General features: G+C 67.4%; 56 protein-coding genes and 2 tRNA genes (1 of these 58 running past the window's edge). 27 read left to right on the top strand and 31 right to left on the bottom strand.

What is annotated here, in order from left to right; genetic code table 11:
• Positions 1–26: 26 nt before the first annotated feature.
• Positions 27–1817, top strand: a complete 1791-nt coding sequence (locus ACTJLD_RS09640; RefSeq protein WP_134321258.1) for an acyl-CoA dehydrogenase — start codon at positions 27–29, stop codon at positions 1815–1817.
• Positions 1818–1917: 100 nt separating this feature from the next.
• Here ACTJLD_RS09640 and ACTJLD_RS09635 read toward each other — a convergent pair whose 3' ends face one another.
• Complete coding sequence (locus tag ACTJLD_RS09635; RefSeq protein ID WP_027788049.1) at positions 1918–3204, bottom strand: D-amino acid dehydrogenase; 1287 nt, start codon at positions 3202–3204, stop codon at positions 1918–1920.
• A gap of 145 nt (positions 3205–3349) precedes the next feature.
• On the opposite strand from ACTJLD_RS09635, the gene ACTJLD_RS09630 reads away from it, so the two are divergent.
• Both ACTJLD_RS09630 and ACTJLD_RS09625 read left to right on the top strand, forming a co-directional pair.
• Positions 3350–3838, top strand: coding sequence for an Lrp/AsnC ligand binding domain-containing protein (locus ACTJLD_RS09630; protein ID WP_011351353.1), 489 nt, complete (start codon positions 3350–3352; stop codon positions 3836–3838).
• Positions 3839–3928: 90 nt separating this feature from the next.
• Entirely contained in the window at positions 3929–5116 is a 1188-nt protein-coding gene (locus tag ACTJLD_RS09625) for a PA0069 family radical SAM protein (protein ID WP_440658609.1), read from the top strand.
• Positions 5117–5165: 49 nt separating this feature from the next.
• Here the strand turns inward: ACTJLD_RS09625 and ACTJLD_RS09620 are convergent, their stop codons facing one another.
• Positions 5166–5633, bottom strand: a complete 468-nt coding sequence (locus ACTJLD_RS09620; protein ID WP_027788047.1) for an NINE protein — start codon at positions 5631–5633, stop codon at positions 5166–5168.
• 109 nt (positions 5634–5742) lie between these two features.
• Entirely contained in the window at positions 5743–6882 is a 1140-nt protein-coding gene (locus ACTJLD_RS09615) for a PQQ-dependent sugar dehydrogenase (protein ID WP_124815464.1), read from the bottom strand.
• A 153-nt stretch (positions 6883–7035) separates the two neighbouring features.
• Between ACTJLD_RS09615 and rpsP the strand changes: the two genes are divergently transcribed.
• The 6 genes from rpsP (at position 7036) to ACTJLD_RS09585 (ending at position 11165) form a co-directional block, all read left to right on the top strand.
• The gene (rpsP, locus tag ACTJLD_RS09610; protein ID WP_006476550.1) at positions 7036–7290 is read left to right on the top strand and encodes a 30S ribosomal protein S16; all 255 of its coding nucleotides are present in this window, start codon (positions 7036–7038) and stop codon (positions 7288–7290) included.
• A gap of 42 nt (positions 7291–7332) precedes the next feature.
• Entirely contained in the window at positions 7333–8010 is a 678-nt protein-coding gene (gene rimM / locus ACTJLD_RS09605) for a ribosome maturation factor RimM (RefSeq protein ID WP_027788045.1), read from the top strand.
• A gap of 1 nt (position 8011) precedes the next feature.
• Entirely contained in the window at positions 8012–8806 is a 795-nt protein-coding gene (trmD, locus tag ACTJLD_RS09600) for a tRNA (guanosine(37)-N1)-methyltransferase TrmD (RefSeq protein WP_027788044.1), read from the top strand.
• A gap of 133 nt (positions 8807–8939) precedes the next feature.
• The gene (rplS, locus tag ACTJLD_RS09595; protein ID WP_006753174.1) at positions 8940–9332 is read left to right on the top strand and encodes a 50S ribosomal protein L19; all 393 of its coding nucleotides are present in this window, start codon (positions 8940–8942) and stop codon (positions 9330–9332) included.
• Positions 9333–9419: 87 nt separating this feature from the next.
• Positions 9420–10106, top strand: coding sequence for a CoA pyrophosphatase (locus ACTJLD_RS09590; protein WP_021159741.1), 687 nt, complete (start codon positions 9420–9422; stop codon positions 10104–10106).
• A gap of 120 nt (positions 10107–10226) precedes the next feature.
• Positions 10227–11165, top strand: coding sequence for a CobD/CbiB family protein (locus tag ACTJLD_RS09585; RefSeq protein WP_021159740.1), 939 nt, complete (start codon positions 10227–10229; stop codon positions 11163–11165).
• Positions 11166–11231: 66 nt separating this feature from the next.
• Here the strand turns inward: ACTJLD_RS09585 and ACTJLD_RS09580 are convergent, their stop codons facing one another.
• The 3 genes from ACTJLD_RS09580 to ACTJLD_RS09570 form a co-directional block, all read right to left on the bottom strand.
• Positions 11232–11549: a putative signal transducing protein gene (locus ACTJLD_RS09580; protein ID WP_021159739.1), complete on the bottom strand. Its 318-nt coding sequence runs from the start codon at positions 11547–11549 to the stop codon at positions 11232–11234.
• 67 nt (positions 11550–11616) lie between these two features.
• Positions 11617–12558 (bottom strand): ribosome small subunit-dependent GTPase A, encoded by a 942-nt coding sequence (rsgA, locus tag ACTJLD_RS09575; RefSeq protein WP_021159738.1) that lies wholly within the window; start codon positions 12556–12558, stop codon positions 11617–11619.
• The gene (locus ACTJLD_RS09570) at positions 12555–13814 is read right to left on the bottom strand and encodes a M48 family metallopeptidase (protein ID WP_021159737.1); all 1260 of its coding nucleotides are present in this window, start codon (positions 13812–13814) and stop codon (positions 12555–12557) included. Before ACTJLD_RS09570 ends, rsgA begins: the two co-directional genes overlap by 4 nt.
• Before the next feature lie 117 nt (positions 13815–13931).
• Between ACTJLD_RS09570 and orn the strand changes: the two genes are divergently transcribed.
• The gene (gene orn, locus ACTJLD_RS09565) at positions 13932–14552 is read left to right on the top strand and encodes an oligoribonuclease (RefSeq protein ID WP_021159736.1); all 621 of its coding nucleotides are present in this window, start codon (positions 13932–13934) and stop codon (positions 14550–14552) included.
• Positions 14553–14586: 34 nt separating this feature from the next.
• Here orn and mog read toward each other — a convergent pair whose 3' ends face one another.
• Positions 14587–15201 carry a molybdopterin adenylyltransferase gene (gene mog / locus ACTJLD_RS09560; RefSeq protein ID WP_027788041.1) on the bottom strand — a complete coding sequence of 205 codons (615 nt, stop codon included), beginning with the start codon at positions 15199–15201 and terminating at the stop codon, positions 14587–14589.
• Positions 15185–15787 (bottom strand): ribosome biogenesis factor YjgA, encoded by a 603-nt coding sequence (yjgA, locus tag ACTJLD_RS09555; protein ID WP_272481468.1) that lies wholly within the window; start codon positions 15785–15787, stop codon positions 15185–15187. Before yjgA ends, mog begins: the two co-directional genes overlap by 17 nt.
• A gap of 127 nt (positions 15788–15914) precedes the next feature.
• On the opposite strand from yjgA, the gene pmbA reads away from it, so the two are divergent.
• Entirely contained in the window at positions 15915–17285 is a 1371-nt protein-coding gene (gene pmbA / locus ACTJLD_RS09550; RefSeq protein WP_027788039.1) for a metalloprotease PmbA, read from the top strand.
• 85 nt (positions 17286–17370) lie between these two features.
• On the opposite strand, the gene ACTJLD_RS09545 is transcribed toward pmbA, so the two are convergent.
• The gene (locus tag ACTJLD_RS09545) at positions 17371–17871 is read right to left on the bottom strand and encodes a dihydrofolate reductase (RefSeq protein ID WP_059527668.1); all 501 of its coding nucleotides are present in this window, start codon (positions 17869–17871) and stop codon (positions 17371–17373) included.
• A 271-nt stretch (positions 17872–18142) separates the two neighbouring features.
• Positions 18143–18361, bottom strand: a complete 219-nt coding sequence (locus ACTJLD_RS09540; protein ID WP_226128618.1) for a hypothetical protein — start codon at positions 18359–18361, stop codon at positions 18143–18145.
• A gap of 609 nt (positions 18362–18970) precedes the next feature.
• On the opposite strand from ACTJLD_RS09540, the gene ACTJLD_RS09535 reads away from it, so the two are divergent.
• Together ACTJLD_RS09535 and ACTJLD_RS09530 are read left to right on the top strand one after the other, a co-directional pair.
• Positions 18971–20368 carry a sigma-54 dependent transcriptional regulator gene (locus ACTJLD_RS09535; RefSeq protein WP_059681805.1) on the top strand — a complete coding sequence of 466 codons (1398 nt, stop codon included), beginning with the start codon at positions 18971–18973 and terminating at the stop codon, positions 20366–20368.
• Positions 20369–20409: 41 nt separating this feature from the next.
• Positions 20410–21381 (top strand): thymidylate synthase, encoded by a 972-nt coding sequence (locus ACTJLD_RS09530; RefSeq protein ID WP_027788035.1) that lies wholly within the window; start codon positions 20410–20412, stop codon positions 21379–21381.
• A gap of 102 nt (positions 21382–21483) precedes the next feature.
• On the opposite strand, the gene ACTJLD_RS09525 is transcribed toward ACTJLD_RS09530, so the two are convergent.
• A complete protein-coding gene (locus tag ACTJLD_RS09525) occupies positions 21484–24027 on the bottom strand; it encodes a DUF6600 domain-containing protein (RefSeq protein ID WP_175810497.1) in 2544 nt (847 codons plus the stop codon).
• Between the two features lie 162 nt (positions 24028–24189).
• Entirely contained in the window at positions 24190–24897 is a 708-nt protein-coding gene (locus ACTJLD_RS09520) for an ArsR/SmtB family transcription factor (RefSeq protein ID WP_027788033.1), read from the bottom strand.
• A 195-nt stretch (positions 24898–25092) separates the two neighbouring features.
• On the opposite strand from ACTJLD_RS09520, the gene ACTJLD_RS09515 reads away from it, so the two are divergent.
• A complete protein-coding gene (locus ACTJLD_RS09515) occupies positions 25093–25233 on the top strand; it encodes a hypothetical protein (protein WP_006753078.1) in 141 nt (46 codons plus the stop codon).
• A 130-nt stretch (positions 25234–25363) separates the two neighbouring features.
• Positions 25364–25876, top strand: coding sequence for an acyl-CoA thioesterase (locus ACTJLD_RS09510; protein WP_060357420.1), 513 nt, complete (start codon positions 25364–25366; stop codon positions 25874–25876).
• 56 nt (positions 25877–25932) lie between these two features.
• Here the strand turns inward: ACTJLD_RS09510 and fumC are convergent, their stop codons facing one another.
• The 3 genes from fumC to ACTJLD_RS09495 form a co-directional block, all read right to left on the bottom strand.
• Positions 25933–27327 carry a class II fumarate hydratase gene (fumC, locus tag ACTJLD_RS09505; protein WP_027788032.1) on the bottom strand — a complete coding sequence of 465 codons (1395 nt, stop codon included), beginning with the start codon at positions 27325–27327 and terminating at the stop codon, positions 25933–25935.
• A 155-nt stretch (positions 27328–27482) separates the two neighbouring features.
• Positions 27483–28871 carry a multidrug efflux MATE transporter NorM gene (norM, locus tag ACTJLD_RS09500; protein ID WP_059681811.1) on the bottom strand — a complete coding sequence of 463 codons (1389 nt, stop codon included), beginning with the start codon at positions 28869–28871 and terminating at the stop codon, positions 27483–27485.
• Positions 28872–29005: 134 nt separating this feature from the next.
• Complete coding sequence (locus tag ACTJLD_RS09495; protein ID WP_021159725.1) at positions 29006–29224, bottom strand: RNA-binding S4 domain-containing protein; 219 nt, start codon at positions 29222–29224, stop codon at positions 29006–29008.
• Between the two features lie 269 nt (positions 29225–29493).
• Between ACTJLD_RS09495 and ACTJLD_RS09490 the strand changes: the two genes are divergently transcribed.
• Complete coding sequence (locus ACTJLD_RS09490) at positions 29494–29895, top strand: hypothetical protein (protein WP_027788030.1); 402 nt, start codon at positions 29494–29496, stop codon at positions 29893–29895.
• A 123-nt stretch (positions 29896–30018) separates the two neighbouring features.
• On the opposite strand, the gene ACTJLD_RS09485 is transcribed toward ACTJLD_RS09490, so the two are convergent.
• The 8 genes from ACTJLD_RS09485 to fdxA all read right to left on the bottom strand — a co-directional run bounded on the left by ACTJLD_RS09485 (position 30019) and on the right by fdxA (position 34404).
• Entirely contained in the window at positions 30019–30801 is a 783-nt protein-coding gene (locus ACTJLD_RS09485; RefSeq protein WP_027788029.1) for a DUF4088 family protein, read from the bottom strand.
• A 161-nt stretch (positions 30802–30962) separates the two neighbouring features.
• Positions 30963–31301, bottom strand: coding sequence for an AzlD domain-containing protein (locus ACTJLD_RS09480; protein ID WP_027788028.1), 339 nt, complete (start codon positions 31299–31301; stop codon positions 30963–30965).
• On the bottom strand, positions 31298–32065 hold the full coding sequence (locus tag ACTJLD_RS09475; protein ID WP_059486557.1) for an AzlC family ABC transporter permease: 768 nt from the start codon (positions 32063–32065) through the stop codon (positions 31298–31300). Before ACTJLD_RS09475 ends, ACTJLD_RS09480 begins: the two co-directional genes overlap by 4 nt.
• 123 nt (positions 32066–32188) lie before the next feature.
• Positions 32189–33088 (bottom strand): AraC family transcriptional regulator, encoded by a 900-nt coding sequence (locus tag ACTJLD_RS09470; RefSeq protein ID WP_440658605.1) that lies wholly within the window; start codon positions 33086–33088, stop codon positions 32189–32191.
• A gap of 61 nt (positions 33089–33149) precedes the next feature.
• A complete protein-coding gene (locus tag ACTJLD_RS09465; RefSeq protein WP_200058473.1) occupies positions 33150–33635 on the bottom strand; it encodes a CreA family protein in 486 nt (161 codons plus the stop codon).
• 119 nt (positions 33636–33754) lie between these two features.
• Positions 33755–33830, bottom strand: a tRNA-Asn gene (locus ACTJLD_RS09460).
• Between the two features lie 71 nt (positions 33831–33901).
• A tRNA-Asn gene (locus tag ACTJLD_RS09455) sits at positions 33902–33977 on the bottom strand.
• A gap of 103 nt (positions 33978–34080) precedes the next feature.
• Positions 34081–34404 (bottom strand): ferredoxin FdxA, encoded by a 324-nt coding sequence (fdxA, locus tag ACTJLD_RS09450; RefSeq protein WP_011351384.1) that lies wholly within the window; start codon positions 34402–34404, stop codon positions 34081–34083.
• Positions 34405–34704: 300 nt separating this feature from the next.
• Between fdxA and pncB the strand changes: the two genes are divergently transcribed.
• From pncB to rmuC, 5 genes are all read left to right on the top strand, one after another.
• On the top strand, positions 34705–35904 hold the full coding sequence (gene pncB / locus ACTJLD_RS09445; RefSeq protein ID WP_021159717.1) for a nicotinate phosphoribosyltransferase: 1200 nt from the start codon (positions 34705–34707) through the stop codon (positions 35902–35904).
• Positions 35905–35992: 88 nt separating this feature from the next.
• Positions 35993–36655 (top strand): LutC/YkgG family protein, encoded by a 663-nt coding sequence (locus tag ACTJLD_RS09440; RefSeq protein WP_060196080.1) that lies wholly within the window; start codon positions 35993–35995, stop codon positions 36653–36655.
• A gap of 43 nt (positions 36656–36698) precedes the next feature.
• Positions 36699–38129: a sodium:proton antiporter gene (locus ACTJLD_RS09435; protein WP_321909517.1), complete on the top strand. Its 1431-nt coding sequence runs from the start codon at positions 36699–36701 to the stop codon at positions 38127–38129.
• Positions 38130–38210: 81 nt separating this feature from the next.
• The gene (locus ACTJLD_RS09430) at positions 38211–39200 is read left to right on the top strand and encodes a 2-hydroxyacid dehydrogenase (protein WP_021159714.1); all 990 of its coding nucleotides are present in this window, start codon (positions 38211–38213) and stop codon (positions 39198–39200) included.
• Positions 39197–40675: a DNA recombination protein RmuC gene (rmuC, locus tag ACTJLD_RS09425; protein ID WP_440658604.1), complete on the top strand. Its 1479-nt coding sequence runs from the start codon at positions 39197–39199 to the stop codon at positions 40673–40675. Before ACTJLD_RS09430 ends, rmuC begins: the two co-directional genes overlap by 4 nt.
• An 88-nt stretch (positions 40676–40763) precedes the next feature.
• Here rmuC and ACTJLD_RS09420 read toward each other — a convergent pair whose 3' ends face one another.
• The 6 genes from ACTJLD_RS09420 to ACTJLD_RS09395 form a co-directional block, all read right to left on the bottom strand.
• On the bottom strand, positions 40764–41249 hold the full coding sequence (locus ACTJLD_RS09420; RefSeq protein ID WP_027788021.1) for a GNAT family N-acetyltransferase: 486 nt from the start codon (positions 41247–41249) through the stop codon (positions 40764–40766).
• Positions 41246–41521, bottom strand: coding sequence for a hypothetical protein (locus ACTJLD_RS09415; protein ID WP_006401288.1), 276 nt, complete (start codon positions 41519–41521; stop codon positions 41246–41248). The genes ACTJLD_RS09420 and ACTJLD_RS09415 overlap by 4 nt, the downstream gene beginning before the upstream one ends.
• Before the next feature lie 39 nt (positions 41522–41560).
• The gene (gene moeA, locus ACTJLD_RS09410; protein WP_440658603.1) at positions 41561–42859 is read right to left on the bottom strand and encodes a molybdopterin molybdotransferase MoeA; all 1299 of its coding nucleotides are present in this window, start codon (positions 42857–42859) and stop codon (positions 41561–41563) included.
• Between the two features lie 105 nt (positions 42860–42964).
• On the bottom strand, positions 42965–43582 hold the full coding sequence (mobA, locus tag ACTJLD_RS09405; protein WP_048022956.1) for a molybdenum cofactor guanylyltransferase MobA: 618 nt from the start codon (positions 43580–43582) through the stop codon (positions 42965–42967).
• 26 nt (positions 43583–43608) lie between these two features.
• Positions 43609–44721 (bottom strand): GTP 3',8-cyclase MoaA, encoded by a 1113-nt coding sequence (moaA, locus tag ACTJLD_RS09400; RefSeq protein WP_440658602.1) that lies wholly within the window; start codon positions 44719–44721, stop codon positions 43609–43611.
• A 131-nt stretch (positions 44722–44852) separates the two neighbouring features.
• Positions 44853–47981 (bottom strand): Rne/Rng family ribonuclease, encoded by a 3129-nt coding sequence (locus tag ACTJLD_RS09395; protein WP_440658601.1) that lies wholly within the window; start codon positions 47979–47981, stop codon positions 44853–44855.
• A gap of 723 nt (positions 47982–48704) precedes the next feature.
• On the opposite strand from ACTJLD_RS09395, the gene ACTJLD_RS09390 reads away from it, so the two are divergent.
• The 4 genes from ACTJLD_RS09390 to ACTJLD_RS09375 are packed head-to-tail and all read left to right on the top strand — an operon-like array spanning position 48705 to position 51783.
• On the top strand, positions 48705–49709 hold the full coding sequence (locus tag ACTJLD_RS09390) for an RluA family pseudouridine synthase (protein WP_027788017.1): 1005 nt from the start codon (positions 48705–48707) through the stop codon (positions 49707–49709).
• Between the two features lie 11 nt (positions 49710–49720).
• Positions 49721–50380: an HAD-IA family hydrolase gene (locus tag ACTJLD_RS09385; RefSeq protein WP_027788016.1), complete on the top strand. Its 660-nt coding sequence runs from the start codon at positions 49721–49723 to the stop codon at positions 50378–50380.
• On the top strand, positions 50377–50778 hold the full coding sequence (locus ACTJLD_RS09380; protein ID WP_021159704.1) for a Rieske (2Fe-2S) protein: 402 nt from the start codon (positions 50377–50379) through the stop codon (positions 50776–50778). The genes ACTJLD_RS09385 and ACTJLD_RS09380 overlap by 4 nt, the downstream gene beginning before the upstream one ends.
• A 12-nt stretch (positions 50779–50790) precedes the next feature.
• Positions 50791–51783: a S49 family peptidase gene (locus ACTJLD_RS09375; protein WP_027788015.1), complete on the top strand. Its 993-nt coding sequence runs from the start codon at positions 50791–50793 to the stop codon at positions 51781–51783.
• A gap of 62 nt (positions 51784–51845) precedes the next feature.
• Here ACTJLD_RS09375 and ACTJLD_RS09370 read toward each other — a convergent pair whose 3' ends face one another.
• Entirely contained in the window at positions 51846–52568 is a 723-nt protein-coding gene (locus tag ACTJLD_RS09370) for an SAM-dependent methyltransferase (RefSeq protein WP_048249558.1), read from the bottom strand.
• On the bottom strand, positions 52565–53197 hold the full coding sequence (locus ACTJLD_RS09365; protein ID WP_124918606.1) for a Maf-like protein: 633 nt from the start codon (positions 53195–53197) through the stop codon (positions 52565–52567). The genes ACTJLD_RS09370 and ACTJLD_RS09365 overlap by 4 nt, the downstream gene beginning before the upstream one ends.
• A 221-nt stretch (positions 53198–53418) precedes the next feature.
• Here ACTJLD_RS09365 and ACTJLD_RS09360 point away from each other — a divergent pair, with 221 nt between their 5' ends.
• Both ACTJLD_RS09360 and rpmF read left to right on the top strand, forming a co-directional pair.
• Positions 53419–54057 (top strand): DUF177 domain-containing protein, encoded by a 639-nt coding sequence (locus ACTJLD_RS09360; protein WP_021159702.1) that lies wholly within the window; start codon positions 53419–53421, stop codon positions 54055–54057.
• 98 nt (positions 54058–54155) lie between these two features.
• Positions 54156–54216: the 5' portion of a 50S ribosomal protein L32 gene (gene rpmF / locus ACTJLD_RS09355; RefSeq protein WP_006051932.1), read on the top strand. It continues 119 nt past the right edge of the window; 61 of the gene's 180 nt are visible here — the first part of the coding sequence; it begins with the start codon at positions 54156–54158; its stop codon lies beyond the right edge, outside the window.

The raw sequence follows: 54216 nt of genomic DNA, 5'->3' as shown, positions 1-54216 counted from the left end.
CAGAAGAGAGAAGAGGGAGACACACCATGAGCTATAACGCCCCCGTCAAGGACATGCTGTTCGTGCTGAAGGAACTCGCGGGCATCGACACCGTTGCGCAACTACCGGGTTTCGAGGACGCCGGTTACGACACGGCGCAGGCCGTGCTCGACGAGTCCGCGAAATTCTGCGGCGAGGTGCTGGCGCCGCTGAACGTCGAAGGCGACCGCAATCCGAGCAGCTGGAAGGACGGTGTCGTGACCGCGACGCCGGGCTTCGGCGAAGCGTTCCGCCAGTTCGTCGAAGGCGGCTGGCAGGGGCTGCAGCACCCGTCCGAATACGACGGCCAGGGGCTGCCGAAGCTGATCGCGACGCCGTGCATCGAGATGCTGAACGCGTCGAACCTGTCGTTCGCGCTGTGTCCGCTGCTGACCGACGGCGCGATCGAGGCGCTGCTGACGGCCGGCACCGACGAGCAGAAGCAGCGCTACGTGCCGAAGCTGATCTCGGGCGAATGGACCGGCACGATGAACCTGACCGAGCCGCAGGCGGGCTCGGATCTTGCGCTGGTGCGTTCGCGCGCCGAGCCGCAGGGCGACGGCACGTACAAGGTGTTCGGCACGAAGATCTTCATCACGTGGGGCGAGCACGACATGGCGGACAACATCGTCCACCTGGTGCTGGCACGCACGCCGAACGCGCCGGAAGGCGTGAAGGGCATCTCGCTGTTCATCGTGCCGAAGTTCCTGGTGAACGAGGACGGCTCGCTGGGCGCGCGCAACGACGTGCACTGCGTATCGATCGAGCACAAGCTCGGGATCAAGGCGAGCCCGACGGCGGTGCTGCAATATGGCGATAACGGCGGCGCGATCGGTTACCTGATCGGCGAAGAAAACCGCGGCCTCGAATACATGTTCATCATGATGAACGCGGCGCGCTTCGGCGTCGGGATGCAGGGGATCGGCGTGGCCGACCGCGCGTACCAGAAGGCCGCGGAATTCGCGAAGGAGCGCGTGCAGAGCCGCCCGGTGGACGGGTCGGCCAAGCAGTCGGTGACGATCATCCATCACCCGGACGTGCGCCGGATGCTCGGCACGATGCGCGCGCTGACCGAAGGCGCGCGCTCGCTGGCATACGTGGCCGCGGCGCACAGCGACATTGCCCACCGCCATTCGGACGAGGCGACGCGGGCGCGTCATCAGGCAATCTACGAATATCTGGTGCCGGTCGTGAAGGGCTGGAGCACGGAGATGGTGAACGACGTGGCGAGCCTGGGCGTGCAGGTGCACGGCGGGATGGGGTTCATCGAGGAAACCGGCGCGGCGCAGTATTACCGCGATGCGCGGATCCTGGCGATCTACGAAGGCACGACGGCGATCCAGGCGAACGACCTGGTGGGCCGCAAGACGCTGCGCGACGGCGGCGCGGTGGCGAAGGCGCTGATCGCCGAAATCGGCGAGACTGTCGCGGCGCTGGGCAAGCTGGACGGTGCGGCGGCCGCATCGATGAAGGTGCAACTGGAGAAGGGCGCGAAGGCGCTGTCGTCGGTGGTGGATTACGTGCTGGCGAACGCGAAGCAGGACCCGAATGCGGTGTTCGCGGGCAGCGTGCCGTACCTGAAGCTGGCGGGCGTGGTGCTGTGCGGATGGCAGATGGCGCGTGCGCTGGTGGCCGCGCAGGCGAACCGCGCGAGCGACCCGGCGTTCTTCGGTGCGAAGATCGCGATCGCGCAGCTCTATGCGGAGCAGGTGCTGGTGCAGGCAGGCGCGCTCGAAGCGTCGATTGTCGGCACGAAGGGCAACGAGGGCGTGCTCGCGTTGACGGAAGACCAGTTCTGATTCTTCGCGGGACACTCGAGGTCATGAAAAAGGCGCCCCACGGGGCGCCTTTCTTTTTGATGCCGGCCGGCAGGCCCGCATTGCTGCGGGCGGCAGCGGCTTATGCGTAGGCCGGGCGCGTCTGGCCTGCCACGTCCTTCAGGTAACGGTGTACCGACAGGTCGTCAGCCTGGATCGCAGGCATCTTGCCCGAGATCAGGTCCGCGAGCAGTTGGCCCGAACCGCACGACATCGTCCAGCCGAGCGTGCCGTGACCGGTGTTCAGGAACAGGTTCGACACCGGCGTGCGGCCGACGATCGGCGTGCCGTCCGGCGTCATCGGGCGCAGGCCCGTCCAGAACGTAGCCTTCGACGTGTCACCGCCGCCCGGGAACAGGTCGTTCACGCACATTTCGAGCGTTTCGCGGCGCGCGGCGCGCAGCTTCTTGTCGAAGCCGACGATTTCCGCCATGCCGCCGACGCGGATGCGCTGGTCGAAACGCGTGATCGCGATCTTGTAGGTTTCGTCGAGCACGGTCGACACGGGCGCGGCCGCTTCGTTGACGATCGGCGCGGTGATCGAATAGCCCTTCAGCGGATAGACGGGGATCTTCATCAGGTTCGAGATGAAGCTGGTCGAGTACGAGCCGAGCGCGACGACGTACGCGTCCGCACGCACCGTCTCGCTGCCGCACTGCACGCCGGCGATCTTGCCGCCCGCGATCGCGAGCGCATCGATCGGCGTGTTGTAGCGGAACTTCACGCCGAGCGATTCCGCGAGTGCCGCGAGACGCGTCGTGAACAGCTGGCAGTCGCCCGTTTCGTCGCCCGGCAGACGCAGGCCGCCCGTCAGCTTGTGCGAAACGGCGGCGAGGGCCGGTTCGGCATTCTTCAGGTCGGCCGGCGACAGCAGTTCGAACGGCACGTTCGCTTCCTGAAGGACGGCGATGTCCTTCGCTGCACCATCGAGTTGCTGCTGCGTGCGGAACAGTTGCAGCGTGCCGCCCGTGCGGCCTTCGTACTGGATGCCGGTATCGGCGCGCAGCGCCTGCAGGCAGTCGCGGCTGTATTCGGCGAGGCGAACCATGCGGCCCTTGTTGACTGCATAGCGCTCGGCCGTGCAGTTGCGCAGCATCTGGTACATCCACTGGAGCTGGAAGCGCGTGCCGTCGAGGCGGATCGCGAGCGGCGCGTGTTTCTCGAACATCCATTTGACGGCCTTCAGCGGCACGCCGGGGGCGGCCCACGGCGCGGCATAGCCGGGGGAGATCTGGCCAGCGTTCGCGAAGCTCGTCTCGAGTGCCGGGCCGGCCTCCCGGTCGATCACCGTGACTTCATGACCGGCGCGCGCGAGGTAATACGCGCTTGCCACGCCCACCACACCGCTGCCCAGAATGACGACTCGCATAGCTGCTCCAGATGGAAGGGACCAGATCGAGGCCGGGCGCACCTGCGGCTCCGTGTAACCTCTAGCTGATCTAGTTTTTTTCGCTATGGTATTGTCGAATGTGTAGGTTTTGTTATCGTATTTTTCAGGTTTTCAGCATAAACAAATGAGAACGCAACGTCAGCCCGTACGCTCGCTCGACAAGCTCGACCGGCGCATCCTGAAACTGCTCCAGGACGACGGCCGGATGGCGATGAAGGACCTCGCGGAACAGGTCGGACTGACCGTCACGCCGTGCATCGAGCGTGTGCGGCGCATGGAGCGGGACGGCGTGATCACCGGTTATCACGCGCGTGTCGATCCCCACCAGCTGGATGCCGCGCTGCTGGTGTTCGTCGAGATCACGCTCGGCCACAAGGGCGGCAACATGTTCGAGCAATTCCGCCGGGAAGTGATGAAGATCGACGAGGTGCTCGAGTGTCATCTCGTGTCCGGCGATTTCGACTACCTGATCAAGGCGCGGATCGGCGAAATGGCCGACTACCGCAAGCTGCTCGGCGACATCCTGCTGCAGTTGCCCGGCGCCGTGCAGTCGAAGAGCTATGTCGTGATGGAAGAAATCAAGGAGACGCTGACGATCGCGGTGGGCGACTGACGTACCGGCGGCAGGCCGCCGGACCCTTTATCCCGCCCTTGGCACGCTGCGCCCGATACTGTATAAATGTACAGTATTGGGCGCAGGCGAATGGGTGGGCATATGGACGATCGATCCGACAACGAATTTCCGATAGCGCCGCCCGTGCCCCGCAAGGGGCGCGGTGCGGTCGACAACCTGCAGGGGCGATACGAGATCGCCCAGCGTGAAGCGGTCGACGACGGCTGGACACACGAGTCGGACGATGCCGATTTCCCCGCGCCGCTGCGCACGCAGGTATTCGAGGAGCGGGCGAAGAGCATCCTGACGCACAACCAGTCGCCCGATATTCCATTCAGCGTATCGCTCAATCCGTATCGCGGTTGCGAGCACGGGTGCATCTACTGCTTTGCGCGTCCGACACACAGTTATCTCGGATTGTCGCCGGGGCTCGATTTCGAAAGCCGCATCTATGCGAAGGTCAATGCGGCCGAGTTGCTCGAGCGCGAGATTTCGCGCAAGCGCTACGTGCCGGAGCCGATCGCGCTCGGCGTCAACACCGACGCCTACCAGCCGGTCGAGCGCGAATTGCGCATCACGCGCAGCGTGATTCAGGTGATGCACGATCGCGGGTTGCCGTTCGCGGCGATCACGAAGTCGTCGCTGATCGAGCGCGATCTCGACTTGCTCGCGCCGATGGCCGAGCGCAAGCAGGTGATGGCGGCGGTCACGATCACGACGCTCGACGCCGATCTCGCGCGCGCGCTCGAGCCGCGCGCGGCGACGCCGGCGCGACGGTTGCGTACGATTCGTGCGCTGAGCGAGGCGGGCGTGCCGGTCGGCGTGAGCATTGCGCCGGTGATTCCGTTCGTCACCGAGCCCGACATGGAGCGTGTGCTCGAGGCGTGCGCGGAAGCCGGCGCGACGCATGCGAGCTACATCATCCTGAGGTTGCCGTGGGAAGTCGCGCCGCTGTTCAAGAACTGGCTGGCCGCGCATTTTCCCGACCGCGCGGAGCGCGTGATGAACCGCGTGCGCGACATGCGCGGCGGGAAAGACTACGACTCGGATTTCTCGAAACGGATGAAGGGCGAGGGAATCTGGGCCGACTTGCTGCGGCAGCGCTTCCGCCAGGCCGTCAAGCGGCTCGGGCTGAACGAGCGCACGAACGGCATTCTCGATCTGTCGCAGTTTCGCGGCACGCCTGCCGCCGCAGCGCCGGTGCCGCGTGTTGCTGTTCGTTCAGCCGGCACGCGATCGACGCAGGCGCGCGACGACATGCAATTGAACCTGTTCTGATCGGTGCGCCAAGCCGGCGCGGGGTGCCGGTGCGTCGCGTTCGTTGCGCTTACTGCGAAATCTGCTTGGCCGCTTCGACCTGCGACTCGAAATACGTCTGGAACGACAGTGCGAGCGCGGTCATCAGCAGGAACGCACCGATCAGCAGCGAGAAGATCACCACGAAGATCACGGTCCAGCCCGACTTGCTTTGCCTGCCCGTCTCCGCGTTGAATTGCGCGTCCCATTTTTCGTCGGGACGCAGCCCGTAGACGAGCGCGGCGAGGAAGGCGGCCAGCAGCGAGATTGCGCCGGGTACCGCAAGCCACCAGCCTAGGCCGGCGCTGCGCTGGGTCGCGGCGAGCAAGAGGAAGCCCGGGATGCCGACGATCGTCGCGAGCAGGTGCGCCCAGCCGTACACATCGCGAAAGCCATACAGATAGAAGCGGTGCGCGCCGAGCGAACCGAACAGGAACGCGAGGGCGGCGGTGAGCGTCTTGGAGCGGAAGCGGCGGGACGGTGCGGTGCTGCTGGACATGGATGGCGGCGTATTGTCGTTGGCATGGGCGGCCGGCGGGCCGGCGCGGGCGCGCGGCCCGGCACGCATTCTACGATGCCCGGTCGGGGCCGGTCACCCCTGTACTGCGTCAAGGTGCCGCATAGGTCACGCGATAGATTGCGCCCGCGTAGTCGTCGCTGACGAGCAGCGAGCCGTCCGGCAGCGGCAGCACGTCGGCAGGGCGTCCCCATACCGTGCCGTCGGGCCGCAGCCAGCCCGTGACGAACGGAGTCTGGCGCGCGTGGCTGCCGTCTGCCGAGACCACAACACGCATCACGCGGTAGCCGACCTTCGTGCTGCGGTTCCACGAGCCGTGTTCGGCGATGAACACGTTGTTGCGGTACGACGCCGGAAACATCGGCCCTGTATAGAAGCGCATGCCGAGGGCCGCGACGTGCGCACCGAGTTTCAATACGGGCGGCACGTAGTGGCGGCAAACGTCGGGGCTGCCGAATTCGGGGTCGGGCGTGTCGCCGCCATGGCAGTACGGGAAGCCGAAGTCGAGGCCCGCGCGCGGTGCGCGGTTCAGCTTGTCGTCGGGCACGTCGTCGCCCATCATGTCGCGCCCGTTGTCGGTAAACCACAGCTCGCCCGAATCGGGGTGCCACGCGAAGCCGACCGTATTGCGTATGCCGCGGGCGACAACCTCGCTCCCGCTGCCGTCCGCCTTCATGCGCGCGATGATCGCGTAGCGGCTGCGATCCGCGAGACAGACGTTGCACGGTGCGCCGGTCGGCACGTACAGCTTGCCGTCGGGGCCGAACGCGATGAATTTCCAGCCGTGATGGTGTTCGGTCGGCAGCGCGTCGGTGACGACGGCGGGTGTGGGCGGCGTGGCGAGCCGGTCGTCGATGCGATCGAGCCGCAGGATGCGCGATACGGCTGATATATAGAGTGCGCCGTCACGGTAGGCGACACCGACGGGCATATCGAGCCCGGAAGCGATCACGTAGCGCGCGCTGATCCGGCCCTCGTGCATCACGAACGCGTGCACGCGGCCTTCCCGCGTGCCGACATACAGGATGCCGCGTGGCGACCACGCCATTTCGCGCGCGGTCGGTACCGCGTCGGCCAGCACTTCGACGTGGAAGCCGGGCGGCACGACGAGTTCGCCCACCGGCAGCGGCGCGGCTGACGCCATTGCGGATACGAGGCAGGCAAGGCCGGCAAGCAGCGCCGCGAAACGGTGCTGCGCGTGGCGCATCGAGGCGGCGCGAAGGGGCGGCATGACGGTGTGGAACGTCCCGGACACGACGATTCTATGCCCGGCGGACAGGCCGCCCGCGGATTTTTTGCGCGTAAGTGTTTGTTGTACCTCTGGTTTCCGGCTATAATCGCGTGTTTCAGTAGTTTCGAACCCGGTTTTCCCGAAGGACATCATATGGTTATCATCCGTCTGGCTCGTGGCGGCTCGAAGAAGCGCCCGTTCTACAACATCGTTGCTACCGATTCGCGCAACCGTCGTGACGGCCGCTTCATCGAGCGCGTCGGCTTCTACAACCCGGTCGCCACGAAGGGCGAATCGCTGCGTATCGCTCAGGATCGCCTGACGTACTGGCAAGGCGTTGGCGCGCAACTGTCGCCGACCGTCCAGCGTCTCGTGAAGGAAGCGCAAAAGGCGCAACCGGCTGCCTAACATGGCACGGTGTGCCGGTCGTGCCGGCTGTGAGGTGCATTGATGGCGGGTCACGATTCCGGTAATGCAAGGCGCGGGCGTGCGTCGTTTGGCGCATTCGTCCGCAAGCCGGTCGAGCGCGACGTTGTCGCGAACGCCGGTCAGGCTGCCGAGCAGGGCAGTCTCGAAGTGGCGCAAGCCTGGCCCGACGATGCCGTCGAGGTCGGGGCAGTCGTCGACGCCTATGGCCTGAAGGGTTGGGTCAAGGTGGCGACGCATGCCGACGCCGGTCGCGGTGGCGATGCGCTGCTCAAGGCACGCCGCTGGTGGCTGGAGCGCGGTGCGGAGCGGCTTTCCGTCCGCATCCTGCAGTCGAAGACGCACAGCGACACTGTCGTTGCGCAACCCGCGGGCGTGAGCGACCGCGATGCCGCGCTGGCCATGCGCGGTTTTCGCGTGTTCGTGCGCCGGGAAGATTTCCCGGCATTGGCCGCGGACGAATTCTATTGGGTCGACCTGATCGGTCTCGATGTCGTCAACGAGCAATCGGTGGCGCTCGGAAAGGTGAGCGGGATGATCGACAACGGCGTGCATTCGATCATGCGTGTCGAGTATCCGGCGACCGGCAAAGACGGTCAGCCGACCACCGACGAGCGGTTGATTCCGTTCGTCGGCGTATACGTCAAAACGGTGGATCAGGCGGCGCGTCGCATCGTCGTCGACTGGGAAGCCGATTACTGAAATGAACCAGGTTACCGAGAGCGCGGTGCAGTTCGACGTCGTCACGCTCTTTCCCGAGATGTTCCGTGCACTGACCGACTGGGGGATCACCAGCCGGGCCGTCAAGCAAGGGCGCTTCGGGTTGCGCACCTGGAACCCGCGTGATTTCACGACGGACAACTACCGCACGGTCGACGATCGACCGTACGGCGGCGGTCCGGGCATGGTGATGCTGGCCAGGCCGCTCGAAGCCGCGATCGATGCCGCGAAAGCGGCGCAGGCGGAACAGGGTATCGCGAGCACGCGCGTCGTGATGATGTCGCCGCAAGGTGCACCGCTCACGCACGATCGCGCGGTGCGGATGGCGCAGGAGCCCGGCGTTGTCGTGCTGTGCGGCCGCTATGAAGCGATCGACCAGCGCCTGCTCGATCGTTGCGTCGACGAGGAAATCAGCCTCGGCGATTTCGTATTGTCGGGCGGCGAACTGCCGGCGATGGCGATGATGGATGCCGTGGTGCGGTTGCTGCCCGGCGTGCTGAACGATTCGCTGTCGGCCGTGCAGGACAGTTTCGCCGACGGCCTGCTCGATTGTCCGCACTACACGCGCCCCGAGGAATACGATGGCATGCGCGTGCCGGACGTACTGCTCGGCGGGCATCATGCCGAGATCGAGCGGTGGCGGCGCCAGGAAGCATTGAGGAATACGTTGCGGAAGCGGCCGGACCTGATCGTCCGGGCGCGCCGCGAAAAGTTGCTGAGCCGGGCCGACGAGGCGTGGCTTGCGAACCTCGCACGCGAAGCGAAAGACGCCTCCTGAGGCGGTGTCGCGGGCGGGAATTGGCGGTGCCGTGCATGCGTGTGCGGTGCCTGATGTGAATCCATCCTCTATCGGGGCCAGGCCTGGAAGCAGGCGGGTACCAACGCCGACACGATGGCATAAGGAGTCAGTAATGAATCTGATCGCAAAACTTGAGCAGGAAGAAATCGAGCGCGCGCTCGCCGGCAAGACGATCCCCGAATTCGCCCCGGGCGACACGGTGATCGTGAACGTGAACGTGGTTGAAGGTAACCGCAAGCGCGTTCAGGCCTACGAAGGCGTCGTGATCGCTATTCGCAACCGTGGCCTGAACTCGAATTTCATCGTCCGCAAGATCTCGTCGGGCGAAGGCGTCGAGCGTACGTTCCAGACGTACTCGCCGCTGCTGGCAAGCATCGTCGTGAAGCGCCGCGGTGATGTGCGTCGTGCGAAGCTGTACTACCTGCGCGAGCGTTCGGGCAAGTCGGCTCGTATCAAGGAAAAGCTGGTGTCGAAGGATCGCGCCGCAGCAGCTTCCCAAGAGTAAGAGCTGTAAGGAAAAAGCACCCACCCGGGTGCTTTTTTCATTCTGGCGCGACAATATGCTCGATACGACACAAACACGAGAGCCCCATTGAATCGCCGCCCCATCATCGATCCCGAAGTCCTGCCGGTCGAAGGCACCGGCGCCGGCTTGCCGGCCATCGATTCCCGCCTGATGACACCGTCCGGCCTGCGCGACCGTTTCGCGCGTACGCTCGAGTGGAGCGTCGAGCCCGACGAGGCGAGACTGCAGGAGGGCGTCGATCCGCGTAGCGCGGCCGTCCTCGTCCCGCTCGTAGTCCGCGAGTCCGGCCTCACCATGTTGCTGACCCAGCGCGCCGACCACCTGAACGACCACGCCGGACAGATCAGCTTCCCCGGCGGTCGCCGCGAACCGTTCGATCGTGACGCGACCGCAACAGCGTTGCGCGAGGCGAAGGAAGAGATCGGGCTGGCGGACGAGCGTGTCGAGATCCTCGGCGCGCTGCCCGACTACCTGACCGGCACGGGCTTCTGCGTGACGCCGGTGGTCGGCCTCGTGCATCCGCCGTTCACCGTGCAGGCCGACACGTTCGAAGTGGCCGAGATTTTCGAAGTGCCGCTCGCGTTCCTGATGAATCCCGCGAACCATCAGGTCAGGGTGTTTCGCTGGGAAGGCGGCGAGCGTCGTTTTTTTGCGATGCCTTATCCGAATGGCGAACCCGGCGGGCATTACTTCATCTGGGGCGCAACTGCCGGCATGTTGCGCAATCTGTACCGCTTCTTGGCCGCCGGCTAGGCGCGCACGGCGGCTGGCGCGCGCGGTCGGCTGCCGCACGACCGCGCCGGCAGCCATCCGGTGCTTACGCTGTGCTATCGTTATGCAAAAAATGACATAACTCCGAAGACGGCGCCACGCATGACTTTCTTTTCGGTTCTCCTCGCCCTCATCATCGAACAGGTCCGCGCGTTGTCGCCGAACAATCCGGTGTTCGCGCTGTTCCAGTTTCATGCGGAAACCGTCGCGCATGGTCTCGACGCAGGCAAGCAGAAGCACGGCATCCTCGCATGGCTCGCGGTCGTGTTGCCGTGGGTGCTGATCGTCGCGCTGATCTATTTCCTGTTGTACAAGGTGAGCTTCGTGCTCGCGTTCATCTGGAACGTCGTCGTCGTGTATTTCACGCTCGGCTTCCGCCAGTTCAGCCACTACTTCACCGACATCCACCTCGCGCTCAACAACGATGACGTGCCCCGTGCGCGCGAAATCCTGCACGAGTGGACGGGTATCGACACGGTCGACATGCCGGTCGGCGAAATCGTCCGCCATACGCTGATTCACGCCGTTGTCGCATCGCATCGTCACGTGTTCGGCGTGTTCTTCTGGTACGTGCTGCCGATCGGCCCGGCCGGCGCCGTGCTGTACCGGATTTCCGAATACCTCGCGCGCAGCTGGTCGACGCCGGGCGACGACCGCACGGCAGCTTTTTCGACGTTCGCGCAGCGCGCGTTCTTCGTGATCGACTGGATTCCCTCGCGACTGACCGCGCTCGGCTTTGCAATCGTCGGTAACTTCGAGGACGCGATCTACGCGTGGCGCAACCATACGCGCCAGTGGCCCGATCCGAACGACGGCGTCCTGCTGGCAGCCGGTAGCGGCGCGCTCGGCGCACGCCTCGCGGGGCCGCTCGCGGAACCGTCGAGCCTCGATGCGCTGGCGGTCGGTGACAGCGGTCCGTTGACGGTCGGCGACGATTGCACGCCGCGTACGCTGCAATCCGCGGTTGGCCTTGTCTGGCGCGCGGTGATCCTGTGGATGATTCTGCTGCTGATGCTGACGCTCGCCGTCTGGGTGTCGTGACGGGGCAGTGCGGTGCCCGATGAAAGACAAAAGGCCGGCTTGATGCCGGCCTTTTTGCTGTGCGGGTCAATCGTCGCGCGGGTCGCGCACGGCGCCGCATTGCCAGCAGGCCGTGAACTGGGCCTCAAGCGCCTCCCCGCACTGCCGGCAGCGCCACGGCGCGGCACCGGCCGACGGGCCGTGCGAAGCGGCATCGAGGAGCCGGCGCGCGAGCGCGTCGTCGCGTTCGTCGTCGAGCCACAGCTCGGGCGTGCACGCGTCGGCGGGCAGGCCGCCGAGTGCGCCAGTCGCGTAGCAGTTATGCAGCTCGCAACCGATGCCGGCGACCTGGAGCACGTTGGCCCAATGCTGCGCCGTCGCGAGATCGGGTGCCTTGAAACGCATCGCGGCTCCTGTCGGTGAGGGCCGGCCCCGTATGGCACCGGCTGGCCGCCGCGCGCGTGCCGCGCGATCAGCGGACGATCTGGCTTGCCTCGTGCACGAGCTGCGCATACAGCGCATGCCGTGTCGGCGCGATGCGGCCGTCGGCGACGGCTTCGAGAATCGCGCAGCCGGGTTCGTGCAGATGATGGCAATTATAGAAACGGCAGTCCGCGAGCAGCGGCCGGAACTCCGGAAACGCGCGCTCGAGACGGCCTTCCGTCAGGTGGTAGAGGCCGAATTCCTGGAAGCCCGGCGAATCGATCAGGGCGCCGCCGCCTTCCAGCGGGTAGAGGCGCGTGAACGTCGTCGTGTGACGGCCGCTGTTGAGCGCGGCCGAAATCTCGCGCGTGGCGGCTTCGGCGTCGGGAACGAGCAGGTTCACGAGCGTCGACTTGCCCATCCCGGACTGGCCGAGCAGGATCGTCGAATGCCCGGCGAGGTGCGGCATCAGTTGTGCGCGCGCGTCGTCGGGCGAGCCTTTCACCGACAGCTCGAGCACGTCGTAGCCGAGTGCGCGGTAGGGCGCGAGGCGCTCGCGCGCGACCGGCAGCGCGGCCTCGACGTCGATCTTGTTCAGCACGACGAGCGGCTTCAGCTCGTTCGCCTCGGCGGCAATCAGCGCGCGGCCGAGCAAGTCCTCGCTGAAATAGGGCTCGGTCGCGAGCACGATCAGCAACTGGTCGAGGTTGGCCGCGAACAGCTTCGATTTGAACTGGTCGGAACGGTACAGCAGGTTGCGCCGTTCGCCGATCTCGACGATGACGCCCTGGTCGGCCGAGGCGAGTTCGTACGCGACACGGTCGCCGACCGCGATATCGCTCTTCTTGCCGCGCGGGAAGCACTGCAGCATCGGGCCGCCATCGTCGGGCGCGACGATGTAGTGACGCCCGTGCGCCGCGATCACGCGGCCTTCGGCACGCTGCGCGCCCGACGCGCGCGGGGCCGGCTTGCGGGAGGTCGGCCGGCTCATGCGTGCTGCAGCAGGCGGTCGATCCGCTGCGAGGCGGGCGGATGCGAGTAGTAGAAGGCCGTGTAGACAGGGTCGGGCGTCAGCGTCGACGCATTGTCCTCATAGAGCTTCACGAGCGCGCTGACGAGATCCTGCGCGTCGGTCTGGCTGGCCGCGAATGCGTCGGCCTCGAATTCGTGCTTGCGCGACGTGAGGCTGCCGAACGGTGTCGCGAAGAACAGGAACACGGGAATCGCGAGGAAGAACAACACGAGCGCGGCGCCCGCGTTGCTCGTGTCGAGCGACGGCGTGACGCCGAGCCCCGTGTAGAACCACGTGCGCTGTGCAAGCCAGCCGAGCAGCGCGAGCAGCACGAGGCTCAGCACGAACGACACGAGCATCCGCTTCATCACGTGGCGGCGCTTGAAGTGGCCGAGTTCGTGCGCGAGCACGGCCTCGATTTCCTGGCCGGACAGCCGCGCGAGCAGCGTGTCGAAGAACACGATCCGCTTCGAGGCGCCGAAGCCCGTGAAGTACGCGTTGCCGTGCGCGGAGCGGCGGCTGCCGTCCATCACGAACAGGCCCTTCGCCGCGAAGCCGCAGCGCTTCATCAGCGACTCGATGCGCGCGCGCAGCGCGTCGTCCTTGAGCGGTTCGAACTTGTTGAAGATCGGTGCGATGAAGGTCGGGTAGATCAGCAGCACGAGCATCTGGAACGCGACCCAGACGATCCAGGTCCACAGCCACCACAGGCTGCCGGCCTGGTTCATCAGCCACAGCACGACGAACAGCAGCGGCAGGCCGAGCGCGGCGCCAAGCAGCGAGTTTTTCAGCATGTCGGTGAAGAACAGCCGCTTGGTCATCCGGTTGAAGCCGAAGCGCTGTTCGATTCCGAACTGGCGGTAATACTCGAACGGGACGTCGATCGCGCTCGTGATCACGAGCACCGCGGCGACGAGCGCGACCTGCTGCCCGTAGCCGCGGCCGAGCCAGCCGGTGAGCAGCGTGTCGAGCGCGCCGACGCCGCCGAGCAGCGTGAGGCCGACCAGCACGGCCGCGCTGACGACGATCTCGAGCATCGTGAGCCGGGTGCGCTCGACCGTATAGTCGGCCGCGCGCTGGTGGGCGGTCAGCGGGATGGTCGCGCTGAACTGCGCGGGGACGCCGTTGCGGTGCGCGGCGACGAAGCGGATCTGCCGCGACGCGAGCCACAGCTTGGTGACGACCATCGCGAGCACGGCGAGCGCGAACAGCAGGGTGAACGAAAAGGGTGACATCGAAGGCGCCAAAGGGTTCTATGCGAGAATTATATGTTCTTGCGGACCGGGCCCGCTGATGCGATGCCGGCCGCCCGGGCGGCGCCGCGCGCTGCCCGCCATTTTCCAGGATGACTCATGACCGATACCGCCGCTTCCACCAGCCAGCCCGCGCTCGTGCGCAACGAGTTGAACCTCGTCTGGCTCGACATGGAGATGACGGGCCTCGACCCGGATAACGACCGCATCATCGAGATCGCGGTCGTCGTGACCAATTCCACGCTCGACGTCGCCGTCGAAGGCCCCGTGTTCGCGATCCACCAGAGCGACGAAACGCTCGCGAAGATGGACGACTGGAACAAGTCGACGCATGGCCGCTCGGGCCTGATCGACCGCGTGCGCGCATCGACCGTGACCGAAGCGGACGCCGCCGCGCAGCTGCAGGCCTTCCTCGCGCAGTACGTGTCGCCCGGCAAGTCGCCGATGTGCGGCAACTCGATCTGCCAGGACCGCCGCTTCATGGCGCGCTGGATGCCCGAATTCGAGCGGTTCTTCCACTACCGCAACCTCGACGTCAGCACGCTCAAGGAGCTGTGCCGCCGCTGGCAGCCGGCGATCTACAAGGGGTTCCAGAAGCGGGCGATGCACACGGCGCTCGCGGACATCCACGAGTCGATCGACGAGCTGAAGTACTACCGCGAGCATTTCCTGATTCCGGCCGCGTCGGCTCCGGCAGGCGAGTCCGCGCCGGCCGCCTGAGCGGGCCGGCACGCGCCCGGCGCCGGGCACAGGCTCAGCGCCGCGCGCTTTTCGGCCGGAACGCCGCGACCACCGCGGCGTCGGTCTCGATATACGGGCCGCCGATCAGGTCGATGCAGTAGGGCACCGCGGCGAAGATGCCGGGCACGGTCGACTTGCCGTCGGCATCGCGCAACCCTTCGAGCGTTTCCCGGATCGATTTCGGCTGGCCCGGCAGGTTGATGATCAGCGCCGCATGGTCGGCCTGGGCCGTTTCGCGGATTACCGCGACCTGCCGCGACAGGATCGCGGTCGGCACGAAATTCAGGCTGATCTGCCGCATCTGTTCACCGAACCCGGGCATTTCCTTCGTCGCCACGGCCAGCGTGGCCTCGGGCGTCACGTCGCGGCGCGCGGGGCCCGTGCCGCCGGTCGTCAGCACGAGGTCGCACCCCGCGACGTCGACGAGCTCGGCGAGCGTGGCGGAGATCGTGGGCGCATCGTCCTGGATCAGGCGCGTTTCGGCGCGCCACGGCGACGTGAGCGCGCCGGCGAGCCACTCCTGCAACGCCGGAATGCCCTTGTCTTCGTAGACGCCTGTGCTCGCGCGGTCGCTGATCGACACGAGGCCGACGACGAGCTCGTCCGGGTGGTTACGCTTCGTCGTCATGGTCGTCTCCGGCGTCGTCCGCCGCTTCGTCGTCCGCATCGGACGTGCCGCCGGCGGCCTTGATCCACTGGAACAGCTCGCGGAAATAGCGCGGCGGCTTGCCCTGCTGCGCTTCCTTGCGTGCGTTGCGGATCAGCGTGCGGCCTTCCTGGATATCGGCTTCAGGGTGCTGGCGCAGGAATTCGGTCAGCGCATCGTCGTTCGCGAGCAGCTGTTCGCGCGTGCGTTCGATCCAGTGAAGGCGGGCAGTCGCGGCCTTGTTCACGCCGCGCTGCGCGTCGAGCGCGGTGCGCAGCGCGGCCGTCTCGTCGTCGGTCAGCGAGCGCATCACGCGGCCGACGTACTGGAGCTGGCGGCGCTTGCCTTCGTGATCGGTGATCCGGCGGGCTTCGCGCACGGCGTCCGCGAGATCTTCGGGCATCGGCATGCGCTTGAGGGCGTCCTTCGGCAGGTCGACGAGCGCCTGGCCGAGCTCCTGCAGCGCGTGCATTTCGCGTTTCAACTGGGATTTGCTGGGGCGATCGTAGCCATTGTCGTCGTCTTCGACGGCATGCTCGATCGGCTGGATTCGGGTTTTGCGTGTCATGGACGGCATTGTATCGCGCCGCGGACACGCCAAGCTTGTCGGTGTCCGGCCCCGGACCTTGCTATGATCGCGGGATACGCAACATTTTGAACATGCGGGCGCCCGCCCGCCACCGGATATCAAGACGATGGCAGCCAATCTCGACGTACAAGCGCGCTATTTCCCGCACACGCAGGACCAGCTCAAGGAAATCGCCTCGGACATCCTTCGCCATGCGAAGGCCCTCGGCGCGACGGATGCCGCGACCGAAATCTCCGAGGGCGACGGCCTGTCGGTGTCGGTGCGCCGCGGCGAAGTCGAAACGATCGAGCACAACCGCGACAAGATGGTCGGCGTGACCGTGTTCATCGGCAAGAAGCGCGGCAACGCGAGCACGTCGGATTTCTCGCCGGGCGCGATCAAGGATACCGTCGCCGCCGCCTACAACATCGCGCGCTTCACGGCCGAGGACGAGGCCGCCGGCCTCGCTGAAGCCGAACTGCTCGAAACCGACCCGCGCGACCTCGATCTGTACCACCCGTGGGCACTGACGGCCGACGAGGCCGTCGAACTCGCCCGCCGCGCGGAAGATGCCGCGTTCGCGGTCAGCCCGCAGATCCGCAATTCGGAAGGCGCGAGCGTGTCGGCCCAGCATTCGCAGTTCGTGCTCGCGACGTCGCGTGGCTTCCTGTCCGGCTACCCGTACTCGCGCCACTACATCGCATGCGCGCCGATCGCGGGCAGCGGCCGCCACATGCAGCGCGACGACTGGTATTCGTCGAAGCGCAGCGCGACCGATCTTGCGGCGCCCGAAGCGGTGGGCCGTTATGCGGCCGAGCGTGCGCTTGCGCGGATGGGCGCGCGCCGTCTCGACACCCGCAAGGTGCCCGTGCTGTTCGAGGCGCCGCTCGCGGCCGGCCTGCTCGGCGCATTCGTCCAGGCGGTGAGCGGCGGTGCGCTGTACCGCAAGACGTCGTTCCTGGTCGACAGTCTCGGCAAGCCGGTGTTCGCGCCGCACATCCAGGTCGTCGAGGATCCGCACGTGCCGCGCGCGATGGGCAGCGCGCCGTTCGACGAGGAAGGCGTGCGTACGCGTGCGCGCAGCGTCGTCAAGGATGGCGTGGTCGAAGGCTACTTCCTGTCGACCTATTCGGCGCGCAAGCTCGGCACGCAAACCACCGGCAACGCAGGCGGCTCGCACAACCTCGCGCTGCGCAGCTCGAACACGCAGCCGGGCGACGATTTCGACGCGATGCTGAAGAAGCTCGGCACGGGCCTGTTGCTGACCGAGCTGATGGGGCAGGGCGTGAACTACGTGACGGGCGACTATTCGCGCGGCGCGGCGGGCTTCTGGGTCGAGAACGGTGTGATCCAGTATCCGGTCGAGGAAATCACCGTCGCGAGCACGTTGCAGGAAATGTTCCGGCATATCGTCGCGATCGGCGCCGATTCGATCGTGCGCGGCACGAAGGAAACGGGCTCGGTGCTGATCGAGCAGATGACGATCGCCGGGCAGTAAGCGGCGCGCGGCATCGGCCGCCATCAAACAAAAAAGCCCGACGGCGTGAGTGAGCCGGTCGGGCTTTTTTATTGCGCGCGATGCGTCAGCCGCGCTTGCGCTCGTAGACGACGAACGCATAGCCGAACGTGTTCGGCGCGGCCGCCTGGTGCGCATCGCGCGACACTTCCTGCCAGTGCTCGGCGTCGGGTGCCGGGAACGACGCGTCACCGTCGAAGTCGGCATCGATCTCGGTGACGACCAGCTTGTCGGCGAGTGCGAGACCTTCAGTGTAGAGTTGCGCGCCACCGATCAGGAACGCCTCGGGCACCCCGTCGCGCGCGGCGAGCGCCAGCGCGTCGGCGAGCGACGTGACCGTGTCGCAGCCGTCGAAGCGTCGCGCCGCATCGCGCGTGACGACGATGTTGCGGCGGCCCGGCAGCGGCCGGCCGATCGACTCGTGGGTCTTGCGGCCCATCACGATCGGTGCGCCCATCGTCGTGCGCTTGAAGAAGGCGAGATCCTCGGGAAGTTTCCAGGGCAACTGGTTGTCGCGGCCGATGATGCCGTTGCGGGCACGCGCGACGATCAGGGTCAACGTCGTCATGAAGGTCGGGGAGAGGAAAACCGGAATGGCGCCGATTCTACCGGAACGGCGGCGCGCACCGGTTTCGGGTGCGCGCATCCGCCTTCCGGCGCTGTGCGCCGCGACGGTCGAAGCCACGCGTCGCGGCGACGGAATGAATAAAAAGCGTGCCCGCCGGGGGACGGAGCACAAAACCGTTTCGTGCCGAGAGATCGCGAATGCAGCCTCTGATCGATGCTCTCCGGCCTGCCCTGATCAATACGTCATCCTGATCAAATGGTTCGATCGACGGTCACTGGTGCGTACTGCCTTGTGCGGTGCCTTCCATCGCGTGCTGCACGTCGCCCGGCTGCGGTATCGGGAGCGGCATCGGCAACTGGGGCGGCGGGGGGATCTCGTCCCACAGTGTCACCGATGTCCTGCCGGCCGGCAGCGGTTGCGGCGCCGACACGGTCACGATGCCGAACCCGACGCCGTGCTGCATGCCCGGCGCGTTCGATGCAAGCAGCATGGCGTGATCCGGCTTCGAGCTTTCGTCTGCATGTACGGGCGAGGGCGGGCCGGCGGCCGCGACCGCAATGGTCATCGGCACGAAAGAAAGTAAAAGATGTTTTCGCATGGTCGCTGTCTCCGACGGTTTCTCTATTCAGCGAAATGCATGCCATCGCGCCGCGACCGTTGTCGAGACTGCGATTCGTGCGCAAGCGTTGCGAGTTGTGGCGGAAAACGGCTGAAAATGTTTCAGGCCTGAAACGAGGGGGCTCGGGAATACTGCGGATTCAATCGATACGCTTCAAGGATGAAAATCGGTGCATGTGTCGATGACTGCATGCACCGCTGCACAGGTGCTATGTGCAGACGATTGACATGCATCGACCTCCTGAGCGATTCGGCCGTATCGCCCGAGGCACTGAAATCGGATTGTCGTATTCAGTGCCTATAACTAAGCTATCTTGATCAAAATAACTGGACGCGAGATAAGCGCCATCATGCGAGGCTTTGTCGTTGCCGAGCATCGGCATGGCGAATCGAGCCGCCTTCGGCTGCCCCGATTCGATCCTTTCGCACGCATACTGACGTGCACGGCAATCGTTAGACGGTTGAGGAACGGGGTGAGCATATGGGAGTCGATCAGCGGCATGTGATCTACTATTCGCGCGAGCCGAACGACGCGTTGCGCGGCCATTTCGACGAATGCGGCTGGCGTGTCGATCTCGCGGAGACCGTGCGGGACGTACGGCGCGTCGTGCAGCACGGTGTCGCGACGGCCGGGCTGCTGGATTTTTCGCCGGGCTTCAAGCCCTCGGACCTGCGCGAACTCGAATCCTGTCTGAGCATTCAGCACATCGGCTGGATCGCGGCGACGCGCCGCGGCCAGTTGCAGGACGCCACGCTGCGCCATCTCATTCGTGACTACTGTTTCGACTACGTGACGATGCCGTACGAGACGGCGCGGATCGTCGAGACCGTCGGTCATGCGCACGGCATGGTCGCGCTGACCGAAACCGCTGCACCGCCCGTCGGCACGGGACGCAGCGAAGGCGAAATGGTCGGAACCTGCGATGCGATGCTCGGGCTCTTCAGGACGATTCGCCGCGTCGCGGCGACCGACGCACCGGTGTTCATCTCCGGCGAATCGGGTACGGGCAAGGAACTGACGGCGGTCGCGATTCATGAGCGCTCGTCGCGCGCGCACGCGCCGTTCATCGCGATCAATTGCGGCGCGATCCCGTCGACGCTGCTGCAGGCCGAGCTGTTCGGCTATGAGCGCGGCGCGTTCACCGGCGCGAACCAGCGCAAGATCGGCCGCGTCGAGGCCGCCAACGGCGGCACGCTGTTTCTCGACGAGATCGGCGACTTGCCGCTCGAAAGCCAGGCAAGCCTGCTGCGCTTCCTGCAGGAAGGCAAGATCGAGCGGCTCGGTGCCCACGTATCGGTGCCCGTCGACGTGCGCGTGATCTGTGCGACGCACGTGGACATGGACGCAGCGCTGCGCGAAGGGCGGTTCCGCGAGGACCTGTTCCATCGCCTGTGCGTGCTGAAGATCGAGGAGCCGCCGCTGCGCGCGCGCGGCAAGGATATCGAGATACTTGCGCGCCACATGCTCGAGCGTTTCAAGGGCGACGCGCATCGCCGCCTGCGCGGCTTTTCGCCTGATGCGGTCGCGTCGCTGTACGGCTATTCGTGGCCGGGCAACGTGCGTGAACTGATCAATCGCGTGCGCCGCGCGATCGTCATGTCGGAGGGGCGGATGATCACCGCCGCCGATCTCGAGCTGAACGAATTTGCGACACTCGCACCCGTGTCGCTGCTGGAGGCGCGTGAGGCGGCCGAACGGCAGGCGATCGAGCAGGCGCTGTTGCGCCATCGCGGCCGTTTCGCGGATGCCGCGCGCGAACTCGGCGTGTCGCGCGTCACGCTCTACCGGCTGATGTGCGCGCATGGCATGCGCGATCGCGGCGACACGCTAGCAGGGTTTTCGGCGCCGTTGCAGGAGCTTCCGCATCACGCTTGCTAAAATTGGCGGGTACGGCCGCCCTCGCGGCCGAAGGAACCCGCATGAAACAGTATCTCGATCTCGTTCGTACCATTCTCGATACCGGCACCTGGCAGGAGAACCGCACGGGGATCCGCACCATCAGCATGCCGGGCGCGATGCTGCGCTTCGACCTGCAGCAAGGCTTCCCGGCCGTGACGACCAAGAAGCTCGCGTTCAAGTCGGCGATCGGCGAACTGGTCGGTTTCCTGCGCGCTTCCCGCAGCGCGGCCGATTTCCGCGCGCTCGGCTGCAAGGTATGGGACGCGAACGCGAACGAGAATGCCCAGTGGCTTGCGAACCCGTATCGCCAGGGCGTCGACGATCTCGGTGACGTGTACGGCGTGCAATGGCGCCAGTGGCCGGGCTACAAGGTGCTCGACGCGGGCGCCGACGCGCAGATCGCCGATGCGACGCGCCGCGGCTTCCGGATCGTTACGCGTTTCGACGAAGACGGCGCGCCGAAGGTGTTGCTGTACAAGGCGATCGACCAGTTGCGCCAGTGCCTGGACACGATCATGGAGAACCCGTCCGATCGTCGCATCCTGTTTCACGCGTGGAACCCGGCCGTGCTCGACCAGATCGCGTTGCCCGCGTGCCATCTGCTTTATCAGTTCCTGCCGAACGCTACGAAGCGCGAAATCTCGCTGTGCCTGTACATCCGCAGCAACGACGTCGGCCTCGGCACGCCGTTCAACCTGACGGAAGGGGCCGCGCTGCTGGCGCTCGTCGGCCGGCTGACCGGCTACACGCCGCGCTGGTTCACGTACTTCATCGGCGACGCGCACATCTACGAGAACCAGCTCGACATGCTGCAGCGCCAGCTCACGCGCGAGCCTTACGACAGCCCGCGGCTCGAGATTTCCGAGCGTGTGCCGGATTACGCGAAGACGGGCGTCTATGAGCCCGAGTGGCTGGACCGGATCGAGCCGTCGGATTTCTCGCTCGTCGGCTATCGCCACCACGAACCGCTGACCGCACCGATGGCCGTCTGATCGCGCGGCCCGGGCCGCGCGGAGGCATCGATCCGCTTCCCGCAGGAAAATGGCCCGACCGGCTGATACCGGTCGGGCCATTTTGTTTCACGTTTGCGGCGCTTACTGGCGGTGCCGCTCTTCGTGGCCGCCTTGCGGGGGCGGGTTGCTCGGGTGTGGCGCCTCGACGTGCGGCGCCGGTTGCGGCCGCGGTTCAATGCGCGGTGCGGGCATCGACGGGCGCGGCTCCATGCGTGGCGCCGGTTGCGGTCTCGGCTCCATGCGCGGCGCCTGCGGTTGCGGGCGCGGCATGTCATGCACGGCCGGGGCCGGCGGCCGGTACTCGTTCACACGTGGCGGGGCGACCTCGCGGTGCGGCGCCGGTTGCGCGAATTCGGGGTGCGGTTGCGGCGCGGGCGCCGCCCGCTCCGGTTGCGGTTGCCCATGCTGCGCCGGTGTCGGGAATTCGGGGCGCGGGCGCGGCTGCGGAATCTGCGCCGTATTGTCGAGCCGTGGTTGCGGCAGTGCGCGCGGCGTTTCGTTCCGGCCGCCGGGCTGCGCGCCCTGCAGCGTCGGCGCGCCCTCCGGATGCGGGGTCGCCGCGCTGCGCACCGGCGGCAGCGCATTCTGTCCCGCCGCATGCAGTGCAGTGGGCGGAGCGGGGCGCTGGCGCTCCATCGGTGTGTGCGGCTGCATCCACGCGGGCGACGGCGCCTCGGCCGCGTGCGCATTGCCGATGCCGGCCGGACGGTTGTTCGCTACCGGCGGATGGGGGACACCGTTGCCGGGCCCGAACGCCTGATGCGGCGCGGGGTTGCCGGGTGCCTGCGGCATGCCGCCGTTGGCGAAGTGCGGTGCGCCGGGGTTTTCGCCGTTCGTGGGCCGCGCGACATTCGGCACGCCGGGCATCGGTGTTCCCGGCCGCCCGGCCTGCAAGGCGGCCGGCTGGCCCTCGCGAGGCGCGCGAGCCGGCTGCACGACGGGGCCGTGCGGATTCACGAGCTGCACGTTGTGCATCGCCCATGCGCCGCCACCCGGTTTGCCCGGTACGCGGACCGGACGCGCCGTATAGTCGGCCGGCACGTTCGTCTTCACGACGGGCGCGCCGGCACCCGGCACGCGCCCGCCTTGCTGCGCGAGGTGGGCGGCGGCCTGGTCGCGATACGCGGCCGGCACGGCCGGATTGCGCGTGGCGACGTACGGATGCTGGGCAATTGCCGCCGGCGGGCGGTAGCTCGCATTGCGCAGCCCGCCGGTGAAGCTCTGGCGCACCGGCGCAATGCCCGGCGTACCCGGCGTGACATGCGCATTGCGCCATTGCTGCGGGTCGACGTGCTGCGAGAAGTGTGCGACAGGCTGGCCGTGCACGAACGCGGAAGCCGGTACGGCCGTGATCGCGTGCGGCGCACGGAAGTTGACGTAGGTCTTGTTGATGTTGGTGATATTGGTGATGTTCGTCACGTTCACGGTCTTGTTCACGTTGACGTTGTTCACCACGATGTTGCGGTTCACACGGTCGTAGTAGTGCGGGCTCCAGCCGCCCCAGCCCGGATGCCACGGTTCGCCCGGGCCGAGCGCGAACCACGCGCAGCCGGCCGCGGCGACGCCGCCCACCGTGAGCGCGACGCTCCAGTCGGGGCCGCCGCCACCGCCGACGAACGCGACGAGTGCCGGTGCATAGGCCGGCGGCTGGCTGACGGCCAGCGGGCCCGGTACCCAGGCCCAGCTATCGTCCACGTACGCCCAGCGGCCGTAGTGATACGGCGCGAAACCCCATGGCGCGTCGTCGACCCACGTCCAGCCCCACGGGGCCTGCCAGATCCAGTGGCCGTCGTGATACGGCGCCCAGTCCGCCGGCGTATCGTTCGGCACCCATACCTGGCCGTAATTCGGGGTGTCGCGCCACGTGCCGTTCGCGTCGAGATCCTGATAGCCGGGAATGTCACGGGACACATAGCGGGCCGACACCGAGCGTTCCTCGGCCGCGTCGCGGCTGGCGGCCCACCGGTCGAGCGCATCGGGGCCCGGGGCGGCGGCTTGCTGCGCGACCTGCAGGTCGGTGCCCGTGAACACGACCTGCTGTCCGGGTGACAGCGGATACTGGCCGTTGCTGCCGTAGACGGTCGCGCTGCCGCTGCGCACCGTGACCGTCGTGCTCGCGCCGTTCGGCGCGACGTCGACGCGATAGTCGCCGGGGCCCGTGATGCCGAGCGCGAGGTTCGGCGTGTCGATTTCGTACGATCCGCCGGCCGGCAGATCGCGCACGTGAGTCGATACGGTGCCGATCCCCACTTTCAGCTGGGTCGTCGTGTCGTCGAGGTTCAGTACCGACAGGCTCGTCGACTCGCCGAGCCGCACCGCGGTCGAGCCGATGTGCAGTTCCGAGCGCGCACCGGCATCGTTCCAGAGCTGGTCGCCGGTCGTCAGCGGCCGGTTCACGGCGGCATACGACCACGTATCGGTGCCGGCCGGCTCGGTCGTCACGGCGCCCGACAGGTAATTGAGCCGTGCGACACGGCTGGGCGGATCGCCGCCCGGTTGCCGTGCCGCGGCCGCATACGGAGGGGCGTCGGCCGATTGCGCGAATGCGGGGGGCAGGGCCGCAAGCGCGACGAACGCGAGCAGCGTGCAGCGGGCGGTTCGCTTGAGCGTGAACAGGGTGGCCATGGTGAGCGTCTTCGTCATTGTCGCGGCGCGTCGATTCGTGCCGTTGAGTTCACAATATCCGCTCGGCCTGTTTCAATGCTCGGTGTTTTGTAAGTCGAATGGCACGCGATGTAACAAAACCTGTCGATCGCGCGCCGTTGTCGTGCAGACGCAATGCGGGCGTCAAGCGGACGTAAGCCACTCGTCGAAAACCTGCTGTCCGGGCACAGTGACGCGCAGCACGCGCGGCCGTGCCGCACGCTCGATCCAGCCGTGCGCGCAGAAGCTCTCGAGCAATGCCGCGCCGAGCGCGCCGCCGAGGTGCGAACGCCGCTCGCTCCAGTCGAGGCATCCGCACGCGAAGCGGCGCCGGCGCGTGCGCTGCTGTGCGACGTCGATGCCCCATTGCGCAAGCGCCTGCGTGCCGAGTTCGGTGGTCTCGATCGCATCGCCGTCCGCCTGCAGCCAGCCGCGTGCGGTGAGCCCGTCGAAGATGCGCACCGCGAGTTCGCCGGCCATGTGGTCGTAGCAGGTGCGCGCATAGCGCAATTCGGCCGGGACCGTGCGGGACGGCGGCGGCGCCGCGCGATGCGGCGCGGCCGCGCGGGCGACGTTCGCGAGTGCCTCGAGCGATGCCGCGATGTCGGCCGATGCGATCCGGTAGTAGCGGTGCCGGCCGCGCACGTCGAGCGCGAGCAGGCCGCCTTCGGTCAAGCGCGAGAGGTGGGCGCTTGCGGCGGAGGGCGACAGCCCCGCGATCATCGTCAGCTCGCCTGCCGGTCGTGCGCTGCCGTCCATCAGCACCCACAGCATCGCGGCGCGTCCCGGGTCGGCGATCAGCGAACCGATGCGGCTCAGGCCCGGAAAGTGGTGGTCGTCTTGGTCGGTCATCGTCGTGTCTCGTCAGGCGGGATGGTCTCCAGTGTAGTGGGCGCGCGCATTCGATGTTTCGGATCTGGCTGAAATGTCGGATGCAGACGCGCCGGCGGCGTCGGTGCGGCGAACCGGGCCGCGGCTGCGTGCGGCCCGCGCGTAGAATGGCCGAAAGCGGCGGCAGCGGGCTGCCGCACGTGACACGACGCAACGATGAAGACGATTTTCTGTTTGCTGGCGGCGGCGCTCGTCTGCGCGGCCTGTGCGCAGGGCGGTGCGGGCGCGGCCGGCGAGCGCGGCGGCAGCCTCGAGATGTACGGGACGATCGATCAGGGCATCACGGTGCGCCGCTGACCGGCGCCGGCCACATGCACGCCGGGCACGGCCCCCACAGCCGCGCCACACGGGGCGCCCCGCGACGCGTTGCCGCAGTGCAACGTATAATCGGCCGATTACAGCGCCCCTGCCGCCTGGAGCCAACACGATGTCCCAACCGTCCCCCGTACCGGCCGCCCTCGACCGCACCGAAACCGTATTCCGCTTCCTCGCCGAACCGTCGTCCGTGAACTTCGGCGGCAAGGTGCATGGCGGCGCGCTGATGAAGTGGATCGACGAAGTCGCGTATGCGTGCGCGGCCGTCTGGTCGAGCCGCTATTGCGTGACGGTCAGCGTCGGCAACATCCGTTTCCAGCGTCCGATCCTGGTCGGCAATCTCGTCGAGCTGAAGGCGCGCGTCGTTGCGACGGGTCGCACCAGCATGCACATCCATGTGTCCGTCCATGCCGGGGATCCGAAGGGTGGCGTGCTGCGCCAGACGACCGATTGCCTCGTCGTGTTCGTCGCGGTCGACGAGAACGGCAACCCGGTGCCGGTGCCGGCGTTCGTGCCCGAGACCGATGAGCAGAAGGTGCTCGCGAAATATGCGGCCGACGTGCGGGCCGCGCTCGACAAGATCGTCGAGATGAAGCCGGAAGAAGTCGCGAAAGGCGCGGTCTGACCGCGGCGGGCGCCGCGCATCGCGCCGCGCCCGCGATTCCGCCGGTCGTCGTTCCGTCAGCGCGACCCGATCATCTGCTCGGGGCGCACCCACGCATCGAATTCCGCCTCGGTCAGGTAGCCGAGCGCGAGCGCGGCTGCCTTCAGCGTCGTGCCTTCCTTGTGCGCCTTCTTTGCGATCTGCGCCGACTTGTCGTAGCCGATGTGCGGATTGAGCGCCGTCACGAGCATCAGCGATTCGTTCAGCAGCAGGTCGATGCGCGAGCGGTTCGGCTCGATGCCCACCGCGCAGTGGTCGTTGAAGCTCTGCGCGCCGTCGGCGAGCAGCCGCACCGACTGCAGCACGTTGTGCGCGATCATCGGCCGGAACACGTTCAGCTCGAAATTGCCGCTCGCGCCGCCGACGTTGACCGCGACGTCGTTGCCGAACACCTGGCAGCACAGCATCGTCACGGCTTCGGACTGCGTCGGGTTCACCTTGCCCGGCATGATCGAGCTGCCCGGCTCGTTTTCAGGAATCGACAGTTCGCCAAGCCCGCAGCGCGGCCCGCTCGCGAGCCAGCGGACGTCGTTCGCGATCTTCATCAGGCCGGCAGCCACCGTCTTCAGCGCGCCGTGCGCGAACACCAGTGCATCGGCGGCCGCCATCACCTCGAACTTGCTCGGCGCCGTCACGAACGGCAGCTTCGCGAGCCGGCCGATTTCATCGGCGACACGCACCGCGAACTCCGGATGCGCGTTCAGCCCCGTGCCGACCGCGGTGCCGCCGAGCGCGAGCTCATACAGGTGCGGCAATGCCGATTCGACGTGACGGATGCCCTGGTCCAGCTGCGCGACATAGCCGGAAAACTCCTGGCCGAGCGTGAGCGGCGTGGCGTCCTGCAGATGCGTGCGGCCGATCTTCACGATGTCGGCGAAGGCCTTCGACTTCGCGTCGAGCGTCGTGCGCAGCGTGCGCAGCGCCGGCAGCAGGTGGTTGACGATCGCGTACGCGGCCGCGACGTGCATGGCGGTCGGGAACACGTCGTTCGACGACTGGCCGCGGTTCACGTCGTCGTTCGGATGAACCTTGCGCGCTTCGCCGCGCTCGCCGCCCATCAGTTCGCTCGCGCGATTCGCGATCACCTCGTTGAGGTTCATGTTGGTCTGCGTGCCGGAGCCCGTCTGCCACACGGCGAGCGGGAATTCGCGCGGATGCTTGCCGGCGATGATCTCGTCGGCCGCGTCGATGATGGCGCGCGCCTTGTCGTCGGCCAGCACGCCGAGCGACTGGTTCACGGCCGCCGCGGCGCGTTTGACGATCGCAAGCGCGTGGATCAGCTCGGGCGACTGCTTCTCGGTCGAGATCCGGAAATTCTGCAGCGAGCGCTCGGTCTGCGCGCCCCAGAGCCGGTCGGCCGGTACGGCGATTTCGCCGAACGTATCGCGTTCCATCCGAACTGCTTCGTTCATGATCCACTCCTCCAGGAAAGGGGAAAGGCCGCGCGTCGTCGCGCGGCATCAGGCATAACCAGACGTATCGTGAGGCAGTCGCGCCGCTGGCGCGGCGTCTCGAGGTCTTCAGCCGACTAGCATAGCGCCGGCCGGGATTTCGCGTCGTGTCGCGCTCAGTGCGGCGACGTCATGAGCGACGCGCTCTTCAGATGAAAGCGCCACCCCATCAGCACGGCCACGCTGGCAAGGCCGGCCGCGAGACCCCACCAGAGGCCGCGGGCGCCGAGGCCCACGTGGAACGCGAACCAGTAGCCGGTCGGAAAACCGATGCCCCAGTAGCCGAGGGTCGCCGCGAGCATCGGGATGCGCGTGTCCTTCAGGCCGCGCAGCGCGCCCGACGCGACGGTCTGCGCGCCGTCGACGATCTGGAACACCGCGGCGATGCCGAGCAGCGACGCGGCGAGCGACACCGTGGCCGCGTTCGACGGATCGTCGAGGTTCAGGTACAGGCCGACGATCGCGTGCGGCGCGACGATCAGCACGATGCCCGACAGCGTCATGAACGCGACACCGAGGCCGAGGGCGACGAAACCCGCGTGCCGCGCGGCGACGGGCGCCCCCGCGCCGACCCAGTAGCCGACGCGCACGTTGGCGGCCTGGCCGATCGCGAGCGGCACCATGAACGCCACCGACGCGACGTTCAGCGCGATCTGGTGCGCGGCCAGCGACGTCGCGCCGAGCACGCCGATGGTCAGGCCGGTTGCGAGGAACAGCGTCGACTCGACCCCGTACGTGATCGCCACCGGCCAGCCGATGCCGATCAGCTCGCCCATCATGGGCAGCTTCGGGCGCGCGGCGGTGACGAAATGACGGAAGCGCTGCCGGCCGTGCAGCAGCCAGATCAGGGCGAGGGCGGTGAGCCAGATCGTGATCGTCGTCGCGACCGCCGAACCGAGGAAGCCGAGGCGCGGCAGCCCGAACGCGCCGTGGATCAGGCCGTAGTTCAGCACGGCGTTGACGCCGACGCCGCCGATCGACACCCACAGCAGCCGCCGCGCCGCGCCGATCGCCGGAAGGAATGCACGCATCAGCCCGACACCGATCAGGCTGCCGAGCGCGGCGAAGCGCAGGATGCCCGTGTATTCGCCGACGTGATGCGCGAGCAACGGCGGCTCGTGGAACATCAGCAGGATCGGTTCGGACAGCGACAGCGCGATGATGGCCGGAATCGCGAGCAGCACGGACAGCGCGAAGCCGGTCCAGTAGATGTGCGGTACGCGCTCGTCGGCCTTGGCGCCGCGCGCGTGCGCGACGCTGACGCTGACCGACGACAGGACGCCTTGCAGCACGGTCACGATGACGAAGAAGAAGTTCGCGCCGAGCCCGCCCGCGGCGAGCGAATCGGGGCCGAGCGAGCCGAGCAGCACCGTGTCGGTGACGCTCATCGCCATCTGCGAGAGCTGCGCGATTGCGAGCGGCGCGGCGAGGCGGGCGGTATCGGCGGCATGACTGGACAGGGACGGCGGCGCGGCGGCCGTCCGCGTAAGACCGGAATGCGACATGGAATGGGCGCTCGCGCGGGTGCGGGCCCGCGCTATATGTATTTATTTTGAGAGACGGCTAGCTTACGGCTTTATTCGAACCGTGTCGAACGCGCGCGCCGATGGCCATGTCGCAGGCAGGGGAACCGTCGACCCTAGGCTTCGCGCACCGCAATGCGCGTGTCGCCGAGCAGGACGACCTGGCCCGCGCGGATCTTGCAGGTCTTGCGCAGTTCGACCGCGCCGTCGACTTTCACCGCGCCGGACGCAACGATCAGCTTCGCGCTGCCGCCGCTGTCCGCGAGGCCGGTGATCTTGAGAAGGTTGTGCAGCTCGACGTATTCGCCGGTCAGCGTGAAATCCAGGTTGGGCATGACGAAGAAGGTGCGCAAGGCGCGGGAGGAAACGCTCCGCATCATACGGCACCACGGGCCGGCACGCGAGCGCGGGCCGCCGCGGCATGCAGTTGTTAAGGACTGTGAGCGATTCGTCAGCAAATGAAACGGTGGGTAACAGTCTGAGAGATTCGAGAACCGGCCGGGCGCGCCGCAGGTCTTTTTCGTACCTGCTGCGTGTTGCGGCAGGGGAAGCGACGGGCCGCATCGCTGCGGTTCGGGCTCACAACTTCCTGAGGAGAATTGCCATGTCCAAGATTCGTACGATGCTGATCGGTGCCGCGCTGACGGCGTTCGCTACTTCGGCCGCATTTGCCCAGACGGGCACGGCGGTGCAGGGCACGGCCGGTGCCGGCGTGCAGGCGCAGACGCCGGCGGCGGGTGTCGGTGCCGGCATGCAGGGCAGTGCGGGCGCGAACGCGTCGGGCAATGCCGCCGGCGGTGCAACCGATGCGGTCGGCGCGGCAGCCGACGGCGCGAAGGATACGGCGTCGTCGGCCGTCCATTCGGCCAAGAAGCACACGAAGCATGCCGCGAAGTCGGCCAAGAGCCATGTCGGTTCGGCCAAGGCGAAGGCCGGCGAAGCGACCGAAGGCGGCGCATCGGTCGGTGCGGAGGGCGGTGCATCGGCCCAGGGCGCCACGCAGTAAGCGGTGCCTGGCGCCGCGCGACGCTCGTCCCTGACGGTGCGTCGCGACGGCGGTCATCCAACGGCCCGGTTCGCATTGCGCGAACCGGGCCGTTTTCGTGTGTCGACGCGCATGGAGGCGCCGTTACGGGCGGCGCTGTCCTTGCCCTTGTCCCGGACCCTGTGCCGGCCGCGCGGCAGCCGGGGTGAATACGCTGCGCAGCCACGCGGCGAGCCGTGCGAAGACGTCGTACGGCTCCTCGACGAAGATCTCCGGCTTCAGCAGCCGCAGGTATTCCATGATCTGCTGCGCTTCCTGCTTCTGGAACGAGCCGTGCGCGAGCCCGAGGCGCAGCAGCCCGCGCAGTTCGCCGAGCTTGTCGCGCGCGGTGCTGCCGACGCTCATCTCGCACGCGAGCTTGGCCTCGTAGACCCGTTGCCGCAGCGATTCCGCGAGCCGCCACGCCGGCGTCTGCATCAGTTCCTCGAGTGCCTGGATGTCTTGCGCCGCTCCCTTGATCTGCGACGCGAGCGGGTCGATCAGCGACGGGTCGCCCTGCGCTTCGGCGACGATCGCCTTCGCCCAGTCGCGGCAAGCCTTCGCGAGTTCGTCGGGGGTCCATTCGGAGCGGGACGCGAAGCCGAAGCCGAATTCGCCGGCCTGTCGCATCAGGATCGCGACGACGTCCGGGAATTCCTTGTCGAGCGTGCGTTTGGCCCACGCGTACTGGCCGCCCTGCAGCATCCGCTGCACCGCGTGCTCGGTCAGCGGCACCATGTTGTCGAGCAGTTTGGCGCGCAGGAAATCCTCGAACGACGGCGTCGCGAACTGCGGGTCGAGTTTCAGCGACACGCGGACGAACGCGTCGTAGTCCTTGCGCAGGGACTCGAGCGTGTCGTCCTTGAGGGAAAGGGTGATCTGGCCCATGAATCGTCTCGATGGCGGCCCGCGCAAGCCGGCGGCCGGCACGGCGCACCGGGGCGGGCGCAGCGTCGACTGACCGGTGCGCGCCGAGGCCGGTGGCGGGTCTTCATCTCCTATATCGGCCTGCCGGGCGGAAACTTGAGCGCGCGTGACCGAGCGCGTGCTCAGGCGGGTAGCCAGTGGGGCAGCACGACCCCTTGCCAGAAGAAGAACACCGCGAGCCCTGCCGCGATCGTCACGAGCGGGCGGCGGGTCGCTGCCGACACGAGCACGGCCGCCAGCGCGCCGACGAGCTGCGGATTGCGCCAGGTCAGCTCGGCCGTGCCGCCGTGCGGCGAGACGGCCATCGGCACGATGATCGCGGTCAGCACGGTGACGGGCACGAAGCCGAGCGCGGTCCGCACGAGCGGCGGGAAGGCCAGCCGTTCGCCGAACAGGAACAGCGTCGAGCGGATCGCGTACGTGATGACGGCCATCCCGAGAATCAGCAGCGCGTAGCTCACGATGCGGCCTCCGTGCGCGAGCCGGCACGCGATCGTTCGTGCAGCAGCGTGAGCGCGACGCCGATCGCGACGCCGGCGGCGACGGCGCCGAGCAGTCCGAGCTTGTACGGCCAGCCCTGCCAGAAGTACGCCAGCGTGCCGGCCGTCACGGCCGCCGCGAAATAGCGCAGGGTGCCGAGCTGCGGGACGACGATCGCAATGAAGGTGGCCGCCATCGCGAAATCGAGGCCGAGCGACTGCAGGCCCGGGAACGCCGCGCCGAAACCGATGCCCGCGAGCGTCCAGACCTGCCAGTTCAGGTACATCGCGAGCCCCGAGCCGAAGAAGTAGTGGGGGCCGATCGCGCCGGGCGGGAAATGCCGGTAGTGCGCATAGGCGACCGCGAACACCTCGTCGGTCATCAGCGCGCCGAGCGTGGCGCGCCAGCGCAGCGGCAGGTGCGCGACATAGGGCGCGAGCGTCGCGCTGTACAGCAGGTGACGCAGGTTCACGATCAGCGTGGTCGCGAGCACGACGACGAAGCTTGCGCTACCCGCGATCAGGCCGAGCGCGATGAACTGCGCGGAGCCCGCGAACACGGCGAGCGACATCAGCGTGCCATGCCACGCGGCGAGCGGGCCGCCGCCGACGAGCGTGCCGAAAATCACGCCGAACGGGGCGGCGCCAATCATCATCGGGATCGTGTCGCGCGCGCCGTCGAGCCATTCGTTGAACGGGCGGCGAGCGGGTGATGCGGGTGTCGGGTTCAAAGGGTGCTCCTCCATGAACGGGAGGATAGCGGGCGGGGTGGCGAGCCGGCTTGTATGTTCTTGCGCTTGGACGGCGAGCCGGTGCTTGCCTGCTTGCAGGCGCCGGCGGCATCGCGTTGACGGGCCGGACGCCGCGCGTCAGCTCGCCTGCCAGCGCCCGGGCGGTACGCCGAACATGCGTTTGAAATGCCGTGTGAAGTGGCTTTGGTCGACGAAGCCGCTGGCCGCCGCGACGTCGGCGACGGGCACGCCCGCGCGCAGCGGCGCCAGCGCGCGCTGCAGGCGCAACTGGTTGCGCCACGCATGCGGCGGCATGCCGTTCGTGCGGGTGAACAGGCGCGCCGCGTGGAACGGCGACAGGCCGGCTGCCTGCGCGACTTCGTCGAGCGTCACCGTGCACGTCAGATCGGCGGCGAGCCGTTCGCGCATCGCGTCGACGCGGGGTTCGTCCGACGCGAGCGGCGCCGGTCGCGGCTGGGCGTCGGCATGGCGCACGATCAGCGTCGACAACGCATCGAGCATCGCCGTTTCGGCGGCGAGCGGATCGTAGATGCGTGGTGCGCCCGTCGCCGGAACGTCAGCTGCTTGCCCGTGCGCCTGCGAGGGCAGTGCGTGCTCGCTGCCGGCCTCCATCATCCGATGCGCCAGCGTGAGCCGCGCCGCCAGGTCGGCGTCGCGAATCACGTCGGGCGCAAACCACGGCGCGTCCTGCGGGCGGCCGGCGATCGCGCTGGCGAGTTCGCGGATGAAATCGACCGGCATGTAGCTGACGCGATAGCACCAGCCCTCGTCGGCCGCACGCGAGCCCGTATGCACTTCGCCGGGATTGATCACGGGCACGGTGCCGGTTTCTGCGACATGGCCGCTGCCGCGATAGGTGAAGCGTTCCGCGCCTTCGAGAATCACGGGGATCGTATACGCGTCGTGCCAGTGGGGCGCGAACGTGTGGTTGCGATAGGTGGCCGTGACGAGATCCGCATCCGGCAGCAGCGGCGTGCGCCAGTAGCGTGCGGAGTCGGGAAGGCGGGTGGCGGACATGATCGGGCGCGGGGCGGTCGAACCGACAGTGTATCGCTCGCGCGCCCGGCGGGCGCGGGCTTTACTTGACCGGAATCGTCGTGCCGGCCGGCATCGGCACCGCGGTGACGGCGTTCTTCGGGCTGCCGCTGACGATGCGGTCGCTGTAGGTCAGGTAGACGATCGTATTGCGCTTGGTGTCGACCACGCGCACGACGTGCAGGGTCTTGAAGATGAACGACATGCGCTCGCTGAACACGTCGGTCTGTTGCTTGAGCGGCTCCTTGAAGCTGATCGGGCCGACCTGCCGGCACGCGATCGACGCTTCGCTCGGATCCTCGGCGACGCCGAGCGTGCCCTTGATCCCGCCGGTGCGCGCGCGCGACACGTAGCAGGTCACGCCGTTCACGACCGGATCGTCATACGCCTCGACGACCACGCGATCGGAGCCCGTGACGCGGAAATGGGTGTTGACGCTGCCGACTTCCTCCGCGTGCGCGAGCGGTACCGCGGCGAATGCGGAAAGCAGGAGGGCGAGTGGTGCTGAGCGGAGGAGGCGGTGCTTCATCGACGGAACCGGATGCGAATGCGGGACAGAGACTCTAGCATGCGCGCGACCGGGCGACGAAAGCCGAAAGGCGGGCCGGAAAAACAAAAGGCCCGTCGAATGACGGGCCTTTCGCTATTTGGCTCCCCGACCTGGGCTCGAACCAGGGACCTACGGATTAACAGTCCGGCGCTCTACCGACTGAGCTATCGGGGAATAAATCGGTACATCTGCTTGTTTGTCTACCAGCAAAAAGCCCGTCCACTTTCAACGGGCCTTTGCGTTTTTGGCTCCCCGACCTGGGCTCGAACCAGGGACCTACGGATTAACAGTCCGGCGCTCTACCGACTGAGCTATCGGGGAACAAACAACAACAGCAGAGAAACGAGATTGTATGGAGCGTTGATCAACCTGTCAACACTTTTGGGCCGCGGCGCACAAAAATTTTTTTGCGGCCGCTGCGCGATCAGCGCTCGAGCAGGTGCAGCTTGTCCTGCACGTCCTTCCACTCGTCCGCGTCGGCCGGTGCCGGCTTGGTCTTCGTGATCGACGGCCAGTCCTTTGCCAGCTCGGCGTTCAGCGCGGTGAACTGCTGCTGGTCGCCCGGAACGTCTTCTTCGGCATAGATCGCATTGGTCGGGCACTCGGCGACGCACACGGCGCAGTCGATGCACTCGTCCGGATCGATGGCGAGAAAGTTGGGACCTTCACGGAAGCAATCCACCGGGCACACATCCACGCAGTCCGTGTATTTGCACTTGATGCAGCCTTCGGTCACAACGTGAGTCATTAAAACGCTCCTGCTTGGCGGTATATATGGGGTGGCGTTTGCGCCAAAACCGGCATTGTAACTGAAGCGCAAAACCCGCATGGCGTGGTCGGCTATCCGGCTTATATCGTTTCGTGATTAGTTTATGGCGGCCCGCAGAAGGGACTCGCCGACGGGGCGCGTGTGCCGTACGGCGGCGCGGCCGGGCAGGGCGGCGGGCGGTTTCGCGATGGTCGGGCCCGCATTCGGGTAACATGGCCGGCAGACCGGGCGGCGCGCGGTGCGCCGGGGCCCTGTCACGATACTGGCGGTGCCGTAATCATGATCATCACTTCGCTGCTCGACACGGATCTCTACAAGTTCACGATGATGCAGGTCGTCCTGCATCACTTTCCTGCCGCAAACGTCGAGTACCGCTTCCGGTGCCGTACGCCCGGCGTCGATCTCGTGCCGTACATCGACGAGATCCGCGACGAGGTGCGCGGCCTGTGTTCGCTGCGCTTCACCGACGTCGAACTCGACTACCTGCGGCGCATGCGCTTCATCAAGAGCGATTTCGTCGACTTCCTCGCGCTGTTCCACCTGAACGAGAAGTACATCTCGATCACGCCATCGCCGAAGGGCAACGGCGAGATCGACATCGTGATCGAGGGGCCGTGGCTGCACACGATCCTGTTCGAGATCCCGGTGCTCGCGATCGTCAACGAAGTCTATTTCCGCAACACGCAGCGCGAGCCCGACTATCGTGAAGGTCGCGAGCGGCTGTGCGAGAAGATCAAGCTGCTCGGCGCGAAGCCCGAGTTCGCCGATTGCAAGATCGCCGACTACGGCACGCGCCGGCGCTTCTCGAAGGTGTGGCACGAGGAAGTCGCCCTCACGCTGCGCGACGGGCTCGGCCCGCAGTTCGCCGGCACGAGCAACGTGCTGTACGCGATGAAGCACGGCATCACGCCGCTCGGCACGATGGCGCACGAGTATCTGCAGGCGTGCCAGGCGCTCGGCCCGCGGCTGCGCGATTCGCAGATCTACGGCTTCGAGATGTGGGCGAAGGAGTATCGCGGCGACCTCGGGATCGCGCTGTCGGACGTCTACGGGATGGATGCGTTCCTGAACGACTTCGACATGTACTTCTGCAAGCTGTTCGACGGCGCGCGCCACGATTCGGGCGATCCGTTCGAGTGGGGCGAGCGCATGCTGCGCCACTACGAGGCGAACCGCTGCGACCCGCGCACCAAGGTGCTCGTGTTCTCGGATGCGCTCGACATCCCGAAGGTGATGCAGTTGTACGAACGGTTCCGCGGCCGCTGCAAGCTCGCATTCGGCGTCGGCACCAACCTCACGAACGACCTCGGCTACGTGCCGCTGCAGATCGTGATCAAGATGGTTCGCTGCAACGGGCAGCCGGTCGCGAAACTGTCGGATACGCCGGGCAAGAGCATGTGCGACGACAAGGCGTATCTCGCGTACCTGCGCCAGGTGTTCGGCATCGCTCAGCCGGTCGAGGAAGGCGCGTCGAAGTAAGCGTCGGCCGAACGGCCAAAACTGCGTCGCGGCGGGGCCGGCCGGTATAATCCGACGGTATCGCCCGCCAACGTCACGAGGACCGTTCATGGACACTTCCGCTGCCCGTCGCCAGATCCTCGCGCGCATTCGCGCGGCGCAGGGGCGTGCGGCCGAACCCGATGCGGCCGAGCGCGACGGCGTTGCCGACTATCTCGCCCGTCATCCGGAGGGCCCGCGCCCGCCGGCGCCGGCCGACCTCGTCGCGGCATTCGTCGACGAAGCGGCCCGTCTGTCGACGACGGTCGACGAAGTCGCGGCGCTTGCCGATGTGCCGGCCGCCGCGGCCCGCTACCTGTCCGCTCACGGCCTGCCGACGCAGGCCGTCGCATGGCGCACGCTGGCCGATTTCGACTGGGCGGGCGCAGGCCTGTCGGTCGAGTTCCGCAAGCCGCGCGACGGCGATCTGGTCGGCCTTACCGGTTGTTTTTGCGCGACCGCCGAAACGGGCTCGCTGGTGCTGCTGTCCGGCCCCGACACCTATGCGTCGGCGGGCCTGTTGCCGGAAACGCACATCGCGATCGTTCCCGCGTCGCGGATCGTCGCCGGTCATGAAGACGCATTTGCGCTGATCCGCGCGGAGCGCGGCGAATTGCCGCGCGCGGTCAATTTCGTGTCGGGCCCGTCGCGCACGGGCGATATCGAGCAGACCATCGTACTGGGCGCGCACGGCCCGTACCGCGTTCACGTGATCGTCGTACGGGGCGCATGACGCGCCCGCTGCATCTACCACCATTCGAACAAGGAAGTTCTGCATGAAACGACATGCCGCCTGGGCGGGCATGGCGTCGGGGATCGCGCTTGGCGCCGTTCCCGCGCTTGCATCGGCCGCAACGCTCGACGGTGCCGCGCTGTCTGCCCTCTGGGGTATCCCGTTCGCCGGGATCCTGCTGTCCATCGCACTGTTCCCGCTCGTCGCCCCCGTCTTCTGGCATCACCACTTCGGCAAGATTGCCGCCGCGTGGGCGGTCGTGTTCCTGATCCCGTTCGGATTCGCGTTCGGCGCGGGCACCGCGTTCGGCACGCTCGTGCATGCGCTGCTCGAGGAATACATTCCGTTCATCGTGCTGCTCACCGCGCTCTATACGGTCGCGGGCGGCATCTGCGTGAACGGCAATCTGCATGGATCGCCGAAGCTCAATACCGCGATCCTCGCGCTCGGCACGCTGCTCGCGAGCGTGATGGGTACGACGGGCGCCGCGATGCTGCTGATCCGGCCGTTGCTGCGCGCCAACGACAACCGCAAGCATGTCGTGCACGTCGTGATCTTCTTCATCTTCCTCGTCGCGAACGCGGGCGGCTCGCTGTCGCCGCTCGGCGATCCGCCGCTGTTCCTCGGTTTCCTGAACGGCGTGAGCTTCTTCTGGACGACCACGCACCTCGCGCTGCCGATGCTGTTCATCTGCGCGGTGCTGCTGACGCTGTTCTTCGTGCTCGATACGTACTTCTACCGGAAGGGCGGCGAGGAGCGGCCGGCCGTGCTCGACCCGACGCCGGACGGCGCGGCGCTGTCGATCGACGGGAAGATCAACTTCGTGCTGCTCGCGGCCGTGGTTGCGCTCGTGCTGATGAGCGGCATCTGGAAGCCGGGCATCGCGTTCGACGTATGGGGCACGCACGTCGCGCTGCAGAACCTCGTGCGCGACGTCGCGCTCGCGGGCGTGACGCTCGCGTCGCTCGCGCTGACGCCGCGTTCCGCGCGCGAGGGCAACGCGTTCAACTGGGCGCCGATCGAGGAAGTCGCGAAGCTGTTCGCGGGGATCTTCGTGACGATCGCGCCGGTGATCGTGATCCTGCGCGCCGGCGCCGACGGCGCGTTCGCGCAGATCGTCCACCTCGTCACGGGGCCGGACGGCAAGCCGATCGACGCGATGTACTTCTGGGCGACGGGCATCCTGTCGTCGTTCCTCGACAACGCGCCGACCTATCTCGTGTTCTTCAACCTCGCGGGCGGCGATGCCCAGTCGCTGATGACGACCGGCGCGTCGACGCTCGCCGCGATTTCCGCGGGCGCGGTGTTCATGGGCGCGAACAGCTATATCGGCAACGCACCCAACTTCATGGTGAAGGCGATCGCCGAATCGCGCGGCGTGAAGATGCCGAGCTTCTTCGCGTATCTCGGCTGGGCGCTGGTCGTACTGATACCGGTATTCCTGCTGACGTCGTGGCTTTTCTTCACGGCGTAAGCTGACGATTTTCAACCTTGAGCGGGCGGTCCCGGCGGCGCACGGCGCGCTCCGATCCGCCCGCGGCATGCGGAGATGGCGATGCAGAAGATCCTGGTCGCGCGTCCGATCTTTCCGGACGTGATCGAGCGGCTCAAGCAATATTTCGACGTCGACTGGAACAACGGCGACGCACTCGCGCCCGGCGCGCTCGCCGCGCGTCTGGCCGACAAGGACGGTGCGTTGACGGCCGGCGATCCGGTCGGCGCGGCCGAGCTCGCCGCCGCGCCGCGCCTGCGCGTCGTGGCGAACATGGCGGTCGGCTACAACAACTTCGACATGGCTGCGTTCAACGCGGCGAACGTGCTCGGCACCAACACGCCCGACGTGCTGAACGAGTCCACCGCCGATTTCGGCTGGGCGCTGATGATGGCCGCCGCTCGCCGGATCGCCGAATCCGAGCACTGGCTGCGCGCCGGCCACTGGCAGAAGTGGGCTTACGACGGGTTCCTCGGCAGCGACATCTACGGCTCGACGCTCGGCGTGATCGGAATGGGGCGCATCGGTCAGGCGCTCGCGCGCCGCGCGCGCGGCTTCGGGATGCAGGTGATCTATCACAACCGGTCGCGTGTCGCGCCCGAGATCGAGGCCGAGCTGAACGCCGAATACGTATCGAAGGATGCGCTGCTCGCGCGCGCCGATCACGTCGTGCTCGTGCTGCCGTACACGCAGGAAAACCACCATACGATCGGCGCTGCCGAACTCGCGAAGATGAAGCCCACCGCGACGCTGACCAACATCGCGCGCGGCGGGATCGTCGACGACGCGGCGCTGGCCGTCGCGCTGCGCGACGGGACGATCGCCGCCGCCGGCCTCGACGTGTACGAAGGCGAGCCGACGGTGCATCCGGCACTGCTCGAGGTGCCGAACGTCGTGCTGACGCCGCATATCGCGAGCGCGACCGAAAAAACGCGCCGCGCGATGGCGAACCTCGCCGCCGACAACCTGATAGCCGCGCTGGGCGAGGGGCCGCGCGCGGGGCGGCCGCCGAATCCGATCAACCCTGACGTGATCGGGAAGCCGCGCGCATGACGATGACGTTGTTGCTTGCGGCGGTCGTCGTGCTGGCCGTCGCGCTCGCGGTGGCGATCGTCGCGCTCATGCGTGGCACTGGCCGTCACGACGATACGGCTGTACTGGGCGACCAGATCGAGGACGCCGCGCACGCGCAGGCGCGCGCGGTCGAGCGGCTCGAACGCGAATTGCGCGGCGAGATCGTCGAGAACGCGCGCGGCTCGCGCACCGAGCTGGCCGGCAGTTTTGCGCAGCTTCAGCAGACGCTCGCCGCGCAGCTGACGAGCGTGGCGACCGTGCAGAACAACCAGGTCGAGGGCTTCGCCCAGCAGCTCGGCAAGCTCGTCGCCGGCAATGCGCAGCAGTTCGACGCGATGCGCGAGAGCCTGCAGCGTCAGGCGCAGCAGGCGCGCGAGGAGCAGACGGGCGCGCTCAGGCTGTTCGGCGACACGTTGAACCGGCAGCTCACGCAACTGACCGAGGCGAACGATCGCCGGATCGGCGAAGTGCGCGCGACGCTCGAACAGCGGCTGAAGGAAATCGAGACGAACAACGCGGCGAAGCTCGAGGAGATGCGCCGCACCGTCGACGAGAAACTGCACGCGACGCTCGAGCAGCGGCTCGGCGAATCGTTCAAGCTCGTGTCGGACCGGCTCGAGCAGGTGCATCGCGGGCTCGGCGAGATGCAGACGCTCGCGGCGGGCGTCGGCGATCTGAAGAAAGTGCTGACCAACGTGAAGACGCGCGGCACCTGGGGCGAAGTGCAGCTCGAGGCGCTGCTCGAGCAGATGCTGACGCCCGAGCAGTACGCGAAGAACGTCGCGACGGTGCCGAAGAGCAGCGAGCGCGTCGAGTTCGCGATCCGGCTGCCGGGGCGCGATGCCGGTACGCGCGACGCGCCGCCCGTGTGGCTGCCGATCGACGCGAAATTCCCGCGCGAGGATTACGAGCGGCTGATCGACGCGCAGGAGCGCGCCGATGCGGCGGCGGTCGAGGAAGCGGCCCGCGCGCTCGAAGCGCGCGTGCGGCTCGAGGCGCGCACGATCGCCGAGAAGTACGTCGCGCCGCCGCACACGACCGATTTCGCGCTGTTGTTCCTGCCGACCGAAGGGCTCTATGCGGAGATCCTGCGTCGCCCGGGGCTGACCGACCTGCTGCAGCGCGACTATCGCGTGACGGTGGCCGGCCCGACGACGCTCACCGCACTGTTGAACAGCCTGCAGATGGGTTTCCGCACGCTCGCGATCGAGCAACGGTCGAGCGAGGTGTGGCAGGTACTCGGCGCGGTAAAAACGGAATTCGGCAAGTTCGGCGACGTGCTCGCACGTACGAAGGCGCAGCTCGAAACGGTCACGCGCTCGATCGAGTCCGCCGAGCAGCGTACGCGTGTGATGAACCGCAAGCTGAAGCAGGTCGAGGCGCTGCCGGGCGACGCGGCGGCAGGGCTGCTCGGTGCGGAAGGTGGCGACGGCGCCGATGCGGACGACGCGTGACGCGCGTTGCCGATACCGGCCGGAACGAAAACGGGCGCCGCGGCGCCCGTTTTTTCATGCAGCGACTGCCGGTGCGGCCGCGATACGCTCAATGCCCGGCGAGCGTGTCCAGCGCGTCGCCCGTCACGCGAACGATGCGCCAGTCGGGCAGCACGGTGGCGCCCATCTTCTCGTAGAAATCGATCGCAGGCTGGTTCCAGTCGAGAACCGACCATTCGAAGCGCCCGCAACGGCGCTCGACGGCCAGGGCCGCGAGGTGACGCAGCATCGCGGTGCCGAGGCCCGTGCCGCGTTGCGACGGCTGCACGTACAGATCCTCGAGATAGAGGCCGCGACGGCCGAGGAACGTCGAGTAATTGTGGAAGAACAGCGCATACGCGACGATCGCGCCGTCGTGTTCGGCCACCCGTGCCTCGGCGGCAGGCCGCGCGCCGAACAGTGCGTCGGCGAGGTCGGCCTCGGTCGCGACGAACAGGTGCGTGAGCTTCTCGAATTCGGCGAGCTCGCGCATCAGCGCGAGGATCGCACCGACGTCGCTCGCTTGCGCCGCACGGATCAGCGGTGTGCCGCTCACGCTTCCTCCGGCGGATCGGACAGCACGATCTCGATGCCGCCGAAGCGCGATGCGACCCAGTTGTACGCGTGGCACGCGATCCACAGCAACACGAAGCCGAGGATGGCGTTCAGCAGCAGCGCGCTCAGGATCGTGCTCAGTTCGACCATCCCGTAACGAACGTAGGCGACGAGAATGCCGAGCAGCACGATCGGCACGCTGAACGTCAGGTAGACGAGGATCAGCGCCTTTGCGGTCTGCCCCGCAGCGATCGACGAAATTTGTTTCTTCATGTGCGGATTGCCCCCGTAGAGATATACCGATAGTGGAATTCAGATCAGGCCGTCGAACGGCAGGATGTCGACCGGGGCGCCCGCGTCGACTGCCGCGGTATCGTGGCCCAGGACGATGAAACAGTTGGCGGCCGAGAGGCTGCTCAGCGACGCGGAACTCTGCGAGCCGGCAGGTGCGACGTGCCAGCGGCCGTCGGCGGCGCGTGTCGCGATGCCGCGCAGATAGTCGGTGCGGCCCGGGCGCGTCTTCAGCGCATGCGTGCTGAGTGCCGTATGCATCGCCGGCGGCTGGGCCTGCGCGCCGGCCAGCGTCAGCAGTGCGGGGCGCACGATCGCGTAGAACGTCACGGCGGACGCGACCGGATTGCCGGGCAGGCCGAAGAACAGCGCGTGACCGGTGCCACCGGGCGCGCGTGCGAGCGTGCCGCACGCGAGCGGCCGGCCGGGACGCAGCGCGAGGCTGGCGAACGTCACGTCGCCGAGCCGTGCCATCACGTCACGCGTGAAATCGGCTTCGCCGACCGATACGCCGCCGGACGTGATCACCGCGTCGGCCTGCGCGGCGACGGCGTCGCGCAATGCGGCTTCGAGCGCGGCCGGGTCGTCGCGGACGATCCCGAGGTCGACCGCGTCGACATGCAGTCGTTCGAGCATCGCGATCAGCATCCCGCGATTGCTGTCGTACAGCGCGCCGGGGCCGAGCGGCTCGCCGGGCTCGCGCAGTTCGTCGCCGGTGGAGAACACGGCGACGCGCACGCGCCGGCGCACCGTGACCTCGGTGATGCCGAACGACGCGAGCAGGCCGAGATCGGACGGTCGCAGGATGCGGCCCGCGGCGAGCGCGCAGGCGCCGCGCGCGAGATCCTCGCCGGCCTTGCGGCAGTTCGCGCCGCGCGCGATGTCATGCGCGACGAAGCGAATCGTGTCGCCGTCGGCGCGCACGCGTTCCTGCGGAATCACCGTGTCGCATCCGGCCGGCATCGGCGCGCCCGTCATGATGCGCACGCATGATCCGGCCGCCACGGTGCCGTCGAACGGATGGCCGGCGAGCGCGGTGCCGGCGACCGTCAGCGCGACATCCGCTTGCGGCGCCGCGTGCGTGCCGGTGCTGCCGTCGAACGCGTAGCCGTCCATCGCCGAGTTGTCGTACGCGGGAATGTCGAACGGTGCGTTCACGTCGGCCGCGAGCACGCGGTCGAGCGCATTGCGCAGCGCCACCGTCTCGCACGCCGCGACGGGCACCGCAAAGCGGCACGCGAGTGCCTGCGCGTCGGCGAGCGACAGCGGGGCATCGGAATCGGGGGCGCTTCGGGAGGCGGGCGAGGATTGCGTGATCATCAGTCGGACTGCGCCGCAAGGCGTATCGGGTTCGTGGCCGGTGGCGCGAGGAGGGTGCCTGGGCGCGGGTTTCGCGTGCGGCGGGCGGGAATCGCGCGAGTGCCGTCAGCGGCGGGCCAGCGCGGCGAGTTCCTGCCAGGAGTTGGCATTGTAAAACGCACGCTCGTCGTGAAACTCGACTTCGACCGTCTTGTGGCGTGCGTACCACGCACGCACTTTGCGGTCGCCGGCCGCGAGCCGGGCGGCGAGATCGTCGGCCAGCGACGTGCGCAGCAGCGCGAACGTCGGCTGAGGCGAGCGCGCCTGCTGCGCGTCAACGGTCACCGCCATGGCGATGTCGGCCTGCTGCGCGTCGAGCGCCGCGTGCAGCCGTGCGACGAGGTCGGCGGGCAGGTAGGGCGTATCGCACGGCGAGCACGCGACGAGCGGCGCGCGTGCCGCCCGCATGCCGGCGAGCAGGCCCGCGAGCGGGCCGGGGAAGTCGGGTGTTTCGTCCGCGACGATGCGCGCGTCGAACGGCGCACCGAGTTCGGCATAACGATCGGCATGGCGATTCGCGCTGATCAGCGTTTCGTCGACCTGTGGCGAGAGACGGCGCAGCACGTGCAACGCGAGCGGCGTGCCGTCGAGCAACTGCAGGCCCTTGTCGACGCCGTCCATGCGTGTGGCTCGCCCGCCTGCGAGCAGCAGGCCGGCGATCGAGGGAGAGGTGGAAGCGGGCATCGCGAGAAGGCAGAGGGCAGCGTGCGTCAGCCGCCGATATACGACATCTCGACACGCTTGCCGGTGCCGTCGGGCACGGTGTCGGCAGACGCGCTGCCGCGCAGCTGCGAATAACGGTCGGTGCGGGCCTGCCAGATGCGGGCGATCGCGGTCGCGATCTCGGCGTCGCTCGCGCCGCCGCGCACGAGTGCGCGCAGGTCATGGCCCGTCGACGCGAACAGGCACAGGTACAGCTTGCCTTCGGTCGACAGCCGCGCGCGCGTGCAGTCGCCGCAGAAGGCCTGCGTGACGCTCGAAATCACGCCGAGCTCGCCGCTGCCGTCCGCGTAGCCCCAGCGCTGCGCGGTTTCTGCCGCCGTGTGCGGCTCGAGCGGTACGAGCGGGAAGTGTTCGGCGATGCGTGCGATGACGTCCGCCGACGGCAGCACCTCGGTCATGTTCCAGCCGTTCGACGTACCGACGTCCATGTACTCGATGAAGCGCAGGATCACGCCGGTACCGCGGAAACGCTCCGCCATCGGCAGGATCTCGCTGTCGTTGGTGCCGCGCTTCACGACCATGTTGACCTTGACCGGCGCGAGGCCCGCGGCCTGGGCGGCGAAGATGCCGTCGAGCACGTCGGCGCTCGCGAACTCGGCATCGTTCATGCGCTTGAACAGCGTATCGTCGAGCGCGTCGAGGCTGACCGTCACGCGCGTGAGCCCGGCGTCCTTCAGCGCGCGCGCCTTGCGGGCGAGCAGCGAACCGTTGGTCGTGAGCGTCAGGTCGAGCGGGCGTCCGTCATGCGTGGTCAGGCGGGCGAGGCGCTCGATCAGGAATTCGAGATTCTTGCGCAGCAGCGGCTCGCCGCCCGTGATGCGGATCTTCTCGACGCCGTGTGCGACAAAGAGTCGCGCCACGCGTTCGATTTCCTCGTGCGTGAGCAGCGCGCTGTGCGGCAGGAACGGGTAGTCCTTGTCGAAGACGGCGCGCGGCATGCAGTACACGCAGCGGAAGTTGCAGCGATCCGTCACCGAAATGCGCAGGTCGCGCAGCGGCCTGGCGAGCGTGTCGGCCAGCGTGCCGTCCGGGGCGTGCGCGACGCCGGAGACGTCCGGCATCCCGCTGACGTCGGCGAGAGGAATGATGCGTCGGGACATGTTGAAAGAAGTGCGAACCAGGCCTCTATTTTAGCCGCAAGCGGCGGGCCGGGCCGGTGGGCGGAAACCCGCAGCGCGGACGTGAAAAAGCCCGCCGGAGGCGGGCTTTTCCTGGTCGGGCGATGTGCCGGTCAGTGATGCGTCGTTTCGACCTGCTGCATCGGGGCCGTATCGACCGGCGGCAGTGCCTTGCGTTCGCGCGGCACGCGAGCCGGACGCGGGAGTCGCGACGCGGCTTCCTGCGCGGCGGCGAACTTGTCGGCGTCCGTGTTCACCCAGACGAGACCGGCCTGCTCCAGCACGACATCCAGGCTCGCCGAAGCGGGCGCGGCTGCCGGTTGTGCGGGAACCGGTGCCGGTGCTGCGACGGCCTCGACCGGCGCAGCTTCGACCGGTGCCGGCTCGACAGCCGCCGGAGCGGCTTCGATCGCCACGGCCGGCGCGACTTGCTCGACGGGCGCGGACTGCGGTGCTTCGACCGCGGCAGGCGCTGCCGGCACTTCGAACGCGTCCGTCGGCGAAACCGCGACCGGAGCCGGACCGGCTTCCGTTTCGACGGCCGGTGCGACCGGAGCCGGTTCTGCCGCGTGGGCAACAACCGCCGGTTCGACCGGAGCCGCTTCGACGTGTACCGGTGCCGGCTGCGGCTCGACAGCGGCCGGCGCAACCGGTTCGGCGTGGTGCTCGACCGCTGCTTCGGCGACGACGGCGCCTGCCGCAGCCGCGGCCACGACGACTGCCGGTGCGGCCGTGTGGGCCGGTTCGGCAGCAGCCGGTGCTTCCGGCGTCACGGCTTGCACGGCGGTTTCGCCATCTGCGCCTTGCTCGGCGTGGTCGACGACTGCGCCGTCTTCCTCGCGCTCGCGGCGACCGCCGCGGCGGCCGCGACGGCGACGGCGACGTTCCTCGCCATCACGCGCGCCGGCTTCCGCGTCGACTGCCAGCTCGGCGCCGGGCAGGGACTCGGCGACGGCCTTGTCGGCGTCCGGTTCCGGATGCGTTTCGCCACGGTTGACCGTTTCGAGCGTAGCCGCATGCTGGGTCGGCTTGCGGCGCTCGCCGCGCTCGCGACGTTCCTGGCGCTCGCCACGGCCGGCGGCTTCGACGCCTTCCGGCTGCTCGGCACGCTCGCGCGGTTCGCGGTTCTCGCGCGGTTCGCGGCTTTCACGCGGCTCGCGGCCTTCGCGCGGGCCACGGCCCTCGCGACCTTCGCGACCCTCACGGCCTTCGCGGATCTCGCGACCTTCACGCGGCTCACGGCCCTCGCGCGGTTCGCGGTTCTCGCGCGGCTCACGTGCTTCACGCACTTCCTTGCCTTCGCGTTCCTGGCGTTGCTGCTGGCCGCGGCCTGCCGCTGCCTGGTCGCGTCCGCCTTGTGCCTGCTGGGCGCCGCCGCGACGGTTGCGGTTGCGATCGCCGCCGCGTTCGCCGCGTTGCTCGGACTTCTCGGCGCGTTCGCCGCGAGCCGGGCGGGCTGCCTGCTCTTTCGCCGGTGCCGGGGCAACCGGTGCGGGCGCCGGAGCCGGCGCCACGCCGAACAGGCCCTTCAGCCAGCCGATGAAACCGCCGCTTGCCGGCGCGACGGGCGCGGGCGCGGCAACGGGTTCGACCGGACGCTGAGGTGCCGGGCTCGGCGCCGGACGCTCGGGCGTGATGCCCTTGACCGCGGCTTCCTGCTTCGGCTTCACTTCCGCCGCGCGCTTGCTGTAGCCGGTTTCCGACTCGAGTTCGCGGGCCGCTTCCTCGGCCATCTTCCAGGATGCGCGCGGATCGTCGAGACGTGCGTCGTCGTGGCGCAGGCGCTCGAGCTTGTAGTGCGGCGTATCGAGGTGCTTGTTCGGGATCAGCACGATGCCGACCTTGAAGCGCGACTCGATCTTGTTGATTTCCTGACGCTTTTCGTTGAGCAGGAAGGCGGTCACCTCGACCGGCACCTGGCAGTGGATCGCCGCGGTGTTTTCCTTCATCGCTTCTTCCTGAATGATCCGCAGGACCTGCAGCGCGGACGATTCGGTATCGCGGATGTGGCCGGTGCCGTTACAACGCGGGCAGGTCACGTGGCTGCCTTCCGACAGGGCCGGACGCAGGCGCTGGCGCGACAGCTCCATCAGGCCGAAACGGGAGATCTTGCCCATCTGGACACGCGCGCGGTCATGCTTGAGCGCGTCTTTCAGGCGCTGCTCGACTTCGCGCTGGCTCTTCGCCGATTCCATGTCGATGAAATCGATCACGATCAGGCCGCCGAGGTCGCGCAGGCGGAGCTGGCGGGCGACTTCGTCGGCCGCTTCGAGGTTCGTGCGGGTCGCCGTTTCCTCGATGTCCGCGCCCTTGGTCGCGCGCGCCGAGTTCACGTCGATCGCGACGAGCGCTTCGGTGTGGTCGATCACGATCGCGCCGCCCGACGGCAGCGGCACCGTACGCGAGTACGCGGTCTCGATCTGGTGCTCGATCTGGAAGCGGGAGAACAGCGGCACGTCGTCGTGGTAGCGCTTCACCTTCGCGACGTTGTCCGGCATCACGATGTCCATGAATGCACGGGCCTGATCGTGGATCTCGTTCGTATCGATCAGGATTTCGCCGATATCGGGCTGGAAATAGTCCCGGATCGCGCGGATCACGAGGCTCGATTCCAGGTAGATCAGCATCGGCTGGCCGGCGTTGCCGCTTTGCGACGCCGCTTCGATCGCGCGCCACAGTTGCAGCAGGTAGTTCAGGTCCCACTGCAGTTCCTCGGCGCTGCGGCCGATGCCCGCGGTACGGGCGATCATGCTCATGCCGTCCGGAATCTGCAGTTGCGCCATCGTTTCGCGCAGTTCCTGACGCTCGTCGCCTTCGATCCGGCGCGACACGCCGCCGCCGCGCGGGTTGTTCGGCATCAGCACCAGGTAGCGGCCGGCGAGCGAGATGAAGGTGGTGAGGGCGGCGCCCTTGTTGCCGCGCTCTTCCTTCTCGACCTGGACGATCAGCTCCTGGCCTTCGCGCAGCGCATCCTGGATGCGCGCGGAGCGCATGTCGATGCCTTCCTTGAAATACTGGCGGGCGACTTCCTTGAACGGCAGGAACCCGTGGCGGTCTTCGCCGTAATTGACGAAGCACGCTTCGAGCGACGGCTCGATACGGGTGATGACACCTTTGTAGATATTGCCTTTGCGCTGTTCGCGCCCGGCGGTTTCGATGTCGATGTCGATGAGCTTCTGCCCATCGACGATGGCGACGCGCAGCTCCTCCTGCTGCGTCGCATTGAACAGCATGCGTTTCATGAACGGCTCCAGGCGGCTCCGCTGCCGGCGCCTCGCGGTTGTCAGTCGCGAGGGCGGGAACGACGGCAGGCCGCACCTTGTTGTGTTGTCACAAGCACGCTGGAGCGGGAACGATGGCGGGGAGAATTGCCTGAAGAGGCGCTTGGGCCCCGAAAGACGGGGCCGGCGGCCGTAGGGCACCTGCGAATACGGCTTCAAAGCACGGCGTTCACACACCGCACGCTGCACAAGCGCGCTAAGCCTGAGTCCGGGCATTGCCACGGGCGCGCGCAATGCGTCGCGCGCGCCGACGGGCGGCAGATGCTGCGGCTTGGGCCGCAGCGGGGAGTATCGAATCCAGCCCGACTTTCCCGCTTGGGGTGTACTTCCCTGGTTTGACGTCGCCAAGTCCCGCACGCTTCGCGGAACCAAATCGGGCGCAACGCCGTAATTTTCGCAACCGGCAGCTTGCGGACGCACTTCGCGCCGTCTGGCTGCCGATCAAATTCTTTTCAACCAACTTTCCGTTACCGCGGCACCTTGCCGACCGAATCCGCCTGTGGGCGCGATCCTTGCCGGCGAGCGGTGCCGTGCGTGCAACTTGCTGCATCTCTTTGATTAGGGGCGAGCAGCGGACCCCCGGCGCAAGTAAAATAGCGGTTTGCGCTTGCGCCTTGCCCGATTCGGTCGGGGCCGGCCGGTCAGGCCACCCACAACGTCAAGCTGGGCAAAATTATATTCAGTATGAATGAGTTAGGCAAAATATCCCAGAATTCGGTCGCAAGCGGCCAGGTATCGATGATCGAGATCGACGAAAACTCGGCCGGTCAGCGGATCGACAACTTCCTGTTGCGCGTCTGTAAAGGCGTGCCCAAAAGCCATATTTACCGGATCCTGCGCAGCGGCGAAGTGCGTGTGAACAAGGGCCGGATCGACGCGCAGTACCGTCTGGCCCTTGGCGACATCGTTCGCGTGCCGCCCGTGCGCGTGGCGGCGGCGGACCTCGCGCGCGCCGACACGCCCGTCGTGCCGCCCGCGAATTTCCACGTGCTGTACGAGGACGACGCGATGCTCGTCATCGACAAGCCGGCGGGGGTCGCGGTCCACGGTGGCAGCGGCGTCGCGTTCGGCGTGATCGAGCAGATGCGCCAGGCGCGCCCGCGTGCGAAGTTCCTCGAACTCGTGCACCGGCTCGACCGCGAGACGTCCGGGATCCTGATGCTCGCGAAGAAGCGCACGGCGCTGGTGGGCCTGCACGAGCAGATTCGCGAGAACCGGATGGACAAGCGCTACTTCGCGTGCGTGCACGGCGAATGGCAGCCCGACTGGGGCCGCCGTCGCGCGGTGAAGGCGCCGCTGTTCAAGTATTCGACCCCGGAAGGGGAGCGCCGCGTGCGCGTGCAGGACGACGGGCTGCCGTCGCATACGGTGTTCAACCTCGTCGACCGCTGGCCGGACTACGCGCTCGTCGAAGCGGAACTCAAAACGGGTCGGACCCATCAGATCCGGGTGCATCTCGCGCATCTCGGCCTGCCGATCGCCGGCGACGCCAAGTATGGCGATTTCGCACTGAACAAGGCGCTGGCGCGCGCGAATGCGCAGCCGTCGTTGAAACGGATGTTCCTGCATGCGCACCGGCTGCGGCTCGCCCACCCGCTGACCGGCGAGGCGCTGCAGTTCGATGCGCCGCTGCCGGACGAATGCCGGCGCTTCCTCGACCAACTCAGCGCATTGCGCGATACCGCCTGAACCTGAACCGCATGGCTCGACAGCAATTTGACCTGATCGTCTTCGACTGGGACGGCACGCTGATGGATTCGACTGCGCACATCGCGCACAGCATCCAGGCCGCATGCCGCGATCTCGGCCTGCCCACGCCGTCCGACGAGGCGTCGCGCTACGTGATCGGCCTCGGCCTGCGCGACGCGCTGCAGATTACCGCTCCGACCCTCGATCCGTCCGACTATTCGCGGCTCGCCGAGCGCTACCGCTATCACTATCTGCTCGACGACCAGCGCATCGAGCTGTTCGCCGGCGTGCGCGAACTGCTCGCCGAGCTGCGCGACACCGGTTATCTGCTCGCGGTGGCAACCGGCAAGGGCCGGGTCGGGCTGAATCGCGTGCTCGACCAGTCGAAGCTGACGAGCCTGTTCGATGCGACGCGCTGCGCGGACGAGACTTTCTCCAAACCCCATCCGGCGATGCTGCACGAGCTGTCCCGGGAACTGGGGCAGGATCTTTCTCGCACCGTGATGATCGGCGACACGACGCACGACCTGCAGATGGCCGCGAGTGCCGGGGCGGCCGGCGTCGGTGTCGCTTACGGCGCGCACACGGCCGATGCGCTGGCTGCGCTCACGCCGCGCTTCGTCGCGCCGGACGTCGAAGCGCTGGCCGCGTGGTTGCGGGAGCACGCATGAGCGCGGCGCCGGACGCGATGCGCGTGTGCGCATCGGATGCCCTGGCCGACGGCGGTGCCGGCGTGCGCGTCGACGCGACGCTGCGCGGCGAGCAGGCCGTCGTGTTCTTCGTGCGCTACGAGGGGCGCGCATACGGTTACCTGAACCGCTGCGCGCATGTGCCGATGGAGCTCGACTGGGCCGAAGGGCAGTTCTTCGAATCGTCGGGCCTCTACCTGATGTGCGCGACGCATGGCGCGATCTACGAGCCGAACACCGGCAAGTGCGTCGGCGGCCCGTGCCGCGGCGGCCGGCTGCGGCCGGTCGAGGTCGACGAGCGCGACACGGCCGACGGGCGTGCGGTATTCTGGGTGCCCGACGCCGACCTGCGTCCCGCCGTTTCCGCCACGACCGACTGACGACAACACCGCATGGCCGACCAACCGAATTCCCCGGATTCCTCCTCCCGTCCCGACAGCCGTGAACCGAACTGGGAGCGTGCGGCGCTCGAGCGGATCGCGCTCGCGGCCGTCAAGGAGCAGCGCGCGGCACGGCGCTGGAAGATCTTCTTCCGCTTCGCGTTCCTCGGCGTGTTCGTGCTGCTTGCGTTCGCGCTGATCGATTTCTCGAGCGATGCGAAGTTCTCGGCGAGCGGGCGGCATACGGCGCTCGTGACGATCGACGGCGAGATCGCCGCCGGCGTCAACGCGAACGCCGACGACATCAACACGGCGCTCGACGCCGCATTCGACGACGACGGTACGGCCGGCGTCGTGCTGCGGATCAACAGCCCGGGCGGCAGCCCGGTGCAGGCCGGGATGGTCTACGACGAGATCCGGCGGCTGCGCGCGAAGCATCCGGACAAGCCGCTGTACGTCGTCGTGACCGACATGTGTGCTTCGGGCGGCTATTACATCGCGTCCGCGGCCGACAAGATCTTCGTCGACAAGGCAAGCATCGTCGGGTCGATCGGCGTGCTGATGGACGGGTTCGGCTTTACCGGCCTGATGGGCAAGCTCGGCGTCGAGCGGCGCCTGCATACCTCGGGCGAAAACAAGGGCTTCTACGACCCGTTCTCGCCCGACACGCCGAAGATGGACGCGCATGCGCAGGCGTTGCTCGATCAGGTGCACGCGCAGTTCATCAAGGCGGTGAAGGATGGCCGCGGCAAGCGGCTGCACGAGACGCCCGACATGTTCTCGGGCCTGTTCTGGACCGGCGAGAAGAGCGTCGAGCTCGGGCTCGCCGACGGCTTCGGCACGACCGACACGGTCGCGCGCGACGTGCTGAAGGCGCCCGATCTCGTCGACTATACGGTGAAGGAAAGCCTGACGAACCGTGTCGCGCGCAAGTTCGGCGCGGCCGTCGGCGGCGCCGCGATGAAGGCGCTGACGGCCGGCGGCGCGTCGGTCAGCCTGCGCTGACCGGAAGCGGGCGGGCCGCGATGGCCCGCCGATCGGCTGCCGGGCAGCCGCCGGTCGCGGCTTCAGTTCGCCAGCAGCAGGAAGATCGCAGGGCGCTTGTGCAGATTCGGCGCAGGCGCCTTTTTCCAGTCCGCCACGGTGCGGCTCGCGATCGTCTCGGTCGCGAGGGTCAGGTCGGCCGCGACGCAGATCTGCGTCGACGGTGCGCAGGTCGCGACGAGCGTGTCGAGCATCGCCTGATTCCGGTACGGCGTTTCGATGAAGATCTGCGTCTGGCGCGCCTTGCGTGACAGCTGCTCGAGTTCGCGCAGGCGTTTCGCGCGCGCGGCCGCGTCGACCGGCAGGTAGCCGTTGAACGCGAAGCTCTGGCCGTTCAGGCCCGATGCCATCAGCGCGAGCAGGATCGAGCTCGGCCCGACGAGCGGCACGACCTTCACCCCGCGCTCGTGTGCGCGGCGCACCAGCAAGGCGCCGGGATCGGCGACGGCCGGGCAGCCGGCTTCGGATACGAGGCCGGCGTCCGCACCGGCCAGCACGGGCGCGAGCAGCCGGTCGATCTGGCCGGCCGGCGTATTGACGTTCAGTTCGCTGATCTCGATTTCCTGGATCGGGCGCGTCGTGCCGATCTTCTTCAGAAACGCGCGCGTCGTCTTCGCGTTCTCGCCGATGTAATAGCCGAGCGTGCCGGCGCGTGCCTGCACGGCCGCGGGCAGGACGGCCGCGAGCATCGATTCGTCGCCTTCGCCGAGCGTGTTCGGAACGAGATAGAGCGTGCCGGCCGTCATGTGCGGTCTCCACGGGTGGTTGCAAACAGCGGATAGTCGGCGGCGCGCAGCATCCGCGTGAGCGCGATCAGCGGCAGGCCGACGAGTGCCGTCGGGTCGTTCGAGTCGATCGCGTCGAGCAGCGCGATGCCGAGCCCTTCCGACTTGGCGCTGCCGGCGACGTCGTACGGCGTTTCCGCGCGCAGGTACGCATCGAGTTCGGCCTCGGGCAGCGAGCGGAAACGCACGCGCGTGACGACGTCCTCGACCTGCGCTTCGCCCGTGCGGCTGTCATACAGGCAGAGCGCGCTGTGGAATTCGACTTCGCGGCCCTGCATCGACACGAGTTGCGCGAGCGCGCGCTCATGCGTGCCGGGTTTGCCGATCTGGAGCCCGTCGAAGGTCGCGACCTGGTCGGACCCGATTACGAGCACGCCGTCCGGCGCGTCGATCGTCGCAGCGACGGCGCGCGCTTTCGCGCCCGCAAGGCGCAGTGCGGTCGCGGCCGGCGTCTCGCCGTCGCGCGGGGTTTCGTCGAGGTCGGGCGACACGACGTCGAAGGGGATGCCGAGGCGCTCGAGGAGCGCGCGGCGGTAGCGTGAACTGGAGGCAAGAATCAGCCGCGGCGGGCGGCAAACGGTATCCGGCATGGTCGGTGGGATCGGTGAGTCGTCGGGTGTTGCGCAGCGTTGCTGCGGACGCAAGCTTAAGTGATTGACTGCAAAAGGTAAAACAGGTATGCTTTCCCGCTTTTCGTCGGCAGGCTTCCGTTGTGGTGGCGCCTGCCGGGTCTTCGGAAGTAAAGTACGGTCACCCGTACGCGAGCGGCACCAAGCCGGATCCGCAAGTCAGCCTGTAGGCAGGAGCGCACATGAACACTTCTTCTGGCAAACCTGCTGCGGCGCCACTTGATCCGCATGCAGTCGACCTGTTCGAGTTCGCCCGCAGCGGGCGGCAGGCAGCAGGCGCGGTGCACCTCTCGCAACTGCCGCGCATGTTAAACGAAGTGCCCGCGGACGCGCCAGATCGCGACACGGTCTTCACATGGCAGGCGGAAGGGTTCACCCAGAAGGAGTTGCAGGACGACGGCGCTGACGGGCAGCAGCCGTATCTGCGCCTCGCGGTGCACGGTCATGCGTGGCTCACGTGTCAGCGCTGCATGACCCCGTACGACCAGACGTTCGACGTCGACATGACGTACCGGGTCGTCGCGACCGAAGAAGAAGCTGAAGAATTTCCGCTCGACGACGATGAAGCCGATGTGATCGTGGGCTCACGCCAGTTCGATCTCGTCGACTTGATCGAAGAGGAATTGCTGCTTTCGTTGCCGCTCGTGCCCAAGCACGAGGTTTGCCCGGCAGTTCACGAAAGCCTCGTGTCGGGTGCGAGCGGTCCCGCGGAAGAGACGGACGAGGAGTCCGACGAAGCCGGGGACGAAGGCAAACGGCCGAATCCGTTCGCGGCGCTGGAAGCGCTGAAGAAGGGCGGTGACGGCACCAAGAAACACTAAGCAGTTGTGGCGCGGGAAGGCGTAAAGGCTTTGGGCCAGGGTAGTTAAGCGCCGGATCGGGCTGTGTTAGAATCCGGAAAATTATTTAGGAGTTAGTCATGGCAGTCCAGCAAAACAAGAAGTCGCCGTCGAAGCGCGGCATGCATCGTTCGCACGATT

The sequence above is a fragment of the Burkholderia sp. 22088 genome, from assembly GCF_052045915.1.
Taxonomy (GTDB): Bacteria; Pseudomonadota; Gammaproteobacteria; order Burkholderiales; family Burkholderiaceae; genus Burkholderia; species Burkholderia cepacia.
This window is presented reverse-complemented; position numbering and strand designations above follow the sequence as displayed.

What these genes read in the sequence shown, in the direction of transcription:
- ACTJLD_RS09430 (WP_021159714.1), top strand. Translation starts at nt 38,211, where the DNA reads ATGCAGAAGATCCTGGTCGCGCGTCCGATCTTTCCGGACGTGATCGAG.
- trmD (WP_027788044.1), top strand. Translation starts at nt 8,012, where the DNA reads ATGAACCAGGTTACCGAGAGCGCGGTGCAGTTCGACGTCGTCACGCTC.
- ACTJLD_RS09625 (WP_440658609.1), top strand. Translation starts at nt 3,929, where the DNA reads ATGGGTGGGCATATGGACGATCGATCCGACAACGAATTTCCGATAGCG.
- ACTJLD_RS09635 (WP_027788049.1), bottom strand. Translation starts at nt 3,204, where the DNA reads ATGCGAGTCGTCATTCTGGGCAGCGGTGTGGTGGGCGTGGCAAGCGCG.
- ACTJLD_RS09545 (WP_059527668.1), bottom strand. Translation starts at nt 17,871, where the DNA reads ATGACGACGTTGACCCTGATCGTCGCGCGTGCCCGCAACGGCATCATC.
- rplS (WP_006753174.1), top strand. Translation starts at nt 8,940, where the DNA reads ATGAATCTGATCGCAAAACTTGAGCAGGAAGAAATCGAGCGCGCGCTC.
- ACTJLD_RS09585 (WP_021159740.1), top strand. Translation starts at nt 10,227, where the DNA reads ATGACTTTCTTTTCGGTTCTCCTCGCCCTCATCATCGAACAGGTCCGC.
- ACTJLD_RS09620 (WP_027788047.1), bottom strand. Translation starts at nt 5,633, where the DNA reads ATGTCCAGCAGCACCGCACCGTCCCGCCGCTTCCGCTCCAAGACGCTC.
- pmbA (WP_027788039.1), top strand. Translation starts at nt 15,915, where the DNA reads ATGGCAGCCAATCTCGACGTACAAGCGCGCTATTTCCCGCACACGCAG.
- ACTJLD_RS09615 (WP_124815464.1), bottom strand. Translation starts at nt 6,882, where the DNA reads ATGCCGCCCCTTCGCGCCGCCTCGATGCGCCACGCGCAGCACCGTTTC.
- ACTJLD_RS09495 (WP_021159725.1), bottom strand. Translation starts at nt 29,224, where the DNA reads ATGCCCAACCTGGATTTCACGCTGACCGGCGAATACGTCGAGCTGCAC.
- ACTJLD_RS09580 (WP_021159739.1), bottom strand. Translation starts at nt 11,549, where the DNA reads ATGCGTTTCAAGGCACCCGATCTCGCGACGGCGCAGCATTGGGCCAAC.
- ACTJLD_RS09440 (WP_060196080.1), top strand. Translation starts at nt 35,993, where the DNA reads ATGGACACTTCCGCTGCCCGTCGCCAGATCCTCGCGCGCATTCGCGCG.
- ACTJLD_RS09570 (WP_021159737.1), bottom strand. Translation starts at nt 13,814, where the DNA reads ATGTCACCCTTTTCGTTCACCCTGCTGTTCGCGCTCGCCGTGCTCGCG.
- ACTJLD_RS09390 (WP_027788017.1), top strand. Translation starts at nt 48,705, where the DNA reads ATGAATGAGTTAGGCAAAATATCCCAGAATTCGGTCGCAAGCGGCCAG.
- fumC (WP_027788032.1), bottom strand. Translation starts at nt 27,327, where the DNA reads ATGAACGAAGCAGTTCGGATGGAACGCGATACGTTCGGCGAAATCGCC.
- fdxA (WP_011351384.1), bottom strand. Translation starts at nt 34,404, where the DNA reads ATGACTCACGTTGTGACCGAAGGCTGCATCAAGTGCAAATACACGGAC.
- norM (WP_059681811.1), bottom strand. Translation starts at nt 28,871, where the DNA reads ATGTCGCATTCCGGTCTTACGCGGACGGCCGCCGCGCCGCCGTCCCTG.
- mobA (WP_048022956.1), bottom strand. Translation starts at nt 43,582, where the DNA reads ATGCCCGCTTCCACCTCTCCCTCGATCGCCGGCCTGCTGCTCGCAGGC.
- ACTJLD_RS09380 (WP_021159704.1), top strand. Translation starts at nt 50,377, where the DNA reads ATGAGCGCGGCGCCGGACGCGATGCGCGTGTGCGCATCGGATGCCCTG.
- rsgA (WP_021159738.1), bottom strand. Translation starts at nt 12,558, where the DNA reads ATGAGCCGGCCGACCTCCCGCAAGCCGGCCCCGCGCGCGTCGGGCGCG.
- rimM (WP_027788045.1), top strand. Translation starts at nt 7,333, where the DNA reads ATGGCGGGTCACGATTCCGGTAATGCAAGGCGCGGGCGTGCGTCGTTT.
- ACTJLD_RS09525 (WP_175810497.1), bottom strand. Translation starts at nt 24,027, where the DNA reads ATGGCCACCCTGTTCACGCTCAAGCGAACCGCCCGCTGCACGCTGCTC.
- ACTJLD_RS09535 (WP_059681805.1), top strand. Translation starts at nt 18,971, where the DNA reads ATGGGAGTCGATCAGCGGCATGTGATCTACTATTCGCGCGAGCCGAAC.
- ACTJLD_RS09385 (WP_027788016.1), top strand. Translation starts at nt 49,721, where the DNA reads ATGGCTCGACAGCAATTTGACCTGATCGTCTTCGACTGGGACGGCACG.
- ACTJLD_RS09475 (WP_059486557.1), bottom strand. Translation starts at nt 32,065, where the DNA reads ATGGAGGAGCACCCTTTGAACCCGACACCCGCATCACCCGCTCGCCGC.
- mog (WP_027788041.1), bottom strand. Translation starts at nt 15,201, where the DNA reads ATGACGACGAAGCGTAACCACCCGGACGAGCTCGTCGTCGGCCTCGTG.
- ACTJLD_RS09640 (WP_134321258.1), top strand. Translation starts at nt 27, where the DNA reads ATGAGCTATAACGCCCCCGTCAAGGACATGCTGTTCGTGCTGAAGGAA.
- ACTJLD_RS09375 (WP_027788015.1), top strand. Translation starts at nt 50,791, where the DNA reads ATGGCCGACCAACCGAATTCCCCGGATTCCTCCTCCCGTCCCGACAGC.
- ACTJLD_RS09415 (WP_006401288.1), bottom strand. Translation starts at nt 41,521, where the DNA reads ATGAAGAAACAAATTTCGTCGATCGCTGCGGGGCAGACCGCAAAGGCG.
- yjgA (WP_272481468.1), bottom strand. Translation starts at nt 15,787, where the DNA reads ATGACACGCAAAACCCGAATCCAGCCGATCGAGCATGCCGTCGAAGAC.
- moeA (WP_440658603.1), bottom strand. Translation starts at nt 42,859, where the DNA reads ATGATCACGCAATCCTCGCCCGCCTCCCGAAGCGCCCCCGATTCCGAT.
- moaA (WP_440658602.1), bottom strand. Translation starts at nt 44,721, where the DNA reads ATGTCCCGACGCATCATTCCTCTCGCCGACGTCAGCGGGATGCCGGAC.
- ACTJLD_RS09465 (WP_200058473.1), bottom strand. Translation starts at nt 33,635, where the DNA reads ATGAAGCACCGCCTCCTCCGCTCAGCACCACTCGCCCTCCTGCTTTCC.
- ACTJLD_RS09485 (WP_027788029.1), bottom strand. Translation starts at nt 30,801, where the DNA reads ATGGGCCAGATCACCCTTTCCCTCAAGGACGACACGCTCGAGTCCCTG.
- ACTJLD_RS09540 (WP_226128618.1), bottom strand. Translation starts at nt 18,361, where the DNA reads ATGCTGCTTGCATCGAACGCGCCGGGCATGCAGCACGGCGTCGGGTTC.
- ACTJLD_RS09470 (WP_440658605.1), bottom strand. Translation starts at nt 33,088, where the DNA reads ATGTCCGCCACCCGCCTTCCCGACTCCGCACGCTACTGGCGCACGCCG.
- ACTJLD_RS09435 (WP_321909517.1), top strand. Translation starts at nt 36,699, where the DNA reads ATGAAACGACATGCCGCCTGGGCGGGCATGGCGTCGGGGATCGCGCTT.
- ACTJLD_RS09370 (WP_048249558.1), bottom strand. Translation starts at nt 52,568, where the DNA reads ATGACGGCCGGCACGCTCTATCTCGTTCCGAACACGCTCGGCGAAGGC.
- ACTJLD_RS09360 (WP_021159702.1), top strand. Translation starts at nt 53,419, where the DNA reads ATGAACACTTCTTCTGGCAAACCTGCTGCGGCGCCACTTGATCCGCAT.
- ACTJLD_RS09510 (WP_060357420.1), top strand. Translation starts at nt 25,364, where the DNA reads ATGTCCCAACCGTCCCCCGTACCGGCCGCCCTCGACCGCACCGAAACC.
- orn (WP_021159736.1), top strand. Translation starts at nt 13,932, where the DNA reads ATGACCGATACCGCCGCTTCCACCAGCCAGCCCGCGCTCGTGCGCAAC.
- ACTJLD_RS09520 (WP_027788033.1), bottom strand. Translation starts at nt 24,897, where the DNA reads ATGACCGACCAAGACGACCACCACTTTCCGGGCCTGAGCCGCATCGGT.
- rmuC (WP_440658604.1), top strand. Translation starts at nt 39,197, where the DNA reads ATGACGATGACGTTGTTGCTTGCGGCGGTCGTCGTGCTGGCCGTCGCG.
- ACTJLD_RS09630 (WP_011351353.1), top strand. Translation starts at nt 3,350, where the DNA reads ATGAGAACGCAACGTCAGCCCGTACGCTCGCTCGACAAGCTCGACCGG.
- ACTJLD_RS09515 (WP_006753078.1), top strand. Translation starts at nt 25,093, where the DNA reads ATGAAGACGATTTTCTGTTTGCTGGCGGCGGCGCTCGTCTGCGCGGCC.
- ACTJLD_RS09490 (WP_027788030.1), top strand. Translation starts at nt 29,494, where the DNA reads ATGTCCAAGATTCGTACGATGCTGATCGGTGCCGCGCTGACGGCGTTC.
- ACTJLD_RS09395 (WP_440658601.1), bottom strand. Translation starts at nt 47,981, where the DNA reads ATGAAACGCATGCTGTTCAATGCGACGCAGCAGGAGGAGCTGCGCGTC.
- pncB (WP_021159717.1), top strand. Translation starts at nt 34,705, where the DNA reads ATGATCATCACTTCGCTGCTCGACACGGATCTCTACAAGTTCACGATG.
- rpsP (WP_006476550.1), top strand. Translation starts at nt 7,036, where the DNA reads ATGGTTATCATCCGTCTGGCTCGTGGCGGCTCGAAGAAGCGCCCGTTC.
- ACTJLD_RS09365 (WP_124918606.1), bottom strand. Translation starts at nt 53,197, where the DNA reads ATGCCGGATACCGTTTGCCGCCCGCCGCGGCTGATTCTTGCCTCCAGT.
- ACTJLD_RS09530 (WP_027788035.1), top strand. Translation starts at nt 20,410, where the DNA reads ATGAAACAGTATCTCGATCTCGTTCGTACCATTCTCGATACCGGCACC.